Here is a 56,109-nt window from a genome sequence, read left to right as displayed (position 1 = left end):
GCAGCAGCACCATGTCGCCATACAGCGAGTTGGTGATCCAGGTCTTGGCACCGTTGATGACGTAGTGGTCGCCCTCGCATTTGGCAACGGTACGGATGGCCTGCAGATCGGTGCCGGCATTGGGCTCGGTCAGGCCCAGCGCGCCACGCAGTTCACCGGTGGCCATGCGCGGCAGGTACTTGCGCTTCTGTTCGTCGGTGCCGCAACGCTCGATGGCCGCGGCCATGATCAGGTGCGAGTTGAAGATGCCGGTCGGCGCCATCCACACCGAGGACACCTTGATCACGATCTTGGCGTAGATGCGTGCCGGCAGGCCCAGCCCGCCGTACTCCGGCGAGATGGTGGCACCGAACAGGCCCAGGTCCTTCATCTCCTCGACCAGATGATGCGGGTACTTGTCCTCCAGGTCGTATTCCTGGGCGATGGGCGCCACCGACTTCTCGACCCAGTGGTCGATCGAATCCAGCAGCGCCTGCTCTTCGTCAGGGCCCCACAGTTGTTCCAGTTCGGTGCTCATCATCGGCTCCTCAGTAGTTGACCTTGTCTTCCACCGAGTGGCCGCGCTTGGCGATCAGCATGGTGCGGCTGAAGCTGCAGATCAGCTTGCCGTCCTGGTTGTAGCCTTCGGTCTGCACCGTGACGATGCCCGCGCCCGGACGCGACTTGGATTCGCGCTTGTCCAGCACCTTCGACTCGGCCACCAACGTGTCGCCGACGAACAGCGGATGGGTCATCTTGATGTCGCTCCAGCCAAGGTTGGCCACGGCTTTCTGGCTGACGTCGGTCACGCTCATGCCGACCATCAACGCCACGGTGAACGGCGAGCAGACGATCACCTTGCCGAACTCCGACGCCTTGGCGTACTCCTTGTCGAAGTGCATCGGATGGGTGTTCATCGTCAGCAGGGTGAACCAGGTGTTGTCGGTTTCGGTGATGGAGCGCCCCGGGCGGTGCTCGTAGATGTCGCCCACGTTGAACTCTTCGTAGTAACGGCCGAAGGTTTCGCGGAAGCGGTTTTCGGAGATCTGCTTGACGTTCTGAACCATGAGCAATGTCCTTTCTGTTGCGGTTTGGGCTGGCGCTGGGCGCAGCTTGGTCAAAGAGGGGCGTGAATCAGGCGTTCAATGGAGCGGTGTGATCAGCCGGCGCGGACGCCGTGTGCACCGAGTGCGATGGCCCGTTCGGCGGCGATTTCGATGGGGCGGTCCACCAGCTTTCCGTCGAGCTGGATGGCTTCACCGCCGCTGGCGGCAAGCGCGGCGATCACGCGCTGGGCGCGGTCGTACTCGGCGGCGGTGGGCAGGTAGCGGCTCTGGATCGGCTCGACCTGGGCCGGGTGGATCGCAGCCTTGGCGGTGAAGCCGAGGTCGATCACACGGTCGGTTTCGGTGACCAGGCCGGCTTCGTCCTTGATGTCGAGGAACGGCACGTCCAGGCAACCGACACCGGCTTCAGCAGCAATCGTGGCCAGCTGCACGCGCGGGTGGAAGAAGCTATCCCAGCCGGCACGACCACGCAGCGCGACGATGTAATCGAAACCGCCAAGCATCAGCGCCTGCAGGCGCGGAGTGGCGACGGCCAGCGCGCGCGCATCGAGCAGACCCTTGGGCGTTTCGATCTGCGCGATGAACACCGTGTCGATGCCGGCCAGCGCGGCATCGGCCTGTTGCAGCTCGGCCACGGTTTCTACCTTGGGCAGCATCACGAACGCCGGCTTCAGGCCCGAGGCGGCCAGCGCCTTCAGATCGGCCTGGCCCAGTTCGGTGGATAGCGGATTGATGCGCAGGCCGATTTCGCTGCGGCTTTCCGGTGCGTCGGCGAGGAAGGCGAACAGCGAAGCGCGTGCGGTTTCCTTGTCACCCGGCGCCACGGCATCTTCCAGATCGATGCAGACCTGGTCGGCGCCGGTGGCAATGGCCTTGGCGTAACGCTCCGGGCGCGAACCGGGCACGAACAGCAGGCAGCGGCGTGGATTGTTCATGGATGCACTCATGATGCAGCCACCTGCGAAGCGAAGTGCTCGGCAATCTGGCGACGCGTGGCGTACCAGGTGCCCGGCTTCTGCGCGACGTACTGCAGGAATTTCTCGAACGCGCCAATGCGACCCGGCCGGCCGATGATGCGCAGGTGCAGGCCCAGCGACATCACCTTCGGGCTGTGCTCGCCTTCGGCGTAGAGCGTGTCGAAACTGTCGATGGCGTAGTCCAGCCAGTCTTTCGGCAGGTACGACGGCGCCACCCACATCTTCATGTCGTTGGTGTCCAGCTGGTACGGCACCACGATCATCGGCGCGGTGCTGCCTTCGACATCGCCCCAGAACGGCGCATCGGCCGAGTAGTCGTCCATGTGGTACAGGAAGCCTTCTTCCTGCAGCAGGCGACGGGTCGATGCGGTGTGCAGGTAGCGCGACAGCCAGCCGACCGGGCGCACGCCGGTGGTCTTTTCAATGCTGTCGGCGGCGTCGCGGATGAACTGGCGTTCCTGTTCCTCGTTGAAGCGGAACTGATGGATCCAGCGATGCCCATGCGAGCACACTTCGTGGCGACTGCCACGCAGGTAGCCGGCGATTTCCGGCGCGCGCTCCAGCGACACCGCAGCGGCGGTGTAGGTGCTGGTGACGTTGTACTTGTCCAGCAGCGCGGCCACGCGGCCATGGCCTTCATTCACGCCATAGCGGTAATTGGACTCGTTGCCGTAGTTGCGCACCGGCTTGGACAGGGTGACGTGCAGCTCGTCCACCGGCTCGGTGATCTTGTCACCCTGGCCGACGTTGTACTCGGACAGCTCTTCGACGTTGACGACCACCGACAGTGCAAGCCGTGCATTGTTGGGCCATTGGTAGGCTGCTTTGGACATGGTTCTCTCGTTGCGCTTCTTGAGTCGTACAGGTGGTGGGGGTACGGCTGATGGAATCCGGATTGCGTCGGCAGCTACCGGTCAGTGGTTCTCTTCGCCACCGGAGACGTTGATCGCCTCACCGGTGATGTAGACCGCATCGTCCGAGCACAGGAAAGCGGTAGCCGCTGCCGTATCCGAAGGCAGGCCGGGGCGGCCGGCCGGGATGCGTGCACGCATGTCGGCCAGATACTGCTCCACGCTCTTGCCCTGCTTGGCGGCGAAGTACTCGTTCTGCCAGGCGCCCAGGCCGGTGGTGACGTGATTGGGGCAGACCGCGTTGACGTTGATTCCGTGGCCAGCCAGCTCCAGCGACGCCACCCGGGTCAGCCCGACCAGGCCGTGCTTGGACGAGCAGTAGGCCGCCGCATGCGGAAACGCCGACTTGGCTGCCTGCGAAGCGATGTTGACGATGCGGCCGCCGCCCTGGGCGATCATCTGCCGGCCGGCGTGCTTGATGGTCAGGAACGCGCCGCGCAGGTTCACGCCCAGCACCGCATCCCATTCCTTGGCATCGATCTCGACCAGTGGCTTCATCAGGTAACCGATGCCGGCGTTGTTGACCAGGATGTCCAGCCGGCCAAAGCGCTCGACGGTGGCGGCGACCACCGCTTCCACCTGCGCCTCTTCCAGCACGTCCAGCGCCATCGCGATGCACTCACCGCCCGTGCTGCTGGCCAGTTCGGCGGCCACCTGGGCCATTTCCTCATCGGTGCCGACCGCAGTGACCGGCATCTGCGCGCCGCGCACCTGGCCGATGTCGGTCAGCACCACCTTGCAGCCTTCCTCCAGCAGGCGGCGGGCAATGCCCTCGCCCAGGCCGGTGCGGCGACCAGCGCCGGTGATGAGTGCGACCTTGCCCTGCAATTCGGGGAAACGAGCCATGACCAAAGTTCCTTGTGCGCTTACAGCGCGCTGGTGAGGATGAACACCGGATTGTCGGCGTACTGCTGGAACTGCGCTGCTCCGGACTGCACGGTCGGATCGGACAGGTCCTTGCCGAACGCCTCCATGTCAGGAACACGAATGAGCTCGATGTACTCATACGGCAGCTTGCCTTCACCGATCAGCAGGCCGCTGGCCTTGAGCACCTCGAACCGGTCCACCGACGGCAGCGCGTTGACCACCGGCAGGTCGCTGGCACGTGCCCAGGCCTCGTATTCCTCACGGCTGACGCCTGCTTTGAGGTTGAACAGGACGACGACGGTTTGCATGGCTTCCTCCCGGGTAAAAGACTGTGGCACACTTTGTCCGGACAAAGTGTAGGCATGCCATTCGCCCCCGGTCAATGTCGGCGGCGGGAATCCCCCACCGGCGTATCTACCTGCCATAACCCAACTTGTTGAGGTGCCTTGATGAAGCGTTATTACCCGTGGTTGATGGCGGTGATGGGGATGTTGGTGCTGTTGGTGTCCAACGGCCTGACCGTGACCGGCCTGACCGCATTCGATGAATCCCTGCTCAAGGAATTCGGCTGGACCCGCAGCGAGCTCAAGCTGCGCGACCTGATCACCCTGGTGCTGGCCGGCTGGATGGCGCCGTTCCTGGGCGCGCTGATCGACAAGGTCGGCCCGCGCAAGCTGATCCTGGCCGGCATCGCGCTGCTGGCGGCGCTGTACTTCGCCTATGCACACGTGCACTCGCTGACCCACCTTTACCTGATCCACGTCGGCTTTGCCGCGGTGCTGGTCGCCGCCGGCCTGAACGTGGCGGTGATCTTCGTCTCGCAGTGGTTTGCCACCCATCGCGGCACCGCCATCGGCATCGCCCTGGTCGGCACCAGCCTGGGCGGCATGCTGTTCCCCAAGCTCGGCGTGCACCTGATGCAGAGCATGGACTGGCGCGCGGCGCTGATCTGGGAAACCGCCATCCCGGTGGCGTTCCTGGTGATCGCCTTCCTGTTCGCGCGCAGCCCGCGCCCGGGCGGCATCCAGCCGTGGGGCGCGGACACGCTGGCAGCCAAGGCGCAGGCCGGCAAGCCGGCCGCCTCCAGCCTGCCGGACATGAGCTACAACACCGCCCTGCGCACCCGCACCTTCTGGGTGCTGGCGTTCGTGGCGATGACCACCTTCTTCTCGATCATGGCGGTGGCTTCCAACCTGTTCCTGCACATGCGTGACCTGGGCTTCGACCCGGCCACCGCGGGCAACGGCCTGGGCCTGATGTTCGGCCTGGCGATGGTGGGCAAGTTCCTGTTCGGCTTCCTGGCCGACGTGCTACCGGCCAAGCGCGTGTTCCTGGTCAACCTGGCGATCATGGCCGCTGGCGCGGTGATCCTGGCAACCATGCGCGCGGACCTGATCTGGTACTCGCTGGCCCTGTTCGGGCTGGGCTGGGGCGGGCTGTACACGATGATCCAGCTGCTGGCGGTCAATGCGTTCGGATTGAGCGCGGCCGGCAAGATCCTCGGCACCATCACCCTGCTCGATGCCACCACCGCCGGGCTGGGCATCTGGGTCACCGCCAAGATTTTCGACGTGACCAAGAGCTACCACATCGCCTTCAGCCTGATCTGCGGGCTGATCCTGCTCGCCCTGCTGGCCGCCACGCTGGTGCGCGACGAACGCGCACGCCTGGCCAAGCCCTGATCCCGCATCGACGCAACGGAGAGACCCCATGCCCGTGATGGAAACGTCCAGCCTCACCGCCCGCCAGTACTGGGAGCAGGTCAAGGCCAATCCCAATCGTGCAAAGTTCGGCTTCGGCGCACGCCCGGCCATCGTCAACATCGATGTGCAGCGCGCGTATACCGACCTGGCTGCGTTCAAGACCGCCTATGAAACCGATCCGCGCCAGATCGAGCACATCAACGCGCTGTCGGCGCAGGTGCGTGCGCTCGGCCTGCCGGTGGTGTGGACCTACGTGGCCTATCTGGAATCGGGCGAGGACGCCGGCACCTGGGGTACGCGCACCAATACCCCGGACTCGCTGCAGAACATCAAGCACGGCTCCGAGCGGGCGCAGTTCGATCCGCGTGCCGACGTACAGCCCGGTGACATCGTCATGCACAAGCGCATGGCCAGCCCGTTCTTCGAGACCAACCTGTGGTCGCTGCTGACCTTCCACAAGATCGACACGCTGATCATCACCGGCGGTTCCACCTCCGGCTGCATCCGCGCCTGTGTGATCGACAGCCTGTCGCGTGGCTACCGCAGCATCGTTCCGGAGGAGTGCGTGGCCGACAAGCACGAGATCCCGCACTTCGCCAACCTCAGCGACATCATGCTCAAGTACGGCGATGTGGAATCGGTGGAGCATGTGGCCGCGCAGTTGCAGGCGTTGCGCGCATGAGCACGGCGAGCAAGTCCGACCCGGGCCTGTTCGACTACTGGCCCTATGACAGCCGGCCGAAGATCAGCTGGCCGGGTGGTGCCCGCGTGGCGTTGTGGATCGCACCCAACATCGAGTTCTACGAATACGCCCCACCGGCCAATCCGCAGCGCAAGCCATGGCCGCGCCCGTTGCCGGACATCCAGAGCTACGGCACCCGCGATTACGGCAACCGCGTCGGCCACCAGCGGATGATGCGGGTGATGGACCAGTACGGCCTGCGCGGCTCGGTGTCGCTGTCCACCGCCATGCTCAAGCACCATCCGGAAGTGATCCAGATGGCGGCCGAGCGCGACTGGGAATTCTTCAGCCACGGCATCTACAACACGCGCTACACCTACGGCCTGGACGAGGCGCAGGAGCGGGAGATGATCGCGCATTCGATGGCGCTGATCGCCGAGCACACCGGCCAGCATTGCGATGGCTATCTGGCACCGGCCTTGTCGCATTCGGACAACACCATCGACCTGTTCGCCGAAGCCGGCGGCCTGTACACCTGCGACCTGTTCCACGATGACCAGCCCACCCCGGTGAAGACCCGCTCGGGCAAGCGTTTCGTGTCGGTGCCATATTCGCTGGAGCTCAACGACACCATCGTCTACGTCACCAACAAGATCGAGCCGCGCCGCTACGGGCAGATGATCAAGGACGCCTTCGACCGCCTGTACGCCGAAGGCGAACACTCCGGCACGGTGATGTGCGTGCCGCTGCACGCCTACCAGGTCAGCCACCCGCATCGCCTGGCCGCCTTCCACGATGCGATGGACTACATCTGCAGCCACGACAAGGTGTGGAAGGCCACCGGCCGCGAGATCGCACAGCATTACCTCGACCACCATTACGACGACGCGCTGGCCTCGATGGCGGCGATCAACGCGGAGGACGCGGCATGAGCCTGGATCGCAGCTTCCTGGAGTACCCGCAGCTGCGCCACGGCATGGACCATGAGCGCTATGCATGGTCGATGCTGGCGCAACGCCCGGCCGTGCGCTGGCCCGGTGACAAGCCGCTGGCGCTGTGGCTCAACCTGACGCTGGAACACTTCCCGCTCAACCCCGCCGGTGAAGGCTTCAAGCCGCACGGTTCGATGGTCATGCCCTACCCGGACCTGCGCCATTACACGCTGCGCGATTACGGCAACCGGGTGGGCGTGTTCCGCGTACTGGATGCGCTGGAAAAGTACGGTCTGCGCGCCAGCACCGCGGTCAACGGCGAACTGGCCGAGCGCTACCCGGCCCTGCTGCGCCGGCTCAAGGCGCGCAGCGCCGAGCTGGTAGCGCACGGCTGGAACATGGACAGCGTGCACCATGGCGGGCTGGCCCCGGAGCGCGAAGCTGAATACATCCAGCGCACTTTGGCTGCGCTGGCGCCCTATTCGGAAGGTCCGTTGCAGGGCTGGTTGTCACCGGCCCGGTCGCAGTCCGAAAACACCCCGGAATTGCTGCATCAGGCTGGTGTGGCGTGGTTTGCGGACTGGGTCAACGACGAGCTGCCCTACCCGTTCCAGACCGCGTACGGCCCGTTGACCGCCCTGCCATTGTCACTGGAATTGGAAGATCGCTTCATCGTCGGCGAAAATCTGCACGCCGAGGCCGAGTATGCGGACCAGATGGTCGATGCCTGCGAATTCCTGCTCGAGGAAGCGCAGCGCACCGGACAGGGACGCCTGCTCGCGCTCAACATCCACCCGTGGGTGATGGGCCAGCCGCACCGCATCAAGCACCTGGAACGCGTGTTCGCCCATCTGGCCGATCGCGCAGGGCTGATCTGGAACGCTGCACCTTCGGAGATCATCGCCGCCTCGTGTTGAGGCGGCGGTTCCAGGCAACCGTCGTCGCCTATCGCGCCGGCCTTTACCCAAGAGCCCCTGCATGAACATTGAAGCCACCTCCGCACTGCCGCCGCGCGAAGCGATGGAGTTCGACGTCGTCATCGTCGGTGCCGGCCCCGCCGGCCTGGCCACCGCCATCCGCCTGCGCCAGCTTGCCGTGGAGAAGGGACAGGAACTGTCGGTGTGCGTGCTGGAAAAGGGCTCCGAGCCCGGCGCGCATATCCTGTCCGGCGCGATCATGGACCCGCGCGCGCTCAATGAGCTGTTCCCGGACTGGGCCGAGCGCGGCGCGCCGCTGAAGCAGGCCGTGACCCGCGACGAGTTCCTGTTCCTGGACGAGACCGGCGCCAAGGCCACCCCGCACGCGCTGCTGCCGGAGTGCTTCCACAACGACGGCAACTACATCATCAGCCTGGGCGAAGTGAGCCGCTGGCTGGCGCAGCAGGCCGAGGCACTGGAAGTGGCCATCTTCCCGGGTTTTGCCGCCGCCGAGGTGCTGTACGACGAGAATGGCGCGGTGATGGGCGTGGCCACCGGCGACATGGGCATCCACAAGGACGGCACGCCGGGCCCGAACTTCGAGCGCGGCATGGAACTGCATGCCAAGTACACGATCTTCGCCGAAGGTTCGCGCGGCCACCTGGGTCGCCAGCTGATCAGCAAGTTCAAGCTCGACGCCGGCAAGGATCCGCAGGCCTACGGCATCGGCATCAAGGAGCTGTGGCAGATCGATCCGGCCAAGCATGAGCCGGGCCTGGTGGTGCACGCCGCTGGCTGGCCGCTGGACAACGACACCTACGGCGGCGCGTTCCTGTACCACGCCGAAGGCGGCAAGGTGTCGATCGGTTACGTGGTCGGCCTGGACTACAAGAACCCGTGGCTGAGCCCGTTCGAGGAGTTCCAGCGCTTCAAGACCCATCCGGCGATCCGCAAGCACCTGGAAGGCGGCAAGCGCATCGCCTACGGCGCACGTGCGATCACCGCCGGCGGCATCCTGTCGCTGCCCAAGACCGTGTTCCCGGGCGGCGCGCTGGTCGGCTGCGAAGCCGGCTACCTCAACGTCAGCCGCATCAAGGGCAGCCACGCTGCGATCAAGACCGGCATGCTCGCCGCCGAAGCCGCGTTCGATGCGCTGGTCGCCGGCCGTTCGCGCGATGAACTGAGCGCCTATCCGGAAGCTTTCGAGAACAGCTGGCTGAAGGCCGAGCTGATGCAGTCCAAGAACTTCAAGCAGTGGTTCAAGAAGGGCCGCACCCTGGCCACGCTGATGACCGGCATCGAACAGTGGCTGCTGCCCAAGCTGGGCATCCGCAACGCGCCGTGGACCATCCACCGCACCAAGGCCGACCACGAGTGCCTGGAGCCGGCCGCCACCCAGCCCAAGATCAACTACCCGAAGCCGGACAACGTGCTGACCTTCGACCGCCTGAGCTCGGTGTTCCTGTCCTCGACCAACCACGAGGAAGACCAGCCCAGCCATCTGACGCTGAAGGACCCCAGCATCCCGGTGAGCGTGAACCTGGCCACCTACGGCGGCCCGGAAGCGCGTTACTGCCCGGCGGGCGTGTATGAGTTTGTCGGCGAAGGCAGCGACACGCGCCTGCAGATCAACGCGCAGAACTGCGTGCACTGCAAGACCTGCGACATCAAGGACCCGACCCAGAACATCGTGTGGGTGACCCCGCAAGGTGGCGGCGGACCGAACTACCCGGCGATGTAAGCATCGCCATCCAACCACAGGAGTTTCGATGAGCATTGTCAGTCCAGGCGCCCGCTTCCGCGCGGCGTTGAAGCAGGAACACCCGCTGCAGATTCCCGGTGCGGTCAACACCAACCATGCGTTGCTGGCCAAGCGTGCGGGCTTCCGTGCGGTCTACCTGTCCGGCGGCGGCGTCGCTGCCGGCTCGCTGGGCCTGCCGGACCTGGGCATCAACACCATGGACGACGTGCTCACCGATATCCGCCGCATCACCGACGTCTGCGACCTGCCGCTGTTGTCGGACATCGACACCGGCTTTGGTCCGAGCGCGTTCAACATCGCGCGCACGGTGAAGTCGCTGATCAAGGCTGGTGCGGCGGCCTGCCATATCGAGGACCAGGTGGGCGCCAAGCGTTGCGGCCACCGCCCGAACAAGGAAATCGTGTCGCTGGGCGAGATGGTGGACCGCGTCAAGGCCGCCGCTGACGCCAAGACCGACCCGGACTTCTTCCTGATCGCCCGCACCGACGCCATCCAGATGGAAGGTGTTGATGCCGCCATCGAGCGTTCGTTGGCCTGCGTGGAAGCCGGTGCCGACGGCATCTTTGCCGAAGCCTCGTATGACCTGGAAACCTACAAGCGTTTCGTCGATGCGGTGAAGGTGCCGGTGCTGGCCAACCTGACCGAGTTCGGCCAGACGCCGTTGTTCTCCACCGAGGAGCTGGGTTCGGTGGGCGTGTCGATGTGCATCTATCCGCTGTCGGCGTTCCGCGCGATGAACAAGGCGGCCGAGAACGTGTACACCGCGATCCGCCGCGACGGCCACCAGCGCAACGTGGTGGACACCATGCAGACCCGCGAGGAACTGTATGAGCGCATCGGTTACCACACCTTCGAGCAGAGCCTGGACAAGACCTTCGCTGCGAAGAAGTGAGCGGAGGCTTCAAGGCAAGGGCTTTGGAAGCGAAGCGTTGTGCGCGGCGTTTGAAAAGCTGCCCTCACCCCTACCCCCGCTCCGCGCCCCGGCCCTTGCGCCAGCGCACGGGCGCTCAACGGGCTGCGAACCAATGGTTAGCAAGCAAGCCCGCATCGCCCCGTAAACGGGAGAGGGGATAGCTTCGGGCTGGTTGTTGATCGCCATGCATTGCTGGCTTCGTCGCCGTTTGCGAGGCACATCCGGAGCCGCAGGACCAGCAGCTCAAGCAATGCTTGAAAGCATCCCTTCTCCCGTTCCACGGGAGAAGGTACCCCGAAGGGGCGGATGAGGGCGCATCTGCTTCGCCACTTCCACTACTGCCTTTGCCTTTCCGTCCCACCAGCAGCCATCATTGCCACCGCCGCAGCACCGCGGCGATTGTCGCACTGAGGAAACAATGTCCCGCCCGCTGCTTGCACTCGCCATCTGCCTGTCACTGAGCGCCTGCGGCCAGCGCGATGCCTTCAATCACAGCACAGACGCCGACCCACATCAGCAACAGCTCGAACGCGCCTTCGCCATCTGCGCCGGCTGCCATGACACCCGCCCCGACCTCGGCCATCGCGTCGGCCCGAATCTGCATGGCGTGATCGGCCGCAAGGCCGGAACCGCGCCGGGTTACCACTATTCCGAAGCGATGAAGGCCAGCGACATCACCTGGGATGCGCAGAGCCTGGACGCCTTCCTCAAGTCACCAGCCAAGCAGGTACCCGGCAGCAAGATGGTCAATGCCACTGCCGATCCGGCACGTCGCCAGGCGGTGATCGAGTACCTGTCCACGTTGCCGCAGCAGCCCTGAGCCCGACGCCGGAACAAACACGGCTCAATCCAGCGTCTGCACACCACCGCCATTGACGAACAAGGTCTGCCCACTGACCCAGCTCGATATCGGCGCAGCGAAGTACAGCACCGCACCGGCAATGTCAGCGGGCTCGCCCAGCCGTTTGATCGGCGTATGCGACAGCATCCGCGCCTCGATCTCCGGGGTCAGCACCGTCGCCAACGCTCCGGTGCGCACGGCACCCGGCCCCACCGCGTTGATGCGGATCTCCGGGCCATAGTCGTGCGCGAGATTGGCCGTCATGTGGTTGACCGCCGCCTTGGACGCGGCGTACGCGCTGATCGCCGGGCTCTTGTTGATCGAACTCATCGACGACATGTTGATGATCGAGCCGTAGCCGGCCTGCTTCATGTACGGCGCGCACAACTGCGCCAACCGCCAAGCGCTGAACACGTTGATCCGGAACGGGCGCTCGAACTGTTCCAGGGTGATCTCGAACGGGCTCTCGCGGCCGGCACCACCGCCGCCTGCGTTGTTGACCAGAACATGGATGCCGCCCAGTTCAGCGGCGGTGCGTTCCACCAGCCGTACCAGATCCTCGTCCTTGAGCACATTGCATTCCAATGCCAATGCGCGGCCACCGTGGGTGGTGATCTCATCGGCGACCTTCTGCGCATCGGCCAGCTTCAGGTCGGCGATCGCCACGGCGGCACCATGCGCTGCCAACATCAGCGCGCTGGCACGACCAATGCCATTGCCACCGCCGGTGACAATGGCCACCTTGCCGGTGAGATCGAAAAGCGACGGAAGGTTCATGAAGACGGGCTCCTGTTTGCCTGATCCGCCCAATGAAGCACGGTGCCCCAGGAAGTGAGGCAGCCGGCCCACGGGCGAACCCGCATCATCTTTCAGAGCAGGGAAATCCCAGGTGAAATCCATTGCCAGATGCAGGCATGGCGATCACCCCGCCGCTCGGTGATGGCTGCGGTCAATGCCCGATGTTCGTGTCCAGGAACGTTTCCAACGCGCGATAGAAGGCAACGCTGTTGTCGTCGTTGTAGAAGCCATGGCCTTCGCCTGCCACCGCCATCCACTGCGGCGGTCTCCCCGCAGCCGTCAATGCGCTGCGCATGGCATTGGCCTGTGCAATCGGCGTGCGCTCATCGCGCTCACCGTGGGCCAGGAACACCGGTGCGGCGATCCGCGCCGCTACCCCGGTCGGTGAGTTGGCAGCCAGTTCCTCATCGCTGCGGCCGATCACCCGGCCCAGATAATTGCGACCGTAGGCGGTGTCCTTGATGTCGCCCTTCTTGTACATCATCTTCAGGTCATACAGGCCGGCCAGCCCCACCGCGCAGCGGATCAGTTCCGGCTCGCGCGCGGCCAGCATCATCGCCGAGTACGCACCGAAGCTGGCACCGTAGGTGCAGACCCGCGCAGTGTCCGCCAGGCCCTGTTTTTCAGCCTCCTTGAGCCCTTCCAGCACGTCCTGCTGCACGCGGGTCCCCCAGTGCAGATAGCCCAGTTCCTCGAACCCGTGGCCACGGCCGCCACTGCCCCGATAGTTGACCTGCACCACCAGATAGCCGCGATTGGCCAGAAACTGCGCATCAGCATCGTAGAACCAGTCATCGCTCACGCCGTGCGGCCCACCATGCGGCAGTACGACGGTCGGAAGTCTGCGTCCTTCGCTGTTGCGCGGAATGGTGAAGATGCCCTCCAGCTCGACGCCATCGCTGGCCCTGAAACGCACCGGTCGCCGCTCGGCCATCAGCGCAGGGTCGATCGCGTCATTCGGCGAAAGTATCTTCTCCAGCTTGTTGTTCGACCGACGGAGCAGGTACCAGCTGCCTGGATCGCGATCGCTGGCCAGATGCACGAGCACCGTCTGGCCATCTCGGCTGATGTCGTCAAAAGTCACATGTTGTTGCGGCAGCAGTCCGACCAGTGCCTTGTGCAGCTCGGCATCCGGCCGTCCAGGGTCGAAGTAGTGGAACTGTGGCCGTCCGGCCACCGGCGAGGCGGCGAAGGGCACCGAAGGTGAGTGCGTCCATTGCGACAGGCCGGTATTGCTGAAGGCATCACTGGCCAGCACATCGCGCTCGCCTCCTTCCAGGTTGGTCATCACCAGCATCGAAGGGCCATCGCCTTGGCTGAAGCGCCCATAGACCTGCTGGTTGTCGCTGCTGAACGCAGCCGGTGTCCATATGCCGCCGGTCTGCTGCTGCGATATCTGCCTCCAGTTCTGGCCATCTTCGGAGGCATAGAGAAGATGGTTGTCGTTCTCGTCACGCCCCCATGCATAGCGGGCCACACCATTACGGTCGATCACGAACTCCAGGCTCGGCACATTGATGCTGGCGATCAGCTTGAAGGTCGGGCGCTGGGTGTCCACCGCGTACAGCATCGAATTGGTCGGTGTCCGCTTGAGCTGACGCATGTAGAACCGGCCATCGTTGCTGTCGGCCACGCCCTCGATGAAGCCGAAGCCACGGTCCAGTCCCGCCGAGGCGTTCTGTTGCTCGTAGCCGTAGATGTAGCGCTGGTTCTGTCCATCGAAATCACTGGCGATGATCTCGCCGTTCGGTATTGGTTTCTCCAGTGAGCCGTACTTGCGGCCCTTGGCGATCACCAGTCGCCTGTCGCTGACCCAGGCGATCTGATATGGGCTCTCATAGCGAGGCAACCTCAGTACCGCAGTGCGCTGCATGTCCGCCAACCGCAGCACCTGCAGGGCATGGTTGCCGCCGCCGAAGTCGGTGGCGAACGCAAGGTACTCACCACTGGGCGACAGACGCGGCATCGAAAATGGACTGGCCTTGGCGAACGCCTCCACCGGTACGGTCTGCGCAACCACTGGTGATGTGTTCGCATAGCCGAATACCGCCAGCACCAGCAGCGTCACGCACCTGATCCCCATCCCCATGACATCCCCCGAAGTCAAATGAATAGGGCCAAGCGTATGCGATTCCTTGCGGCCCCAGAAGTGCCGAGGCCTGCCTCGCGTTGCGGGCGCCTGCACAGGATGGAACCTTGCAGCTTTTATTCGGCGCGGCATTCTGATACTTATTTGTCCGGACAAATAAGCGCCGCGGTTCTGGGCGTGGTTTCGCACTTCTGAATCCACTGCAAGGACACGAACATGCGTCATCTGTTGATCGTGGGAGCTTCATTGCTGCTGGCCGCCTGTGGCGGCCGGGACGCAGCGCCGGCACCACAGGCAACCCCGCCCGTCGCCGAGGCCGGCGCCGCATCTTCATCCGCCGTCGTGACGGCACCTGCAACCGCAGCGCCAACCGCTGCGATCAGCGGTGAGCAGGCCTTTGCCATGTGCAGCGCCTGCCATAGCCGCCAGGCCGATGCGCCGCAGCGCATAGGCCCCAACCTGCATGATCTGATCGGCCGCAAGGCCGGCACCAGAGCCGGCTTTGCCTATTCGCAAGCCATGCAGGGCAGCGGCATCACCTGGGACGCGGCCACGCTGGATGCCTATCTCGCCGCGCCCAGCCGCAAGGTGCCCGGCACCCGCATGGTCATTTCGGTGCCCGACGCGGAACGCCGCAAGGTGCTGGTCGAGTACCTGTCCGCCCCCTGAGTTCCCAATCCTGGGCAGCGCCCGCTCCGGGGATCGCTCCCCTCGGGCCGCCCCCGCAGCCGCAAGGAATGGCATGAAACTTCAGTTCGAGCGCTTCACCCTGTTCTGCCGCGATATGGACGCATCGCTGCGCTTCTACCGCGACACGCTGGGCATGGTCGTCGTCGAAGAGAAAACGCTGCGCGGCGCGATGGCCGGCGGCCTGCTGCAACTGCCGCCGTGCACGATGCGCATCGCGCTGTTGGCCGCCTCGGATGATGCGCCAGTGATCGTCGGCCTGTTCGAGATCAGCGACGTCACCATCGACGCGATCGAAGCGCCGCAGGGCAAGCCCGCGCACGGGCAAACCGCACTGGTGCTTTCAACCACTGCGTTCGACGCGTTGCAACAGGCGATCACGGCTGCCGGCTACCGCTTCCTGACCCCACCGCTGACCTACCCCAAGCGCGTGGCCAGCGAGCGCTCGCCTGCCGGCATGTACCGCGAACTGATCGCTTACGACCCGGACAACGTGCCGGTAAGCATCCTGCAGATCGATCCGCTACCCGAGGAGGCAGCAGCATGACTGGCGTTGTCCGTTCCATCACCGGCACCTTGCAGTACACCAGCAACCAGGCGCATCGCGCAGGCGCGGAACGCGGGCGTGAAAGCTTCCGCCTGGACGTCCACCGCGACGGCTCGCGCGTGCTCGCCGCGCACTGCGAGATCGACGACGCACCGGCCGTGGTGCGCGACGTGAACCTGCGCCTGGACGCGGACAACCTGCCGCGTGAATGCTTCGTGCGCATTGCCGTCGGTGGCCAGTTCCGTGGCTCGGGCTGGTTTTCCTTCGCTGCAGATGAAGCACAGTGCGAATCCACCACCACGATCGAAGGCCGCATCTCGCAGCGCTTCCCGCTGCAGGCTCCGCTGCAGGCGTTCGGCAACCACGCCATCGTCAACGATGGTTATGCGATGTCGCTGTACGACCTGTCCAAAGGGCCGGGCAAACAGAGCTTCTTCATGCTGCTGTCCTCGCCGGACCATCGCGGCGCCACCGGGCCGATGATCTACCCGGTGTCGCTGGCCATCGAGTACGTCGGCGACGAGGAAATCGAGGTGATCGCCGGCCGGTTCAAGGCACGCCATTTCCGCATCCTTGATGTCGGCATGCCCGAAGAACACCCCGACTACGATCTGTGGGTCAGCGCCGATGAGCACTACATCGTGTTGCGCGCCACGGTCACCGGCTACATGCAGACCGCCTACGAGCTGACCCGCTACGACGTGGCGGAGCACTGAGCATGCTGCTGCAGATCCTGCTGGTCGCGCATATCGTGGTACTCGGCTACTGGCTGGGCTCGGAGCTGGTGATCAACAGCACCTACCGCTACGTATCCCATGGCAGCCACATTGCCTTTGCCGAGCGCAGCCGGCTGATGGAACACGTGATGCATGTCGACCAGCACGTACGCTATGCACTGGTATTGCAGGCCGGGTTGGGCTTCTCGCTGGCGGCGCTGTACGGGCTGATTCCCGGTGGTGAAAGCACTGCCACGATTGCCGGGCTGCTATGCGTGCTGTGGCTGGGCTTCGTCGAGGCGGTGCACCGGCTGCGGCACAGCCGTGTCGGCACGGCCCTGGGCAACATTGATCGCGGATCGCGCTATCTGTTCATGGCGCTGCTGCTGGCGGTGGCCACCGGCCTGCTCGGCGGCAATTGGAACATGCCGACATGGCTGCGCTGGAAACTGGCGTTGTATGCCGGGGTGATGGCCTCGGGCGTGGGCATCCGGCTGGCGCTGATCAGCCACTTCCGCACCTGGAAGGTGATGGCGCAAGAAGGTCCGAACGACGTCACCAACGCGATCATCCGCCGCACCTACCTCAGGGCGACCTCGGTGCTGGGCGTGCTGTGGCTGTTCATTGCCGCCATCGTGGTGGTGAGCATCTGGAAGCCGGCATGAGAGTCGATGTCGGCGCTCTGCTCACTGCCTTGCGCACGCTGCTCGGCGATACAGCAGTGCAGGCCGACGATGCCACGCGCCGGCTGATGGCCAGCGATCTGTACGCAGCCGGGCCGTTGCCATTGGCGGTGATACGACCGGCGAAGGTCACCCAGTTGGCACAGGCCGTGGCAGCGGCCAGCAACGCCGGAGCCACGCTGGTGCCGCGCGGTGGCGGGCTCAGCTACACCGGCGGTTACCAATGCCGCACCGACAGCGTGCTGGTGGATCTTTCAGCGCTGGACCAGATCGAGCACATCAGCGCCGAAGACATGTACGTGGTCGCGCAGGCCGGCGTGACCTGGAAGCAGCTCTACGCCGCGTTGGCTCCGCTGGGGCTGCGCCTGCCCTTCTTCGGTACGTTCTCCGGTGCCGGCGCGACCATCGGCGGCGGCCTGAGCCACGGCGCCCTGTTCTTCGGCAGCGCGCGCTACGGTGCCGCCGCTGACAACGTGCTGGGCGTGGAAGTGGTCATCGCCGACGGCACGACGCTGCGCACCGGGCAATGGGCGTTGAAGGCCGATGCCGAACCGGTGTTGCGCAACTTCGGGCCGGATACCACCGGGCTGTTCATGCATGACGGCGGCGCATTCGGCATCAAGACCCGCGCCGCGTTCCGTTTGATTCCAATGCCGGCGCACAGCGGCTACGCCTCGTTCGCGTTTGCGGATTTTGAATCCGCCGCAAAGGCCTTGTCGGCGATCGCGCGCGCCGGACTGGGCGAGGAGGTTTACCTGCTCGATGCCGGCGCGGTGGCAGCCAAGGTTGAACGCGGCCATGACATTGCCGGTGCGTGGCGTGCAGCCCGGCAGGTACTGGGAACTGCCAGTGGCGCTGGCGCCAAATGCAGGGCGTTGGCCGGAATGCTGCGGGCCGGCCGCAAGGTGGTTCCGCAGGATGCGTTCACGCTGCACATGGTTGCGGCAGGAAACGCCTCGGCTGCGGTCGAACATGATCTGGCGCAGGCACACGTTCTGGCGGGTACACATGGCGGCGTGGCCATTGCCGCAACCGTGCCACGCATCGCCCGCGCCGATCCGTTCCCCAACCTCGATGCGGTGCTCGGCGCCGGCGGTGATCGCTGGGCCGCGCTCAACGTCAAGCTTGCCCATTCGCGTGCGGCCGCGCTGATCGGCGCGCATCGGCAGCTGGTGCAGCGGCACCGCACCGAAATGGATGCGCGCGGCGTGCGCGTTACTTATCTGTGCTCGGCGCTGGGCAACCACAGCTTCAGCTTCGAAGCGGTGTTCCATTGGCGCGATGTGTGGCATCCGCTGCACCAGGCCAAGGTGACGCCGGAGGTGCTGGTCGGTTTCAGTGTCCCGACGGAGAACCTGCCCGCCCGTGCCTTGGTGGCGACGCTGCGCGAGGAAACCTGCGCGCTGTTCGCGGCGATGGGCGGTGCATCCAATCAGATCGGCCGCACCTACCCGTTCGTCGAGGTGCTGGATGAGGCGCCGCTGGCGTTGTTGCGTGGGATCAAGCAGCAGCTGGACCCGGCCGCCAGGATGAATCCGGGCGTGCTGGGGCTTTAGCCGGCTTTCTCTTTCGCAGTTGGTTTTGCCTTGGCCTTTTCCAGTGCACGATTCCCGCACCGGTGGGAACGCCTCGCCAGGAATCTCCAATGCAATGCAGTGCATCAGCGTAGGAGCGGCCTCGGTCGCGAGGCACGTAGCAGAACAACATCGGGATCTGGCCAAACCCGGGATTGCGATTCGCGCCATTGATTCGGCACTGCCAGCTTCGCGGCCGAGGCCGCTCCTACGGCGGCAACCCTGTTGCAATGGCGCCCTGCCGCTTCGGACTACCTTCCGTGAACATCCACCATGCCACCATTGCCGCCAACACCAATTTCGGGGGGATCGCGTTGCAAGGATTGCGCTTGATGCGGGCGGCACTGCTGGCCTGCCTGGTACTTCTACCGGATCTGGCCTGGGCCATGCGCCAATGCCCGCCCGAGTTCGGCGAGAAAACAAACGCCTTCTGGCTGCTGGGCTGGGCGATCTTCGGCTTGTTCGTGATCACCGGCATCCTGCTGCCGGTGCTGATGTTCCGCGCCACCCGCCAGGCACCACGGCTGTGGCGCTGGTGGCTGCGGCTGGCCAGTTTCCCGGCCATGGTCGCGATGTGGATACTCGGCTTCGGCATCTTCCTCGGCGAGTTCGTGCTGTCCTGCTGACCGGCGCTCAGGCCGCCGGGAACCACCACGGCGATGCGGTGCCGGTGTTGATCAGCAAGGCACGCGCCCGCACAAAGCGCCGGATCGAGGCGGTGCCCATGCGTGAGCCACCCATGCCCGACAGCTTGAAGCTCTGCTTCTCGGCGGTCTGCACCATGCCGGTCAGGCAGGCGTCGTTGATCGAGATGCCACCGGCCTGCAGCTGACGCGCCACGCGCTGCGCGCGTTCCGGGCTCTGCGTGAACACCGCCGCCGACAGACCGAACTCGGTGTTGTTGGCGCGCGCGATGGCTTCGCCTTCGTCGGCCACCACGATCACCGGCAGCACGCTGGCAAAACTTTCATCGGCCACCACCGCCATTTCGTCGGTGACATCCACCAGCACGGTCGGCGGGCACCATACGCCGCCATGGTCGATCAGTTCGCCGCCGGTCAACGCACGCGCGCCCTTGGCCTTGGCGTCGGCGAGTTGCCCGCGCACCAGCTCCACCTGCGAGGCGGCAATCACCGGGCCGATCTGGCCTTGCTTCGGATCCGGCCAGGCCAGTTCCAGCGCTGCCGCTTCCTTGACCAGCGCGGCGATGAAGGCGTCGGCCACCGGCGCTTCGACATAGACGCGTTCGATCGACATGCAGCTCTGGCCGCCGTTGACGAAGCTGCCCCACGCCAACGCACGCGCGGCATGCTCGATGTTGGCATCGGACAACACCAGTGCCGGGTCCTTGCCACCCAGCTCCAGCGACGCCGGAATGAAGCGGCGCGCGCAGGCTTCACCCACCTTGCGGCCGGTTGCGACCGAGCCGGTGAAGCAGATCTGGTCGCTGGCTTCGATCACCGCCTGGCCGGTGGCACCGGCGCCGGTGACCAACTTGAACACCTCGCCCAGGCCGGCTTCGTCCAGCGCGTCGCGCAACAGCGGCACGAAGCGTGAGGTCACCTCGCTGGGCTTGGCCAGGATGCCGCAGCCGGCGGCCAGCGCCGGCACCGCATCGATCAGGGTCAGCATCAGCGGGAAATTCCACGGGCTGATCACGCCCACCACCGGGAAGGCCACCCAGGTCTGCTGGGTCTGGATGAAAGGAATGGCTTCCTGCTGTACCGGCTTTTCGGCGAGGCAGGCAGGTGCCTGCTGCGCCCAGCGGCGGATTGCAGCGACGGTGCCATCGACCTCGATCTGCGATTCATGCCAACGGCCGGTGTCGGCAAGCAGCGCGTCGAGAAAGCCTTCGCGACGTGCGGCGATGGCGTCGGCCAGCGCATTCAATCGGTCGCAGCGCATCTGGATGCTGCATTCCGCCCATGCCTGCTGCGCCCGGCGCAGATCCGCGCCCAGTGCAGCGACCTGCGCAGCGGAAGTCACCGGCAGTTCGCCGTCGGATTGACCGGTGCGCGGATTGCGCAGCGGCAGCGTGCTCACTTCAGTCATTGCCCACTACTCCGGCGCTCAACAACGCATCAATGGTGGCTTTCTGGCGGGCAGCGAAATCAGCCCGCTGCGGAATCTTCACGGTGGCGCCGTCGAGCAGCGCATTCGGCTTGAGCGCGGTACTGGCCAGGCCGGCGTTGATCGCGCCCTGCGGCAGGCGCGAGAGGAAGTTGCCCATGCCCGGGCGCAGGCGACGACGACGCAGGCCGGCGATGTCCAGGTCGGCATAGGCGGCCATCGACTCACCGGTACCGGCGGCGCTGAGCACGCGGCCCTGGTCATCGACAATCTTGCTCATGCCATCGGCGCTGCCCAGCGGAATATCCACGCCGCTGATGCCGGCGGTGTTGGCCGATACCACGTAGGCCATGTTTTCAATGGCGCGCGCTCGCTTGGCGATGTCCTTGGGGGTCAACTCCGGGCTGCCCACTTCGCTGGTGGAATGCAGGATCACCTCGGCACCGCGCAGGCCCAGCGCACGCGCGATTTCCGGATAGAGGATTTCTTCCGAAGCGATGCAGGCCAGCCGCCCGATCGGCGTGCGCGCCACCGGGAACACGCCGTCGATGCCGTACACATCCAGATATTTGTCCCAGACGTCATGCGGGCTTGGCGCGTACAGCGATATCAGGCGGCGGTAACGCAGGATCTGGTTGCCGCTGTCGTCCACGATCACCGATGACTGGAAATACAGATCAGGAAAATGCGGGTCGCGCTCATAAGCGTTGGAACAGATGTACACGCCGTTGTCCTGGGCGATGCGTCCCAGTTGTTCGTACTCGGCCCCGTCCATCGCGAAGCAGCCTTTGGCCGCCCAGCCGGGAATGGTGTCACCCAGCGGATAGCTGGTGGCGAAGTACTCCGGCAGCACCACCAGTTTCAGGTCGGCACCGATGAACGCCTTGGAGGCGCGGATCTGGCGGCCGATGCGGGCGATGTTGTCGGACACCGCGGCGGCGGCATCTTCCGGCGTGGCACAGGCGTTGATCGCGCGGCAGGTGGTCTGCAACGCCAACGCGCGATAGGCGTCGATCATGGAGCGGTACCTTCGGTTGCGGTGTCGGTGAGCGGTTGCAGTTGCAGGCCGTCGGCCAGCAGCACATGGAAGCTGCCGGTGCCGGCACGCAGCGGCTTGAGCGCGATGTATTCGGGGCTGTTCCAGAACGCCAACGCCGCCGCACGGTCGGGCCAGCACGAGACCACGGTGCGGAACGGCGCGTGTTCGCCCTCCAGCGAGGTCTGCTCGCCGCCCATCACCAGGTACTGGCCGCCATGGCGGGCCACCAGTTCCGGCGTGGCGCGTGCGTAGGCGGCAAAGCCCTGCGGGTCGGTGACATGGGCCTGGATGATCAGATAGGCGGGCATGGGCAGTCTCAGCTGAAGCGCGGGGCGCGTTTTTCCAGGAATGCAGCGGCACCTTCGACGAAGTCGCTGCTGCTGAAGGCGTCGTTGAAAGCGGCATCGGCCTGTGCGGCGCTGATGCTGGCGTCACCGCCCAGGTGGCCGAGCACGGTCTTGATGGCGCGCCGCGCCTGACCGGAGGTCACCAGCAGCTGCTGCACCTGTGCCTGTTCCAGCGCCTCCAGGCCTTCTTCGCCGGCCAGCTGGTTGATCAGGCCCCAGTCCAACGCGGTGACCGCATCGACCAGTCGCCCAGTCAGCAACAGCTCGCGTGCGCGCGCCATGCCGACGGTGTTGACCAGCCGACGGCTGTCATCGGCGCTGTAGACTAGGCCGAGCTTGGCCGGGGTGATGGCAAACCGGCTGCGGCCACTGGCCAGGCGCAAGTCGCACGCCAGGGCCAGGCCCAGGCCGCCGCCCACGCAGGCACCGTCGATGACGGCCAGCGTGGTCTGCGGCAGGCGTTGCAGCTTGAGCTGGGTACGTTGGACCTGGGCGTTGTTGGCGGCGAAGGCTTCCGGCGCGGTGAGCAGCTGGCCAAGCTCGTCGATGTCGGCACCGGCACTGAAGGCACCGGGGACCCCGGACAGCACCAGCACCTGGGCATCGCTGGCGGCAATGGCATCCAGCGCGGTCTCCAGCGCCGCCCAGTGTCGGGTGGCCAGGGCGTTGCGCTTGTCGGGTCGCTGGATGGCGATGCGCGCGAGCGCTCCGTCACGGCTCCAGCAAATCACGGTTTCTTCAGTGATCATGGCCTATCCTGTTTGTCATATCGTTATAGCATTAAGCCAAAGGAGGGTGAAGCGAGGATGTCCCAGGACACACTGACCGCGTTGCTGAGTTCCAACGCGCACAAACTGCTGCGCAACGACCTGCCCACGCCGCTTTACCACCAGATGTTCAGCCTGCTGCGCGACCGGATCCTCAACGGCGAGATCCCGCGTGGCGCGCGCATCCCGACCGAGTTCGACCTGGCCGACGGCTTTGGCGTCTCGCGCATCACCGCCAAGCGGGCGCTGGATGAGCTGGCCGCCGAGGGCCTGGTGGAGCGGCGCCGTGGCAAGGGCACGCACGTGATCCACCGTTCGCGGCCCAAGCCGATGCACAGCCCGCTGACCGGCCTGCTGGAAAGCCTGGAAGTGCTGGCCGAGAACACCAAGGTGCAGCTGCTGCAGTTCCGCCGTGCGGTGCCGCCGGAGCCGATCCGCGCCCTGTTCGACACCGGCCCGCGCGACCCGCTGGTGCACGCCATCCGCCTGCGCCTGCGCGGTGACACGCCGTTTGGCTACTACAACAGCTGGACCCGCACCGACCACCCGGACTTCAACGAAGCCAAGCTGGCCAACAGCTCACGCCTGAAGTTGTTCCAGGCAGCCGGCATCCACATCAAGCAGGTCGAGCAGGTGCTGTCGGCGGTCAATGCCGATGCCATCGCCGCCATGCACCTGAAGGTGGAACCGGGCACCGCCCTGCTCGCCCTGGAACGCCGCTCCTACGACGGTGACGGCAACCTGGTGGACCTGTTGAACGTGCAGTACCGGCCGGATCAGTTCACCTACCAGATGACGCTGGATGTGGACGCCGGCGGGCATGACTGAGCGCTGAGCCCACGCAGGCTTGCGGCTTCGCGGTAGGAGCGGTTTCCGCCGCGAGGTTGTTGTCGTTTCAGATCGCTGCAAAGCACCCCTCCCCACCCCTCCCCTTGCCTGCGGCAAAGGGGGGGAGCGGCCATGCATGCTCGGCCGGATTGCAGCCAACTGCCCCCTCCCTTTCGCATGGCGAAGGGGAGGGTTGGGGAGGGGTGACGTTCGCTTCACTCGCTGGACAATTTGTCCGGACATATTGCAGGATCAGGAGGGCACGACCTTTCCACGATCCTGCAACGGGAGTCCGGCATGTTGTCCGAAGTGAAAGCAGTCACCCTTGGCGTCAGCGACCTGCAACGCGCCTGCGCCTTCTACGAAAGCGCATTGGGCTACCGCGTCCAGGCGCGCGGCGAACTCAGTGCCGCACTGGCACCGCTGTGGCGTTTCGATCCCACGCTAAACGGCGAATACGCGGTTCTCGCTCCCGATGATTCAGGGCTGGGCAGGATCCGCCTGGTTGCCTTCGACGTACCCGGCCAGCGCCTGTGGAACACTGATAACCTCTACAACGGCAGCGGCTTCTACGCGCTCAACTTCCGTTGCAGGGATGCCCTGGCGACGATGCGGGCCATCACCGCAGCCGGTGGCAGCAGTGAACACGAGCCCAGCTACTGGGAGGTCAGCGAGCAGGTCGCGGTGCGCGACTCGATCAACGACGACCCCGATGGCATCCGCCTGGACGTGTTCTCCTACGAGAAGGGCGGTGAGCTGCGCGGCCCGCTCAACACCGATGTCAGCGTGGTGCAGACCATCGCCATCGCCAGCCGCGACGTACCGCGCTCGGTGGCGTTCTACAAGGCGCTCGGCTTTGAAGTGCTGTTCGATCGCGTACTCGACTTTCCCGAACTGCAGACCCTGCTAGGCACCGATCGCCCGGTGCGCATCCACAACGTCAACCTGATCAAGGACGGACACATCGTGCCCGGACGCGTGGAGATGTTCGCGTATCTGGACATGGAACACCTGCCCGATGCACCGCTGCGCGATGCCGCGGTGCCGCCGAACATCGGCATCCTCTCCGCGTCGCTGGCCAGCGACGATCTCGACGCCGACGTGCAAACCCTGAGCATGCTCGGCGCGCAACTCATCGCCCGCGCCAGGCTGGCCCTGCCCGGCTTCGGCGATTGTGATGCCGCCACGCTGTTCGGCCCCGATGGCGAGCAGCTGGAGTTGTTCCAGCCGCTGCGGTAGCGCTGCGAGAGCCTCCGGTGTGAGCTCACCGGAGGCTGCCTTTCATGCGTCCATAAGCAGGCGCGTGCGCAACGCGGCGATGCGTCCGTCATGATCCTGCGCGTCATCGGCAATCAACTGAACCGGCACCTGCAGCGCCAGGATCTGCGCCGCAAGATCGGCCACCACCGCGTCCCGGAACAGCGCCGGCATGCGCTGCCCCAGCCGCAGAAGCTCGACCACGTTGGCGTGCACCTGCGCGCTGTCCGGTGCGGCCAGCAACCGCCGGGCCGCAGCGCTGGGCGGCAGCCACGGCCACAGCAGGTGGCGCTCACGCTCCCACTGCCACGCTTCGGCCATATGCCCGCCGGCAGCGTGCACGCGTGGGTCCGGCAGCTGCTGCAGGAAGGTTTCGCGCTCATCGCCCTGCAACAACCACGGCCGATGCAGGACAACGCGCTGCAAGCGCTCACCCAGCCAACCGGCCAGTGCAGGAACGTAGGCGCAGGCCGCGTCGTGCGCATGCACAACCACCGGCATTGCAGGCGCCAGCTGCATGCAGAGCGCCTGCAAGGCAGCCTGCATCGTCGCCGCCGTCAGCGGCAGCGTGACCTCCGATGATGCGCCGTGGCCAGGCAGCTCGATGGCAAGCTGCATCCGTGCATCGTCCGGCGCTGCGTGCGGACGCTGCGGTTGTTGTCCCGGCGCATGCACATGCAGCACCACCGCGCCGCTCCCCGGGCGCAACCACAACGCCACTTCACCCACCGGCGTTGCCACGATCCGTCGCGACCAACCCTCGGCTTCGCGCGCGTGCAGCGACACCTCGCGCTGCGCGCCTTCACTGATCCCGGCAAGGATCGCGTCCATGCGCCGATGCAGGCCATCCACGCCATCGGGCTCCTCGATGCTCAACACGTTGTCCGGCAACGCAGGCAGACGCGGCCGATGGCTGAGCAACACATCATCGTTGCGGTAGATCAACCATGTCGGGCAACGCAGTTCGGCCACGCGTTGCCGTTGCGTGTAACGGAACGCGGCACCGTAACCGCTGCGGTAATTGTCGCCGACGTCGAGGATGTCCATCGCCGCATCGTGCGTGCCCTGCGCACTGTACGGAGGCAACCGGATCGCGCATTCGGCCGATGGATCGCACCACGGGAAGAAGTACAGCTGCTCGCGCATGCGCGACCACAACCAGCGCAGGTGGGCACCGTCCCAGCTCGGCACGAACGGCGGCAGATAGCGATCGGTGTAACGCGCACGTTCTGCATCGTTGAACAGCGCGTAGCCGTCGATGATCAGGCCCAGCAAACGCTGCGGTGCAATCCACGCCAGGTGCATGCCGATCAGGCCGCCGGTATGCATGCCAAACAGCGCAAAGCGCTCGATGCCCAAGGCATCGGCAAGTTCGAGCGTGGCGTTGGCGAAATGCTCGATGCCCGGCGCTTGTTCCGGCAATGGATCGGAGTAACCGAAGCCCGGCGTATCCGGCGCGATCACCGTATAGCGGTCGGCGAAGCGCTCGATCATCGACAACCACATGCGCGAGTTCTGCGGTGATTGATGCAGCAGCATCAGTACCGGCCCGCTGCCGGCGTAACGGTAGTGCACATGCCTGCCACCAATGCGGACGAACTGCCGGCCGATTCCCGTTTGCTTGTGCACGCAGCCACTCCTGCTGATGTTCGAGCGCTTGGTTATAGCAACAAACGTGACCTCGGCAGAATCTTTGTCCGGTCATTTATGCTGCAAATGCACATCGCTCGACTTTGCCCTATCAACCGCACCTATAGGACAAAGTTCCCGCTCGCCTCGGCGGATGAAACCAAACAAATTCAATGGATTGAATACACACACGCGTATTCATCAGGCCTGCAATATTGGTGCAATAGTCTGGTTGATTGTCCGGACAAATGACGGAATACTTCTTAGGAAGCATTGATATATCTATATACCGATTCCGCCCCACCCGTAAGAGCTTTTCCTTCATCACGCTACGAGGCGAGTCATGAGAGATGTTCTGTACCGGAGTGTTCTGGCTGTCGCTATCGTGGCAGCACTTGGCAACGGCAACGCCGCCCACGCCCAATCGACCAGCTCCGATGCCGTGCAGCTGGACCAGGTCAGCGTCACTGCCCAACGACGCGAAGCAGAAATGCAGAAGACGCCACTGAGCATGAGCGTCATCAGCGGGCCGGCGCTTGATCGCATGCAGATCAAGCGCGTGGACGACATCAAGTTCACCACACCCAACATCATCATCGAGCAGAACACCGGCACCAGCTCGGGCGCCAAGATCATCATGCGCGGCGTCGGCGCCGACGAATCGATGTTCACCAACGATCCGGCCGTGGCGTTGTACATCGACGATGTCTACATCGCCCGCCAGAACGGCGCCATGCTCGACCTGTACGACGTGGACCGCATCGAAGTGCTGCGCGGCCCGCAGGGCACGCTGTACGGGCGCAATGCCACCGGCGGCGCGATCCGCTACATCTCCAAGAAGCCCACCGGCGAAGAGAAGCTCAGCTTCGACGGCAGCATCGGCAACATCGGCCGGCTGGACGGCCGCGCCAGCTTCACCACCCGCATCGGCGAAACCCTGGACGTCTCGGCCGCGGTGCTCAGCCGCAACCGCGACGGCATCATGTACGACATCACCCACAACCGCTGGGTCAACGACCAGGACATGCTTGCCGGCCGCCTGGCGTTTGCCACCACCTGGGGCGAAGCGTCCTACGCCACCTTGAGCATCGACCGCCTGCGCGAACGTTCCACGCCGGCCTGGGGCACGCCGGTGATGCTGGACGGAAACGACCACGTCATTCCCAAGCTGGGCAGCTTCTACAAGACCAAGTCCGACACGCTGGGCATCAACGACCTGGATCAGTTCGGCGTGTCGCTGACCAGCGAAACCGACTTCGGCAGCTTCTCCTGGCGCAACATCCTGCACTACCGCACGCTCGAGCATCACTTCTACATGGACGTGGATGGCACCGACCAGATGCGCTACCACCTGGAGCAGGACCAGAAGCAGAACCAGCACGGCTACGAAGCGCAGTTCACCTCGCAGCTCGAAGGTCCCTTCAGCTGGGTGGCCGGTGTGTTCACCTTCTGGGAACACAACGACCAGCCCACCCGCAATGACATCTTCACCCGCGGTGGTACCAACTACATCAAGCAGGACACCAGCGCCTACGCGGTGTACGCGCAGGGTGACTACAAGTTCACCGACAAGCTCACCCTGACCTTGGGCGGCCGTTACAGCTACGAGAACAAGGACTTCTCGCTGCGCGCGGTACGCGCCAACGGCACCCCCAACTTCAGCAAGCAGATGGAGAAGAGCTGGAACCGCCCCGACTGGAAGGCGCTGTTGTCCTATGACTTCAGTGACAACGTGATGGGCTACGCCAGCGTCACCACCGGCTTCAAGAGCGGTGGCTTCAACGGCCGTGGCACCACCTACGCCACCATCACCCCGGTCGATGCCGAAACCCTTCGCGCCTACGAAGTCGGCGTGAAGTCGACGTTGTGGGACAACCGCCTGCGTTTGAACGCCGACTACTACCGGTTGGATTACGACGGCATCCAGCTCACCGCGGTGAACCCGGATGGCGTGTTCGTGATGACCAACGCCACCGGCGCGCTGATCCAGGGCATCGAGATCGACGCGCAGGCGCAGCTGACCAGCAAGCTGCGCGTGGATGCCAGCATCGGCACCATCGACGGCGAGTACCAGAACTACGCCGACGTCAACGCGGCCTACTTCAATGGTCGTCCGATGAAGAGTTCACCGGACATGCAGTGGACGCTGGCGGCAACCTACGTGCAGCCGGTAGGCAATGCCGACCTGGTGTTCGCCGCACAGGCACGCCACACCGACGAGTACTACCAGAACCAGGACGCATCGCGGCTGATCATGACCCGCGCCAATACCGAGTACAACGCACGCATCTCCTACGAGCCGCGTGAGGCGAACTGGTCGGTTGCGGTATGGGGCAAGAACCTCAGCGATCAGTTCTCCTCCACCGGCGGCTTTGACATCGCCAACCTGGGCGTCGGCGTGATCTACCCGAATGTGCCACGCACCTACGGCATGGATTTCAAATACCGCTTCTGGTGAGCCACGCCTTCCCGTCGCACACATCGCTCCCGCATGGGAGCGATGTTCTTTGGAGACACTGATGGACTACCAATTGTTGTTGCTGCTGCATCTGTTGATCGGTGGCTATTGGCTGGGCGGTGACCTGGGCGTGTTCTACATCGCCGGCAAGATCGCCGACCCGGCACAGCCCCTGCCCGTGCGGTTGTTCTCGGCCAAGGCGATGATGTTGCTGGACATGATTCCGCGCACCTGCCTGATCATGGCTTTCGGCACCGGCCTGACCGTCGCCACGCAGGCCGGGTTGCTGCCGCTGCACGGATGGTTGTGGCTGGTGTGGCTGGTCACCCTCGGTTGGCTGGCGCTGGCCTGGGCGGCGTTCGTCAAGGAACATTCGGCGGCGGGGCATCGCATCGCGCGCGTGGATTTCTACGTGAGGCTGGTGGTGCTTGCCGGTTGCGTGGCGGCCGGTGTGGACGCCTTCAGCGACGGCGGCCTCATCGCACAGAGCCGCTGGCTCGGCGCCAAGCTGGTGTTGTTCGCCGGCATCATCAGCATGGGCCTGCTGGTGCGCATCCAGCTGCGGCCGTTCGGGCCGTTGTTCGGCAAGGTGGTCAGCAACACCGCCACCGATGCCGAACAGCTGGCGCTGAAACAGTTGGTCGCGCGGGTGAAGATCCCGGTGCTGTGCATCTGGATGATCATCCTGGCGATCATGGCCTTGGGGAAGTTGAAGCCGTTCTGATGCTGGGGTCCAACCCGGTGGAATGACAAAGGCCCGCGCGAGCGGGCCTTTGTGCATGCGTTGCTTGGGGAGCTCAGGTTGCGACACGGGGCGGCTACCCCACCACCTGCGGCGCAAGGGAGTGGGCGCTGTCAGACGCCCCCCGCGACGCCCTTCAGCCCCCTCCCTTCTGCGAAGCAAAGGGGAGGGTTGGGGAGGGGTCACTCTGCGCCGCCGCGAATGCCAACCGCCGCTCGTCACGCACCAGCAGCGAGGCCAGCATGCCGATCACCACCAGCACCGCGATCACGATGAAGGCCACCCGATAGTTGCCGTAATGGTCGAACATCACTGCGGTCAGCCAGATGCCCAGGCCCGCCGAGGTTGCGTCCATCAACGAGATGGTGCCCAGGATCTTGCCGGCAGCGCTGAGCCCGAACGCCTCCACGATCTGCAACTGCAGGATCGCGTACAGACCACCCCAGCCCAGGCCCATCACGATCAGGCCGGCCCACAGCAGCGCCGGCTGCTGCAGGGCGATGATCACCGCACCGACCGCCATCAGCACGACGTTGCAGACGAACACCTTCTTCGGCGTGGTCACATCGGCCAGGAAGCCGAACAGGAACTTGCCCACCATCCCCAACCCAAACAGCAGGAACATGCCGTCGGCCGCCTGCTTGCCGCTGAAGCCCAGGTCCTTCATGTGCAGGATCAGATGCGAGGACAGCGACATGATTCCCCAGAAGGTGGTCACCGCCACCAGCGACAGGGCCCAGAACGTGCGCGTGCGCAGCGCCTGGCGATAACTCAGGTCGGGCAGCGAGCTGGATACGCCCGGCCGGCAGGCGGCGCTGGCCTGACCTTCGCCCCACGGCCGCATGCCCAGCGCTCCGGGCTGCTTCACCAGCAGCAGGCATACGAAGAACAGCGCCAATGGAATCACCGCCATCAGCAGGAAGCTTCCGCGCCAGCCGTGCTCGGGCAGCAGCGCCACGATCACCTTGGGCACCAGCATGCCGCCCAGACTGCTGCCCACCAGCGCGATGCCCAGCGCCGTGCCACGGCGAGTGTGGAACCACTGCGAGACCATGATCACCGCCACGCTCAGGCCGCTGCTGACCACCACCGCCGCGAAGCCGACGTGGATCAGGTAGACGTGGGTGATCGAATGCACCTGCGAATACGCCGCGTACAGCGCCGCCAGCAGCACGCTGCCGAACAGCGCCAGGGTGCGCACACCGATGCGGTCGATCAGCGCGCCAACGAACGGCGACAGGGCCGCGGCCAGCAGCAGGTTGAACATGTCGCGGAACTTGAGCTGGCCCCGGCTCCAGCCGAATTCATCCAGCAGCGACGGATCGAAGGCAGTGATCCCGGTCATGGTCATGCCATTGGAAATGGCAAGCATCAGCATCGCCACGATGCAGATCAGCCACGGGTAGCAACGTTTCATCGGCATCCCTTGAGTCGCGGAGGAGCGGTCTGACGGATGTTGCAACAACAATGTCCGGACAAATAGTTGCACAGGACGGCGGGCGAAGAAAGCGGCCGGCCGATTTGCGGGCCGGACCAAATATAGTTATATAGATATATCATTAAGATTATTTGCGGACCGACGGCAGCCTTGGACCCGTTCACCACCCAATCCCTGGAGGGCATCCTCCGCCGCGACGTGCACGCGCCGCTCTATCACCAGCTGCAGGGCTTCCTGCGCGGCCTGATCGAGCGCGGTGAGATCGGCGATGGCGAGCAGCTGCCGCGCGAGGAGGAACTGGCCCGGCGCCTGCGCATTTCGCGGGTGACGGTACGCCAGGCGCTGCAGGTGCTGGCCGACGACGGCCTGCTGGTACGCCAGCGTGGCCGTGGCACCCGCGTGGTTGGTGGCAAGGCGCGCACCTCGGTCATTCCCATGCCGCTGAAGACGCCGCTGGGCGAGCTGATGCACACCCTGGACACGCTGGCCGACAACACCCAGGTGCGGCTGCTGGGCTGGGAACGTGCGCTGCCGCCGGAGCCGATACGCGAGCTGTTCGGCAGCGCGCCGGACGAGACACTGGTGCGCTGCGTGCGCGTGCGTACCCGCCACGGCCACCCGTTCGGTTACTACGCCAGCTGGACCCGCACCGCACACCCGGATTTCAACGCCGACCAGCTGGCTTATGGGCCGCGCATCGCGCTGTTCCGTCGTTGCGGCATCCAGTTCGTGCAGGTTCAACAGACCGTGTCGGCATTGCGCGTGGGCGCACTGGCGGCCATGCACCTGCAGATGTCACCCGGACAGGCAGTGATGACGATGGAGCGCCGCTCCTATGGCAGCGGCCAGCAGTTGCTGGACCTGCTGGAAATCCAGTACCGCCCCGATCAGCTGCGCTACCAGATGCGCATGGACTACGAAGCCATCAACCCGGAGACGCTTGTTTGAGCGCAACGCTTGCCGAAAAGATCCTTGCCCGCGCCTGTGGGCGCCAGGCGGTGCGCGCGGGGGAAATCCTCACCGCCAGGCTCGACCTGCTGATGATGCACGACTCCGGCGGCCCGCGACGGGTCGCCTCGCGGCTGGAAAAACTCGGCGCCAAGGTTTGGGATGCGGACAAGGTGGTGGTGGTTTCGGACCACTTCGTGCCGGCGGTGGACATGGAGAGCGCGGACATCCTCGCCCTCACCCGCAGGTGGGCGCAGGCACACGGCGTCACCCATTACGACATGCTCGGCATCTGCCACGTGGTGCTGCAGGAACATGGCCACGTGCAGCCGGGCATGTTCTGCGTCGGCGGTGATTCGCACTCGCCCAGCGGCGGTGCGTTCGGTGCCTTCATGGTGGGCATGGGCGCCACCGACATCACCGGCGCGCTGGTCACCGGCGAAGTGTGGCTGCGCGTGCCGCAGACCACCCGCGTGCAGCTCGACGGCCAGCTTGCTGCCGGCGTCAGCGCCAAGGATGTGATGCTGATGCTGTGCGGCCAGTACGGCATGGGCAACGAAGGCCAGGTGTTCGAGTACGGCGGCAGCGCGGTGCAGGCCATGCCGATGCACGAGCGACTGACCCTGTGCAACATGGCCGCCGAACTGGGCGCGGAAACCGGCATCGTCGAACCCGATGCGACCACGCTTGCCGCACTGGAACAGGCCGGCAAACCATTCAGCGGCGACCTGGCGCATTGGCGCAGCGACGCCGATGCCGACTACCTGCACCGCTACCGCTACAACGCCGCGCAGATCGCCCCGCACGTGGCCGCACCGCACAGCCCGGCCAACAGCCGGCCGGTCGGCGAGCACGGCAAGGTGCGTATCGACCAGGCCTATATCGGCGCCTGCACCGGCGCCAAGCTCACCGACCTGCGCATGGCCGCCGAAGTGCTGAAAGGCCGCAAGGTCGCCAACGGCACGCGCCTGTTGATCGCACCGGCCTCGGTGGCGATGACCGCGCAGGCCGCTGCCGAAGGCACCCTGGCCGCGCTGACCGAAGCCGGCGCGATCCTGCTGCCGTCCGGCTGCGGCGCCTGCGCCGGCATGGGCGCAGGCATGCTCAGCAGCGGTGAAGTGTGCATGTCCACCACCGCGCGCAACTTCAAAGGCCGCATGGGCTCGGCCGAAGCACAGGTTTATCTGGGTTCGCCGTACTCGGTGGCCGCCGCTGCGGTAAAAGGTGAAATCTGTGATCCGCGCGAACTGCTGGGGGAAAGCGCATGAACGTCCGTGGCAAGGCCTTCGTTTTCGGCGACCGCATCGACACCGATGTGCTCGCCCCCGGGCCATACATGCGTGAGCCGATGCACGTGCTGGCCAGCCATTGCCTGGAAGCGGTGGACCCGGCGTTCGCCAGCGAGGTGAAACGTGGCGACATCGTGGTCGGCGGCGAATCCTTCGGCATCGGCTCCTCGCGCGAGCAGGCCGTGCAGGCATTGGCCGAACTTGGTGTCGGCGCCATCGTTGCCAGGTCGTTCGCGCGCATCTTCTATCGCAATGCACTCAACCTCGGCGTTCCGGCGTTGGTCTGCACCGAGCTGGAGGTTTCGCGCGGCGACGAGCTGGAAGTACGGCCGGTCGAAGGCCACATCATCAACCACAGCACCGGACGTGAGTTCGCCTGTGAAAAGATTCCGACCGAGCTGATGGCAATCGTGGCCGGCGGCGGCCTGATGCCGTGGCTGGAGCGCAAGCTGGCAGCGGAGCGTCGCGCATGAGCGGCGCACGCGACGGCATCGTGCATGCCACGCTGATCGCCCCAGACCTGCAGCTGGTGATCGATGCCTACCGCGCACAGCTGTCGATGCGTGAGCACGCACGTGGCACGCTCGGCGCCGAGGATGCCGCTGTTCTGGACCTGCCTGACCTGGCCGGCGCACCGCTGGCATGGCTGGCCAACCCCCTCGGCGAGCCAGTGCTGCGGGTGATTGAAGATCCCGACGCTGTCATCAGCGAGCCGATGCACCGTCACGGCTGGTTGTCGCTGGAAGTGCTGGTCGGTGACATCGACACGCTGGCCGCCGGCCTGCGCGCACCGTTCACTGTGCTCGGTGCCGCCGCCAACCTTGAACTGAGCGATGCGATCCGCGCCGCGCAGGTGCTCGGCCCGTGCGGAGAGTTGCTCTATCTCACCCAGATCAAGGCGCCGGTACCGCCGTTCGACCTGCCGATGACCGATGCCGTGCTCGCATCCACCTTCATCGGCGTGATGACCACGCCCGATCGCGACGCCTCGCAACGCGCCTGGTCGGCGCTGCTCGGTGCCAAGGGCTGGGCGTTCGATACAAAGATCACCGTGCTCAACCGCGCCTACGGCAAACCGCTGGAGGGGCGTTACCCTGTTGCGGTGGTGCCGATGCCGGGCCAGTGCATGGTCGAGATCGACCAGGTGCAACTGCCCGCTCCTGCCCAGGTCCGCCATGCCGGCACGCACAGCCTGTGCCTGCACCTGCCTGCCGTGGATGACGCTGCACTGCGCGGCGCCGGTTGGCAGATGCAGGTCATCGGCCCGCATCGCAGCCTGCGCGGCCCTGCTGGTGAGCATGTGCAGCTGATCGGCGTGCAAGCAACGGCGAATGCAGGAATTGCGAGCGCGTAGGAGCGGCTTCAGCCGCGAAGCTGATGATCGCTCCGCGCCAAGCCGTCTTCGCAACTTCGGATCACCGGATTGCGGACTCGATGGGCTGGTGAAATTTCGCCAGCTTCGAGGCTGAAGCCGCTCCTACGGCCGCTCCTGTGGCCGCACCGCCGCTGCCCGGGCATTTCCCGGACAGCAGCGCGTAGAGCCGTCAATCACCCGGCCAGCGTGGTGTTGTCGATGACGAAGCGGTACTTCACATCGCCCTTGAGCATGCGCTCGTAGGCCTCGTTGATCTGCTCGGCACGGACCAGTTCGATATCGGCCACCACGCCATGCTTGGCGCAGAAATCCAGCATTTCCTGGGTTTCGGGAATGCCGCCGATCAACGAGCCGGCCAGCGAGCGACGCTTCATGATCAGGTTGAACACGTTGGGCGAAGGATGCGGCGTGGCCGGCGCACCCACCAGCACCATCGTGCCGTCGCGCTTGAGCAGCGCCAGGAATGCATCCAGGTCATGCGGCGCGGCCACCGTATTGACGATCAGGTCGATGCTCTTGGCGTGGGCCGCCATCTGCTTGCGATCACGCGACACCACCACTTCGTCGGCGCCCAGCGCCAACGCCGCTTCACGCTTGGATTCGGAGGTGGTGAAGGCCACCACATGCGCGCCCAGCGCATGGGCCAGCTTCACGCCCATGTGGCCCAGCCCGCCGATGCCGACCACGCCCACCTTCTTGCCGGGGCCGGCGTTCCAATGACGCAGCGGCGACCAGGTGGTGACACCGGCGCACAGCAGCGGTGCCACGGCGGCCAGCTGATCGGCGCTGTGGCGCACCCGCAGCACATAACGCTCATGCACCACGATCTGTTCGGCGTAACCGCCCAGTGTATGCCCCGGCGCATCGGCGGTCGGGCTGTTGTAGGTGCCGATCATGCCGTCGCAGTAGTTCTCCTGCCCGGCATCGCATTCCTCGCAGTGCTGGCAGCTGTCCACGATGCAGCCCACGCCAACCAGGTCGCCAGCGCTGAACGCGGTCACCGCCGAACCCACTGCCGACACCTTGCCGACGATCTCGTGGCCGGGCACGCACGGGAACAGCGTGCCTGCCCATTCCGCACGGACCTGGTGCAGGTCCGAGTGGCAGATGCCGCAATAGGCGATGTCGATCTGTACATCGTGCGCGCCGGGTGCACGGCGCGTGATCTGCAATGGAACCAACGGCTGATCGCCGGCGTGAGCACCGTAAGCGTGAATGGTCATGGGATTTCCTTGGGTGGGGGCTTCATTTTCGTCAAGTAGCGACGGCTGGCAACAGCGTTGGCGGCATGGTGAAGACGCCGTCGCAGGAGCGGTCTCCTGCAACAGCGGCGTGATTGTCAGGGCACCAGCACCGCGCGTCCGTTGATCTTTCCTTCGCGCAGCCGTTGATAGACCTCCACCGCCTGGTCGAGCTTGAACACTTCGGTGTGCGCACGGATGCGGCCGGATGCGGCCAGGGCAATCACCTCCATCAGCTCGGTGCGCGAACCCCAATAGGGAATGGTGACCTGGCATCCATACGGCGGCCTGTTTGCCGCGTACTGCACGGTGCCACCGCCCAGGCCAACCACGGTCAACCGGCTGTTGCGCCCGACCACGCCCGCGCACAGATCCACCGTGGGCTGCGCGCCGACGAAGTCCAGCGCCACGGTGATGCCACGTGCGCCGGCGATGGCGCTGATGGCTTCGGCAGCGGCCTGGCCATCGCGCGTGTTGATCGTATGCCGCGCACCCAGCTGCTTGGCATGTGCAAGCTTCTCGTCATCGATGTCGGCGGCGATCACCGTGGCCGGCGTGAGCGCCTGCAGGATCTGCAACGCCATATGCCCCAGGCCGCCGATGCCAACGACCAGCACCGTGGCATCCGGGGTCAGCAGCGGCAGTGCGGCCTTGATCGCGTGATACGGCGTCAACGCGGCATCGGACAACGGTGCGGCCTGCACCGGGTCCAGCCCGTGCAGCGGCACCAGCAGACGCGGCGAGGGAACGATCATGTATTCGGCCATGCCACCGTCCGAGCCCAGGCCACCGCCGAAGGTGGGAATCGAGGCATGGTTCTCGCAGTAGTTCTCCGCCGAGCTCTGGCAGGTGCGGCAACGCCCGCAGCCCCATGGCCCGTAGACCGCGACCGGATCGCCTTCCTTCCAGCCATCAACACCGCCGCCCACGCCCGCGATCCAACCGGCGTTCTCATGGCCGAGCGTGAACGGGCCTTTCATGCCCATGTCCTCGTCCAGCACATGCAGGTCCGAATGGCAGACGCCGGCACCGGCGATCTTCAGCAACACCTGGCCCGGTCCGGGTGTTGGCGTGGCCAGTTCGACGATCTCCGGCGGACGGCCTGTTTCCACAAAGCGCACGGCTTTCATACATGTTCCTCGGCATGGGCAATTGCATTGCGAAGCGGGGCAACCCCGGATGCACGCCGTTGCACATTCAGTGTCGGGTGCAGCCATTTCGCAGCTCCGCTGCACTCTAGTTTGCGTGGCCGCGTGGCGCGTTAAGTACGGGTGACAGCGGCACGTGTGCGATCTGTATTTATCGCTCAAGGCTTGGATCTGACGCGCATTGCACAGCGTCCAGGCGCTAGGTGAATCCAGCGCACCGATGCGCACCAATCACGGCGCGAACACAGCACCGACGTAGCATTACCTGACAAGCCCGCACCCGCGATCCACTCCGTCCTGCGCGCCATTGGCGATGGCCTCATGTGCCACCGCCAGAAACACCCGCGTGCGTACGCTCATGCAAACGACAACGCAACCCAGGAGCATCAGATGCTGTATCTCGACATCCCCACACGGCTTGAGTTCGCGTCGCTGGCAACAGCAAGGGCCGATGCCTGTGTTTCGATCTACCTCAGGACAACCCCGCTTACCCAGGAAGCGCCCGCCTCGCGGATCGAACTGGGCAATCTGGCGCGCCAGGCGCAAGACCAGCTTGAACAGGCCGGTTTCGACAAGCGGCGTCTTGCCCTGATTGTCGAGGCGCTGGACGATCTGATCGATGACGATACGTTCTGGCGCTTCCAGGCCAACAGCCTTGCCATCTTCGTCACCGCCGACAGCATCCGCACTTACCGTCTGGCCAACGCGTTGACGTCGCAGGTGCATGTGTCCGACCGCTTCCATCTCAAGCCCCTGTTCCGCGCGGTTACCTTCCCGCACTCGGCCTTCATCCTGGCGCTTTCGGAAAACGCAGTCCGCCTGGTGGAAATGCATGCCGACCTGCCACCGGCAACCATCAAGGTGCCCGGGTTGCCCAGGGACGCGGCATCGGCGGTGGGCAAGTCAACGCTCAACGACCGTACCTACAGTGGCCGCATCCATGGCTCGGAAGGCCAGAACGTGCGCTTTGATCAGTATGTGCGCCAGGTCGACGCCGCCCTTCGCCCGATTCTTGCCGGCCGCGAAACGCCGCTGGTGTTGGCCGCCACCGGTCGCCTGGCATCGGTGTTCCGGCGCCTGAACTCCTATCCGCATCTGCTGCCTGTTGAAATCAGCGACAGCCCCGACCGCCTGACCGACGTTGAACTTGCACAGCGCGCGCGGCCGGCGCTGGATGACGCCTACGCCCGCCAGCTTGCCGACATCGGCCAGTTGTTCCAGCGTCGCGCCAACGAGGGCCGGGTCACCACCGACATTGCCGGTGCCGCACGCGCGGCAACCTTCGGCGCGGTGCAGACGATCCTGATCGACATCGATTCCACCACGCCGGGCTTTGTTGACGATGAAACCGGCGCGGTGGAATTTGTCAGCAACGACGACGCCCACGCCTATGGCATCGTCGATGAGATCGCCTCGCGCGCCTTCGCCAGCGGCGCGCAGGTTCTGGCCGTACGTCGCCAGGACATCCCCGGCAACGGCGAATTGGCCGCGATACTGCGCTACCCGGCCTGAGCGCCGCACGCGGCGCTGTGGTGGCTCGACAGCATGCGGGCGCTGATGGAAACTCAGCGCCCGCCCTGCGTGAGTTTGTTGCTCCCGGCACGGCGTCCATCGCGGCTGTTGCATCGGCCGCCACACCGCATCCGCCGGGAGAGGCCCCATCATCATCAACCTGTCACCGAAGGAGCTGGTGCGGCTGTTTGATCAACTCCCCGATGTGGTGTTCTTCATCAAGGACACCGACTGCTGCTACACGCATGTGAACCAGACGTTGATCCAGCGCCTGGGCGTGAAGCAGCGCGAGGACATCATCGGCAAGAGCGTGTTGCAGGTGTATCCGCCCGGGCTGGCCAGCAAGTACATCATGCAGGACCGCCGCGTGCTGTGCGGCGAGGTGATCGAGAACCTGCTGGAAATCCAGCTGTACTCCAATCGTTTGACCGGCTGGTGCCTGACCTACAAGCAGCCGCTGATCCAGGATGGCGAGGTGGTCGGCGTGATCGGCCTCTCACGCGATCTCGGCCAACCCGACAGCCAGCACTCCTCGTTCGGCCGCCTGCAGGAAGTGATCGACCACATGCAGGCGCATTTCAACGAGCCGCTGCGGATCAACCTGCTGGCCGACAAGGCCGGTGTCTCGGTGGCGCAGCTCGAACGCCTGTTCAAGCGCGTGTTCCAGATCACCCCGCAGCAGCTGTTGACCAAGCTGCGCATGGAAGCGGCGATGCGCGCCTTGCACACCGAGGCGGGCATCGCCGAGATCAGCCATACCTGCGGCTTTTCCGACCAGAGCGGATTCGCCCGCCAGTTCAAGAGCACCGTCGGCATCACCCCGCGCGCCTATCGCGCACTCGTGCAGCGCTGAAGCGCATCGACCGGTCACTGCGAAGTGCCGGCAGTTTCCACTTCCAATGCACCCCAACCGCGCCGCGACAGCACCCGCGCGGCAGCCCCTACCGGCCGCCTGCAAATGTCCGGATTATGCTGATTCACGCATTCCAGGCCGCAAAACCGGCAGAAAGATACATATCTGCGCACGAAGGTATGTAACAGCTGAAACCTTCATTTGTGCCAATTCCAGCGGATTAAGGCGGGTTACGACCAATCGACTGCATCAATCGATGAAACTGATTATGCAAACTTCCGCATCCATGTTTCAGAATGATGTCAAGACCGGCATGGGCGCTTGATCCAATGATGTGCGCGCCGGGTAACGGCAACGTCAGGTGCAACCGTCGGGGGAAGAACGACGGCGTTGCTCACGCGCCGACGATGCCAGCAACGCACCCGGCGTAGCCGCCAAGGCATCCCGTGGCAATGCATCCGCATGCGTGACATTCGACCCCAGCGGCCGGATGCGGGCGGGCTTGCGCTACCGAAACCACGCGACCGCCACTCCAGACACTGTTTCGAGTTCGAGGAATTGCTCATGACCCAAGCAGACAGGACATCCCTCCGCCGCCCCGGCACGTTGGCCCTGGCCATCACCCTGGCATTGCTCTCCACCGCCAGCGCTCATGCACAGGACCGGCAAGACGGCAAGGTTGAAACCACCGCCGCGAGCAGTGCCGAGGCCGAGGCCAAGGACCTGGACACGGTCATCGTCACCGGCTCGCGCATCCGCCGCGAAGCAGGCTTCGACGGCCCGGCCCCGGTCACCTCGATCAGCGCCGAAACCATCCGCAGCTCCGGCCATACCCAGATCGCCGACCTGATGAACCAGCTGCCGTCCTTCGCGGTCAGCCAGAGCGACCAGACCAGCAACAACCCGGACGTGGGCAACGTCGGCATCAACGCGCTGGACCTGCGCGGCATGGGCGTGCAGCGCACCTTGACCATGGTTGACGGGCGCCGCCAGGTGCCATCGATTCCCGGCACCTCGGGCGTGGACGTGAGCATGCTGCCGGCCAGCCTGATCGAACGCGTGGAAGTGATGACCGGCGGCGCATCGGCGCTGTACGGCGCCGACGCGGTCAACGGCGTGGTCAATTTCATCCTCAAGCGGGATTTCGAAGGGTTGAACGCCAACGTGCGTTACAGCAACTCCAGCCGCGGCGACATGCCCAACTTCAACGGCGATGTGTTGTTCGGCAGGAACTTCGCCGACAACCGCGGCAACTTCACCCTGTACGGCTTCTGGGAGAAGGACGACGGCGACGTTTCCGGCCAGGACCGTCCGTGGACGGCCAACGGTACGCCGCTGTACGAACGCCCCGGCACTGGCAGCAAGTACGTCATCACCGAAGGCAACCGCAATTTCTACGATGCGCCCAATGCCAACATCGTGATGGGCAACTGTGGTCCCAGCAACCAGATCGATTGTCTGTACACCTTCGATGCCAATGGCAACCTGCGTCGCCCCACGCTCGGCCCCGGCGGCCTGGTCAACTACGACACCAGCCGTTTGACCAACGGTGACGCGCTGCTGCAACAGGGCCGTACCAACGGCGGCGAGTACGGTGGCCGCTACGACAACTGGTACCTGTCGGTGCCGTCCGATCGCCAATCCGTACGCAGCACGCTGAACTTCGACTTCAACGAATCACTGCGTTTCTTCGGCAGCCTCAGCTACTCGCAGAGCCAGTCGCGCAGCGTGGGCCGTGCACTGGCTGCCTATGGTTCCGGCGGCAGCGAAAGCGTTCCTTTCGACAGCCCGTTCATCACCCAGGAAATGATCGACGCCAACGGCGGCCCGTTCACCGAGAACATCAGCTTCGCGCGTCATTTCGACAACGACGTGGGCCTGATCAGCACCGAGTACAAGCGCAAGCTGCTGCAGGTCGTCGGCGGCCTGGAAGGTGATTTCAGCCTGTTCGGCCGCGCCTGGAACTACTCCGGTTACCTGTCCTACGGCCGCAGCAACGAGCGTGTGCGTTCGCGCAATGCCGCTTCCTACGATCGCCTGATCGAAGGCCTCAACTCGACCACCGACAGCGCCGGCAATGCCGTCTGCAACGGCTCGTGGGTGTGGAACGGCAGCGCCTACGATTGGGCTGCGCCCAGCGCCGGCTGCGTGGCGATCAATCCGTTCAAGCAGCTGACCCCGGGAATGGTCGATTGGCTGACCTACGACACCGACTGGTCGGACACCACCATGACCCAGAAGGTCGCCTCGGCCTACGCTTCCGGTGGGCTGTTCGACCTGCCCGCCGGCGAAGTGCAGCTGGTGGTCGGCGCCGAGTACCGCAAGGAGAGCAGCGACATCGGCGTCACTCCGCAGTTCAACCCGGATGACCCGCGCTACGACCCGACGCTGGGCGTCACCGAGACGCCGCTGGTGGGCCAGTACAGCGTCAAGGAAATCTTCGGCGAACTGCACATCCCACTGCTGGCCGATCTGCCCGGCGCGCAGCATCTTGCGCTGGATCTGGCTGGACGCGTATCCGACTACAACCTGGCCGGCCGCACCGCCACCAGCAAGATCGGCCTGGAATGGACGCCGATCGAGGACATCACCCTGCGCGGCACCTGGGGCAAGGCGATCCGCGCGCCGAACATCGCCGAGATGTATACCGCCGACAGCGTGTCCGGGCTGTGGGTCTACGACCCCTGCAATGATTATTCCGTGGAGAACCGCACCGATCGCACGCAGTACACCGCAGCCAACTGCGCGGCCATCGCACCGTCCGATACCACCACCTACTGGCAGTGGCGCGACATCGTTTCCTCCGGCAACACCGGACTGAAGCCGGAGACGGCCAAGACCACCACCTGGGGCGTGGTGCTGCGCCCGCGCTTCGTCAACAACCTGAGCGTGTCGGCCGACTACTACCGCATCGATCTGCGCGGCGTGATCGCCGAGCTGGACCCGCAGGCCATCCTCAACCGCTGCGTTGACCAGGCTTCGCTGGACAACCCGTTCTGCGACATGGTCACCCGCAACAACACCGGTGATCTGGTGGAAGTGGCGGTGCAGCAGCTGAACCTGTCGCAGAGCATCGCCCGCGGCGTGGACATCAATGCCAGCTGGTTCCAGATGCTGCCCAACGGCAATCGCGTCTCCATCGACCTGAGCTACGGCCGCATCCTGCAGCGCACCGATGTTGCCGATCCGACCAACCCCAGTGACGCCTGGGACTATGTGGGCCTGTTCGGCACCCCGAAGTGGAAGGGCGCCACCCGCTTTGGCTGGTCCAACGAAAGCAGCCAGGTGTCCTGGAACCTGCGCCACGTCTCCAGGATGCGGGCCGGCGAGACCTACACCGAGGAAAACACCCAGCGCCCATGGGCCGGCAACACGTTCTACAGCGACGTGTACTTCAGCCACAAGATCACGCCCAAGCTCAGCGTCTACGCCGGCCTGAACAACGTTTTCGACCGTTCACCGCCGCGCATCCCGGGTGGCGAAGCGGGCGGTGCCAACTTCAACCAGGCCATCGCCGGCTACCAGGCCGGCCTGTACGACGTGATCGGCCGCACCTATTACGGCGGCCTGCGCCTGTCGCTGTAACCGCAAGCAGGAAACAAACCGGCCCGGCGCCGATGTGCAGCAACACGCACATCGGCACCGGGCCGTTTCGTTTGCGGGAAATCCGTACTCCATCCCGGCCCAACAGTGCAGGAAAAGTTCCTTCCGGGCGCCCCTAATTTATGTACTGGTCAGTTTGGTATTCAGTGTCAGTTCCACTGGCTAACGGATAATTCACAACTGTCGAACGGCAACGAAATCCCGCCGCTCGCTACCAAAACCAATAAAGACAGGTGCTCCTGAACATGAAGACTTCCTTGATCGCTCTGGGCCTGATGGCCGCCCTGCCGTTTGCCGCCTCTGCAGCCGATGGTTTGTCCTACAACTACGTGGAAGGCGGTTATGTGAACACCGATACCCAGGGCGGCGATGCCGACGGCTGGGCGCTGAAGGGCTCGGTGGCCGTGCACCCGAACTTCCACATCTTTGGTGAGTACAACGCCCAGGAAACCGACAAGGGCAAGGTTGACGTTGACCAGTGGCGCCTGGGTGTTGGCTACAACTACACCGTGGCCCCGAACACCGACCTGCTGGCCCGCGCCGCATACCAGAAGTTCGACCCGGACTACGGCCTGACCTTCAATGGCTACAGCGCTGAAGTCGGCGTACGCACCGCCTTCACCCCGAACTTCGAGGCCTATGCCCTGGCCGGTTACGAGGACTACAGCAAGAAGCACGGCGTGAACCCGGACGGCGAGTTCTACGGCCGCGTCGGCGCCACCGGCAAGTTCAACGCGAACTGGGGCCTGACCGGCGAAGTGAAGCTGGCCAAGGCTGGCGACAAGGAATGGTTCGTCGGCCCGCGCTTCACCTGGTAAGCGATAGCAGCACAGTGTTGTAAAGGCGTGTGATCTCTCTCCCACGCGCCCTGGAAGCCCGGTCTCCCCCAGACCGGGCTTCTTTTTTGGGCAAAACCCATCCGTAGTGCCGAGCCATGCCCGGCACGGGCCCGCACGGTGAACACCTCGCCGGTAAAGCCCGAGCGGAGCATGGCTCCGCTCCACCGGATCCCCAAGCAACAAGAAACCCGGCATTGCCGGGTTTCTTGTTGGCGATCTGCGCCGATTACTTGAACAGTGTGTCCGGATACTCCGGCTTCTGCTCGCGGGCCAGCAGCTGCTGCAGGCCATCGGCTGGACTCAACTCACCATGCAGCACCGATTGCACCGCCTTGGAAATCGGCAGATCAATGCCGTGACGCTCAGCCTGGCGCATGACTTCATCGGCGGTCTGCACCGATTCCACCACCTGGCCGATTTCCTTCACCGCATCCTGAAGGGTCTGCCCACGCCCCAGCGCCAGACCCAGGCGGCGGTTGCGCGACAGGTCACCGGTGCTGGTCAGCACCAGATCGCCCAAGCCAGCCAGGCCCATCAGGGTTTCCGGCTTGCCGCCAATGGCCGCAGCCAGGCGCAGCATTTCGTTCAATCCGCGGGTGATCAGGCCGGCACGGGCGTTCAGGCCCAACTGCATGCCATCGGCCACGCCGGTCGCAACCGCCAGCACGTTCTTCATCGCCCCGCCCAGCTCGGCACCGACCATGTCGTCACCGGTGTAGGCGCGGAACGCCGGGCCGTGCATCGCGTCGGCCACCTGCTGGGCGAAGGCCTCGTCATCACCGTGAACGGTGATGGCGGTGGGCAGCCCCAGGGTCACTTCCTTGGCGAAGGACGGGCCGGTCACAACCGCCAGCGGCACGTCCGCGCCCAGCACTTCACGTGCCACTTCATGCAGGAAACGGCCCGAACCGGGTTCAAAACCCTTGGTCGCCCAGGCCACGCCGGCCCCGGCCGGCCGCAGCGGCGCCAGCGCGCGCACGGTTTCGGCAAAGGCATGCGACGGCACCACCACCAGGATCCAGCTGGCACCGGCGACGGTCGCCGCCAGGTCGGTGCTGGCACGCAGGGTTTCGGGCAGGGCAATCCCCGGCAGGTACCGGGGATTCTCGTGGCGCTGGTCGATCGCCTCGATTACCGCCGCATCACGCCCCCACAGCACGGTCTGATGACCGTGCCGGGCCAGCAGGGTGGCCAGCGCGGTGCCCCAGGAGCCCGCGCCAAGGACGGCGATCTTGATTGCGTCAGTCGTCGTACTCATGCGATCTGGCAAGCCGCCAATCAGGCGTTGCCAGCCGGCTCGGAGTCGGCCAGCGAAGCGCCGTCGCCCTGTGCCTGGCGCTGACGCAGCGTCTCGGCGTACAGGCCTTCGAAGTTGATCGGCTGCAGGTAGAACGGCGGGAAGCCACCGGCCTGGATCAGGTCGCTGATCATGGTGCGCACGTACGGGAACAGGATGTTCGGGCACTGGGTGCCCAGCAGCACGTCGATCGCCTGCGGGTCCAGGCCGATCAGGCCGAACACGCCCGCCTGTTCCACTTCGGCCACATAGGCGGTCTTGTCACCGGCCTTGCAGGTCAGGGTCACGCCCAGCACCACTTCAAAGGCGGTATCGGACAGGCGCTGCACCTTCTGGTTCAGGTTCAGCTGCAGGTCCGGCTGCACGTTCTCGTTGAAGATGTTCGGCGAGTTCGGGGATTCGAAAGAAACGTCCTTGACGTAGATCTTCTCGATGGTGAAAGCCGGGCCGTTGGTGTTTTCGGCCGGGGCTACGCCGTTGGTGTTCTCTTCGGACATTTCTCAAGACTCCAGAACAGTTCGTTCAATGATTGGGATTGTTGCCTGACCAGCGATGGGGGCGGTCGGCGCCCTGCACAAGGGCTTAACGCAAATTAACTGTCAGCCGCGGCCCTTGACCAACGGCAGGTCCGCCGCCTGCCACGCCGGCAGACCACCATCGAGCACGTATACCTGCTCGAAACCGGCCTTCTTCAGCGTCTTGGCCGCCGTGGCCGAGGCATTGCCGGTACGGCACAGCAGCACCACCGGCGATTGCTTGGCCGAGGCCAGCAGCTTGTGGGCGGGGGTCAACTGCGCCGGCTGCACGTTGCGGCTGCCGACCACATGGCCCTTCTCGAAGTCGCTGGCGGCCGACAGATCGATCACCACGGCATTGCCGGCGTTGATCATGTGGGTCAGCTCGCCCGGCTTGAGCGATTTGTAACCGCGGAACAGACGCGCGATCTCGGTGGCGATGATGGCCACGGTCAGGCCGACCAGGGCCAGCGACAGCATCGGATTTCGGCCGGCGAAGGCCAGCAACTCTTCGTAATTCACTCAGGTCACGGGTCGATAAGCGGGCGGCGATTGTCGCATATGCCGGCAACAGGGCGCCTTACTGGCCCTGCCACAGGTCCGGCAGGCCACCGGCCTGCCACCAGCGCTTGGCTTCGGCATCCCAGCGCCAGCGCTCATTCACCATCGCCGTACGTTCGGCCAGGGTGTTGCGGTTGATCACGCTGATCTCCATCCGACGCTCGATGCTGCCATCGGCGCCAGCATTGCTGGAGCGCTCTCGGTAGGCCGACACCTGCACCTGGCGGTAACGCTCGCGTTGCAGCTCGGTGATCGGCTTGAGTTCCAGGTACTGCGGGTCGAGGAAGCGCTCGGCGGCCTCGAAATCATTCCAGCGCACCGCCGCCATATAGGCTTCCTGGGTGGCGGGCAGCTTGCTCCGCTGGCTGCGGCTGGGCCCCTCGGCCTGCGCCACGCCGGCAACCAGCAACAACATGGCCGTAGCCACCTGCAACAAACGCTTGTACATGAAGTTCCCCGGTTGAATGCCTGTTCTGGTGCTGCAAAGCCCTGAAAACGCCTTGGCAACGCCTGGTCAGGCCTTGTTGATGGCCACGAAGCGGCCCTCCAGCTCGGCCGCACCGCCTTCGATCTGTGCGCGCACGGTCACCCGCGCCCGACCACGCTTGCCGAACAATGCCAGAAACGCCGCCCAATCCTGGTCCGGTGCCGCCCGCGCCGTAGCCAGCAGGTCACCATAGACCGGGGCGCGATAGCGAATGCTGCTGTCGGCCACATAAACTTCCGCCTCATGCCCGGCCTGCGACAACTGCAGGCTGACCAGCGCCCACCCGGCCAGGGTCATCACCGAGGCCAGGCTGCCGCCGAAGGCGTTGCCCTTGTCGTTGATGTTGGCCGCCAGCGGTGCCTGCATGCGCAACACGCCGTTTTCATACCCGGTGATGCGAATATCCATCGCGGCCACCGGCGGCATCGCGGACAAGGTGGTCTGGAGTTGCTCGAGCAGTGCGCAGGACGGGGGATGTTCGGACATGAAGGGAAACAGTCAACGGAAAGCGCCCGCATAATGCATGGAATGAATCGCCGCGCCTATGTGCCAGCCGACACAGCTTGGCATCTGATCTCACTGCGCCCGCAGGGGCAGCACGACACGCTCCGTAGCGCCGCTGCCCGGTTGGGCGCGCGCACCGTGGCGCTGTCGCCGTGGCGGCTGGTGCTGCACAACGACCGCGCCACCCGCGAACAGTTGGCCGACGCGGCGCATTGCGACCGGCTGATATTCACCAGCCCCACCGCCGCCGATGCCGCTGCCCGGCTGTTGCCGCTGCGCGATCTGCGCCCCGGCAGCGTACTGGCCGTGGGCGAAGGCACCGCACGGGTGCTGCGCCAACACGGTGCTCCCGATGTGCAGGCACCAACCCGCATGGACAGCGAAGGCCTGCTGGCCCTGCCCGCCCTGCAGGCACTGAGCGGGCAGCGCGTGGCCCTGATCACCGCTCCCGGCGGGCGCGGCATGATCGCTGCCCAGGTCCGCGAACGCGGCGCCACGCTGGTCCGGGTCAACGTCTATGAGCGGGTGCCACTGCCGATCAGCGCCGCCACACTCAGCCGCCTGCTGGCCCTGCAGGGCCCCACCGTGCTGGCGGTAAGCAGCGGCGAAGCGTTGGAAAGCCTGCTGCCACAGCTGCCTGCCGCGCTGCTTGCCCGCTGGCGCCTGGCACCGGTGGTGACGGCCAGTGCACGCCTGGCCGAGCTGGCCGGCGAGCATGGTTTCACCCACGTCTGCGTGGCCGACGGGCCGCTGCCGGCGCAGTTGGCCAGCGCAGCGCGCGCGGCCATCTACCCGCCCGAAACGTAACCGCCGCGTGGCCAGTGGCTTGCAGTCAAGCAGCGGCCCGAGGGATGCTGTGTCAGCATGATCCGCGTCACAGTACCCGTGACGGGGACACGCCCGCCAAGGATGCTGTGCCTCCATGAATGACGTTTCCCCCGCTCCAACGCACCGGCGCACGCTGCGCTGGGTCATGTTCCTGATCGTGATCGGCGCGCTCGGCGCTGCCGGCTGGTATGGCTGGCAGCAGTGGCAGGCCCGCCAGCAGCAGGCCAATCACGTCCGCGAAAACGCTCTCCAGCAACTGGCTGCCATGCAGCAGAGCATGGACCAGCTGCGCAGCGACCAGCGCAACAATGCGCTGAGCATCCAGGGCGCCACCGCCACCAACCGCGTGCTGCGCGATGAAATGCTCGGGCTGAGCCAGCGCAACGCGTTGCTGGAGGAAAACCTGGCACAGCTGGCCGACAGCTCGCGCCAGGGCGCGCAGGCCATGCGCCGCGAAGAGGCCGAACTGCTGCTCAGCCAGGCCCAGCAACGCTTGGTGTTTGCCAGCGATCTGGACGGCGCACGACGCCTGTACGCGTTGGCGGCCGGGGTGCTGGAAGGCGCCGACAATCCCGATTTCATCAATCTGCGCCAGGCGCTGATCCAGGAACGCAACGCTCTGGATGCACTGGGCCCGGGCATCCGTGCCAAGACCGCCACACAGCTTGAACGCTGGTCCGCCGGGCTGGACGCCCTGCCCGAGCAGGCCGAGCGCAGTGCCGATGCCCGGTCGTCGTGGTGGCAGCAACTGCTGTCACCGCTGGTGCAGGTACGCCCGGCCGACGACAAGGTGCTGGTGGCCCGCTCCGAGCGGGTTGCTGCCAACGATTCACTGCAGATCGAACTGAGCCTGGCCCGCGCCGCGCTGGAGCGCGCCGACGACAACGCCTGGCGCCAGGCCATCGACCGCATCGACGGCTGGCTGCAGCGTCTGTGGCCCGAATCACCGCAACGCCGCGCCCATCGCGCACAACTGCGGCAGCTGCGTGATGTGGAACTGCGCCCCACCCTGCCCGAACTGGGCAGCACCTTGCAGCAGCTGCGCAGCATGCGCGCGACCAGGGAGACACCATGAAAGCCTTCCGTTCACTGCTGGTGGTGCTGCTGGTTGCCGCCATTGGGATTTTCGGCGCGCAATGGCTGGGCCAGGACTCGGTACGCGAGCTGGGTGAAGTCGTGGTGCGTGCCGGCGGCCACGATTACATCGCCACCCTGCCGCAGGCGGTGCTGGTATTGCTGATCGCCTTGCTGTTGGTGTGGTTGCTGTGGACCCTGCTCAGCGCGCCGTTCCGCGCCTGGGTCCGCCACCGCCGCAGGCAGGGCCGCGCCCGCCTGATCGACGGCCTGCATGCGCTTGATGGCGGGCAATGGCAGCGCGCGGAGAAACTGCTGCGCAGTGCCGCCACCGAAAGTGAAGTGCGGCCCATCGCGCTGGTCGCGGCGATGCGCGCGGCCGAAGCACGCAATGACACAACCGCCGCCGGCCAGCATCTGCAACAGCTCGGTGAAGTCGACGCCACCCTGCATGCACTGCACAGCGCCGAGCGCTGGTTGCAGCTGGACAAGCCTCAGCAGGCGATCGACGCGCTGGATGTCGCCGCGATCCAGCCGCTGCCGCCACGCGGACTGTGGCTTCGCACCGACGCATTGGCTCGTGCCGGCCGCGCCGAGGAGGCCTACGGGCAGCTCGGTGCATTGCGCCAACAGCAGGTGCTGCCGCCGGAATCGATGGCCGCGCTGGAATCGCGCCTGGCCTTGCAGATGCTCGATGAAGCCGCCGACGTGAATGCCCTGGCCGCACGCTGGGAAGTGCTGCCCAAGACGCTGCGCGTCAGCGCCGAGGCGGTCGCCCGCTACGCACGCCGCGCGGTGGCACTGAACTGGACCGACGTGGCCCTGCGCACCATCGAGCAAAGCCTGGACAGCCACTGGGATGAATCACTGATCGCGCTGTACGGCGAACTGCCGGTGGACAAGCTCGACTCGCGCCGCGCCAGCGCGCAACGCTGGTTGCAGAACCATTCCTCCAGCCCCGCATTGCTGCTGACACTTGCACGGCTCGCGCAGGGACAAGGCCAGTGGCAGCAGGCCGAAGAGTTCCTGCACCGTGCCATCGCCCAGGGCGCAGGGCCTGAAGCATGGGAAGCGCTGGGCGAGAACTTCGCCAGCCAGGGCGAGGATGCACTGGCACGGCAGTGCCTGCTAAATGCGCTGCGCCAGCGACGCAACCAGGCCATCCAACCGCTGCAGCATCGCAACCTGCACCAGCAGATCCAGGACCAAGCCGTTGCCGAAGAACGCGACGAACATGGTTTCCCGCGACTGCCCGGCTGAACCACCCGAACACACTGGACGATGCAATGAAAATACCTGCCGACATCCATGCCCACGTCTCGGCGCTGACCAGCGAGATGATCGACGCCGGTGAATCCGGGGACAGTCATTCCAGCGCCTCCGCATATGAGAAGTTGATCAACTACTGCGAATCGGTGGCGGCCGAAGGGCGCGACCACCCGTTCCTGTGGGAAACGCTGGCCGACTTCACCGGTGATGACCACGCCGCCATCGGCTTCTACCTGCGGGCGCTGCCGCTGGCCACCGCAGCCAACGCCGCCGAGTACGCCGCCTCGATCTGCCTTGCACTGGCCGAGCGGCATTCAAACCTTGAAGAGTTCAACGCCGCCCGCGACTACGCGTTGCAGGCCGATGCGTTCGCCCGCGCCACCGACGACCTGCCGCTGCGCAAGGCCATCAGCCAGTTCCTGCTGGATCATTCGCAGGCTGCAGACGAAGCCTGAGCGGACAACAGGGCGTGTGTGACGCCACTGCCATTGCCTTGCCCCGCAGTGCGTGCCGCGCAGGCCGGAAAGCAACGGCCGCGAATCGGAACCAGTAAAACGACCGCAGGCTGGGATTTCATCCCAGCCTGCGCAAACGAACCTGTTGCCGCCGCGCGTCTGCGCGAGCGCTGAACAGCGCTGATCAGCGCTCGACGATCGCCACCACGCCCATGCCGCCGGCGGTGCAGATCGACACCAATGCGCGGCCACCGCCACGTGCGGCCAGTTCCTTGGCAACCGTGCCGATGATGCGCGCGCCGGTTGCGGCGAAGGGATGGCCGGTGGCCAGCGACGAACCCAGCGGGTTGATCTTTTCCGGATCGATGCTGCCCAGCGCCGCATCCAGGCCCAGGCGGTTGCGGCAGTAGTCCTCGCTTTCCCAGGCGCGCAGCGTGCACAACACCTGCGCGGCGAAGGCTTCGTGGATTTCGTAGATGTCGAAATCCTGCAGGGTCAGGCCGTTGCGCTTGAGCATTTCCGGCACGGCCACGGTCGGTGCCATCAGCAGGCCTTCGCCATGCACGAAGTCCACCGCAGCCACCTGCGAGTCACGCAGATAAGCCAGCGGCTCATGGCCGTGCGCGCGCGCCCATTCCTCGCTGGCCAGCAGCACCGCGGCGGCGCCGTCGGTCAGCGGGGTCGAGTTGGCGGCGGTCAGCGTGCCGCGGCCGGAAACCTTGTCGAACGCCGGCTTGAGCGTGGCCAGCTTTTCCAGCGATGTGTCCGGACGCAGGATGTTGTCGCGCTCCACGCCACGGAACGGTGCGATCAGGTCGTTGAAGAAACCGCGCTCATAGGCTGCGGCCAGCTTCTTGTGCGAAGACACCGCCCATTCGTCCTGCGCCTCGCGCGCGATGTTCCATTCCTTGGCCATGTCCTCGCAGTGGTCGCCCATGCTCTTGCCGGTGCGCGGCTCGGCCACGCCGGGGAACTCGGGCTTGAGCTCGGAGAACTTGAAGCCGCTGGTCAGCGCGCGGATCTTGTCGCCGGTGCTCTTGGCACGGTTGGCGGCCAGCAGGCGTGCGCGCAGCTTCTTGCCGTACACGATCGGCACATCCGAGGTGGTATCCGAACCGCCACCGATGCCCGATTCGATCTGGCCCAGCGCGATCTTGTTGGCCACGGTGATGATGCTGTCCAGCGACGTACCACACGCGCGTTGCAGGGTGATGCCCGGGGTCAACGGCGACAGGCCCGAGGACAGCGCGGCCTCGCGGCCCAGGTTCCAGTCGCTGGGGTGCTTGATCACCGCGCCCATCGCCACTTCGCCCAGCTGCTGGCCGTGCAGGCCGAACCGCTCCACCAGTGCCCCCAGCGTACGGACCGACATGCCGAGATTGCCAACATCCGCATAGGCGGTGTTCTGGCGGCAGAACGGAATACGGACACCACCAAGGATGGCGACGGGACGGGCGCTGGTCATGCGGGTACCTGATGACATGGGGGTTGAATGCAACGTGGCCTGCACGTGATAGCAGGCATAATGGCGCTGAGTGTAGCTTTCGAGCCAGTAATGGGCCAACCGCGAACCATGAGCAATTCGAACCCCGACATGAACGCGCTGGGTGTGATGGCGCTGGAACTGGCCGGCGGCCAGCAACCTGGCAAGGCTGTCCTGCCCTCGGAGCAGGCCGGTGAACTGGCCGCCCTGGTGGGCCGCGACCTGGCCAAGCTGGTCCCGCAGGTGAGCGGGCTGGACCTGGTGCTGGCCGGCGCGCATTTCGACCCGGCCGAAGTCCTGCGCCCGGGCTGGCCGATCCATCGCCGTCTGGAGGAGTTGCAGATGCGCGCGCCGGGCCGCAACCAGGGCCCGCGCCTGCTGGCCTTCGGCAGCGATGCCAACGGTGAGGTTCCGTTGCCGTTGCAGGCCGACCCGGCATTGATCGGCGGTGGCCTGCGGGTGGTGCCGTTCGTACTGGCCGGTGACGATGCCGTGCTGCTGGGCGAGACCCGCGAGGCGCTGGAAGAAGTGCTGCTGGCCAACGGCATGGCGCAGCCGGATACCGCGCTGCTGGCGCAGAACGCGTTTGCCGCGCAGATCGAACACGCGCGCTATTTCACCGTCAACGACCTGGCCGCGATGATGGCCATGCAGTACGACAACCAGGGCCTGGCCGACCTGTGGCCGTTGCTGGAGACGGCGATGTTCGCGCCGGGCCAGGAACAGTGGCTGGAAGCACCGCCGGAACCGCTGCTGCGTTACGTCGATGGCGAAGTGCGCATGGCTTTGTTCGACCCGGCCGGCTGGTGCGCCCATTACGGCCACGAGCGCGATGGCTGCGACCGCCTGCAGCGCATCTACGACCAGTACCTGATGCGTCAGCGGCAGATGGCCGCGGTGCTGGAAGCCCATGGCCTGGACGTGCTGTACGTGCACGTACATGCCGGGCAGGACGCCAAGGTGCTGCTGGGGCATTAAGCACGCAATGCGCAGTTGGATGAGAAAGGGCCGCGCGAGCGGCCCTTTCCTGTTGCAGCAGCAGAACGGTAGTGCCGAGTCATGCTCGGCAGGGGCTTCATCGGTGAAGCCTCAGCGCAGCATGGCTGTGCGCTCTACCGGCGGCCTTACGGCGCCTTGTTGATCACCGCGCAGGCCAGGCGTGCGCCGGCATTGCCGGTCGGCTGGGTCTTGTAGTCGTCCGGGTCGGCGTGGACGATCAGACCGCGGCCGATGATGTCGAACGCATCGCCCTTGCCGGCGTTGACGTTGCTGGCCACGGCGCCGTCGATGTGCGCGTTGCCCTGGGCGTCGGCGGTGATGTTGGGCATGTCGCCACCGTGGTGGGCGCCGGCATCGATGCTGCCGTGCTCGCTGCTGCCCGGATTGAAGTGGCCACCGGCGCTGGTGCCGTCCGGTGCACTGCAATCACCCTTTTCATGGATGTGGAAACCATGTGCGCTACCCGGCTTCAGGCCGGTGATGTCGCCGCTGGCGCGCAGCTTGCCGTCCACTTCGCTGAAGGTGATGGTGCCGGCGACGGTGCTGTCCTTGGTCGGCTGCAGCACCGCGGTGGCCACCGGCTTGGCCATGGCCGGCGGTGCGGCCGGGTCGGCTTCCGGCGTCTGCGCCGGTGCGGTGGTGCCGGCTGCCGGGTCGGCGGGCGCGGCGGTCGGCTCGGCCGGCTTGTTGCAGGCGGTCAACGCCAGCGTACTGGCCAGAAACAACGTGGTGTGGATCAAACGCATGGTCTTGCTCCTCGGAAACGGGTTGGATCAGAACAATTGCGCATTCAGCGCACGACGCGGATCACCGCACAGGCGACGCGCGCACCGGCATTGCCGGCCGGCTGGCTACGGTAATCGTCGGCGCCAGCGTGGACTACCAGCGCGCGGCCTGCAATGTCGTTGGCCGCGCCGCCGCCCAGGGTGACGCCGCGCAGGTGCACATCCACATTGGCCACGCCCTCGGCGTTGGCCTGCAGATTGTCCATGTCACCGGCGTGATGCGCGCCTGCCGACGCGCGCCCATGCACCTGCGCGGTCGGGTTGAAGTGATTGCCGGCGCTGCTGGCATCCACGGCGCTGCAATCGCCCTTCTCATGCACATGGAATGCAGACTGACGGCCACGCGGCAAGCCGCCGATCACGCCGGTGATATGCACGCCGCCGGCTTCAGGCACCAATGCCAGGCGACCACTGACCAGGCTGGCCGAGGCCGGCGACAGGTTGGCATCGGCCATCTTCGCGGTGCTGACGCCGGCAGGTGGCAGCGGGGCATCGGTCTTGGTCGGCGGACTGCTGCCGCAGGCGGCCAGCAGCAAGGTGCCGGCGGCGGTCATCAGGATCAGGCACTGACGCATGGGGTAACTCCTCTGGAATACGTGCCGGCGGTGATGAGGTCCAATCCGGCGTGTGCTGCTACGGGCATGTCGGCGTAACGATGCCTGTTTGCCGCCACGCGGTCGAGACCCGATCGCACTCAATCAGCGCGTGCCGCGAGCGGCAGTGCGCCAGCACCGGCTGCCTCCACCTTCTGCAGCGTGCGGCGTACATCGCGCAGCGCACCTTCGTGAGCGTCGCCGTAAACCTCGCGCATGGCGTCCACCGCAGCGATGGCGTGCTGGTGCGCGCCCGTGCGATCCCCCGTGGCCAGCTCGGCTTCGGCCAGCCCGCGCAGGATTTCGGCAGTGATAGGGTTGGCCCGACCCAGCGTACGGTCGGCAATGCCCAGCAGGGCCTGTTGTTCGTCCCGGGATGCGGCAGCCTGCCCTGCTGCAAGCAACCAGTTGGCATGGTTGTGACGGGTCATTACCGCCGCTTGCGATTCAGGGCCGTAGCGCTTGGCATTCCACTCCATGGCCGCGCGATAGTGCGGCCCGGCTTCAGCCACCTTTCCCTGTTCACGCAGGGCGCTGCCCAGCATGCCACGCACATTGATCGGATAGCTGCTGTCGGAGCCGTACATGCGCTCGTAGGCGACGAGCAGCTGCCTCAGTTCCGGCTCGGCGCCGGCGAAGTCGCGCATGCGCAGCCGCGTGGTCACCCGGTCACGGCGCGACACCAGCGTCAGCGGGTGATCGGCGCCATTGATGCGGGTTCGCCGCTGCACCACATCGTCCAACAACGCGATGGATTGCGCGTAGTCACCACTGGTGGACAGTACGTTGGCGTAGCGCTTGGCCGCATCCAGGCGTTGCTGGTCGTCGGCGGGCACGGTGCGGATGAAGCCATCCAGCGCTTCCTTGGCCAGGCGCAGGGCATCGACCATCCTGCCCTGCCCGTACCAAACCCATGCCAGACGTGACTGCATGTCGTACATCAACCACTGCTGTGCCGGTTCCCCCTGGCGCGCCTTGGCGATGCCCTCCTCCAGCATCGTCTGTGCCCGCGGGTAGTCACCTTTGACGAAATAGGCTTCGCCCAGCACCTGCAGGGCACGCAGACGCTGCAGATCAAGCGTGCCGGGATGCTTGTCGGCGAGCACACGGATCGACTCCAGGTGCTCGATGGCGCGGTCGTATTCCTCCAGCGTGATCTGGTTGACCGCGATGATCAATTCCATATCCGCGAGGATGTCCGGATAGGCAGCCAGATCACGCGGAGCACGCT

General features: G+C 65.3%; 55 protein-coding genes (2 of these 55 cut by a window edge). 30 read left to right on the top strand and 25 right to left on the bottom strand.

Translation table 11 applies throughout. The annotated features are described in order from the left end of the window. From LR961_RS17875 to LR961_RS17850, 6 genes are all read right to left on the bottom strand, one after another. Positions 1-517, bottom strand: partial view of an acyl-CoA dehydrogenase family protein gene (locus LR961_RS17875; RefSeq protein ID WP_232151328.1) — the 5' end (the start) only. It extends 653 nt beyond the left edge of the window; 517 of the gene's 1,170 nt are visible here — the first part of the coding sequence; the start codon lies at positions 515-517; its stop codon lies off the left edge, out of view. 10 nt (positions 518-527) lie between these two features. Beyond that, the gene (locus LR961_RS17870; protein ID WP_232151327.1) at positions 528-1,046 is read right to left on the bottom strand and encodes a MaoC family dehydratase; all 519 of its coding nucleotides are present in this window, start codon (positions 1,044-1,046) and stop codon (positions 528-530) included. A 92-nt stretch (positions 1,047-1,138) separates the two neighbouring features. Beyond that, the gene (locus tag LR961_RS17865; protein WP_232151326.1) at positions 1,139-1,981 is read right to left on the bottom strand and encodes a CoA ester lyase; all 843 of its coding nucleotides are present in this window, start codon (positions 1,979-1,981) and stop codon (positions 1,139-1,141) included. Positions 1,982-1,989: 8 nt separating this feature from the next. Next, entirely contained in the window at positions 1,990-2,856 is an 867-nt protein-coding gene (locus LR961_RS17860; RefSeq protein ID WP_232151325.1) for a polysaccharide deacetylase family protein, read from the bottom strand. Positions 2,857-2,937: 81 nt separating this feature from the next. Continuing rightward, positions 2,938-3,780 (bottom strand): SDR family NAD(P)-dependent oxidoreductase, encoded by an 843-nt coding sequence (locus LR961_RS17855; protein ID WP_232151324.1) that lies wholly within the window; start codon positions 3,778-3,780, stop codon positions 2,938-2,940. 20 nt (positions 3,781-3,800) lie between these two features. Beyond that, positions 3,801-4,109 carry a hypothetical protein gene (locus tag LR961_RS17850; RefSeq protein WP_232151323.1) on the bottom strand — a complete coding sequence of 103 codons (309 nt, stop codon included), beginning with the start codon at positions 4,107-4,109 and terminating at the stop codon, positions 3,801-3,803. A gap of 141 nt (positions 4,110-4,250) precedes the next feature. Between LR961_RS17850 and LR961_RS17845 the strand changes: the two genes are divergently transcribed. From LR961_RS17845 to LR961_RS17815, 7 genes are all read left to right on the top strand, one after another. After that, positions 4,251-5,483: an MFS transporter gene (locus LR961_RS17845; RefSeq protein ID WP_232151322.1), complete on the top strand. Its 1,233-nt coding sequence runs from the start codon at positions 4,251-4,253 to the stop codon at positions 5,481-5,483. A 28-nt stretch (positions 5,484-5,511) separates the two neighbouring features. Continuing rightward, positions 5,512-6,186 (top strand): isochorismatase family protein, encoded by a 675-nt coding sequence (locus tag LR961_RS17840; RefSeq protein WP_232151321.1) that lies wholly within the window; start codon positions 5,512-5,514, stop codon positions 6,184-6,186. Next, on the top strand, positions 6,183-7,118 hold the full coding sequence (locus tag LR961_RS17835; RefSeq protein WP_232151320.1) for a polysaccharide deacetylase family protein: 936 nt from the start codon (positions 6,183-6,185) through the stop codon (positions 7,116-7,118). Before LR961_RS17840 ends, LR961_RS17835 begins: the two co-directional genes overlap by 4 nt. Then, positions 7,115-8,035, top strand: a complete 921-nt coding sequence (locus LR961_RS17830; RefSeq protein ID WP_232151319.1) for a polysaccharide deacetylase family protein — start codon at positions 7,115-7,117, stop codon at positions 8,033-8,035. The genes LR961_RS17835 and LR961_RS17830 overlap by 4 nt, the downstream gene beginning before the upstream one ends. A 61-nt stretch (positions 8,036-8,096) precedes the next feature. Beyond that, positions 8,097-9,776: an electron transfer flavoprotein-ubiquinone oxidoreductase gene (locus LR961_RS17825; protein ID WP_232151318.1), complete on the top strand. Its 1,680-nt coding sequence runs from the start codon at positions 8,097-8,099 to the stop codon at positions 9,774-9,776. Positions 9,777-9,804: 28 nt separating this feature from the next. Continuing rightward, a complete protein-coding gene (gene prpB, locus LR961_RS17820; protein ID WP_232151317.1) occupies positions 9,805-10,689 on the top strand; it encodes a methylisocitrate lyase in 885 nt (294 codons plus the stop codon). A gap of 439 nt (positions 10,690-11,128) precedes the next feature. Further along, the gene (locus LR961_RS17815; protein WP_232151316.1) at positions 11,129-11,530 is read left to right on the top strand and encodes a c-type cytochrome; all 402 of its coding nucleotides are present in this window, start codon (positions 11,129-11,131) and stop codon (positions 11,528-11,530) included. Between the two features lie 24 nt (positions 11,531-11,554). Here the strand turns inward: LR961_RS17815 and LR961_RS17810 are convergent, their stop codons facing one another. Both LR961_RS17810 and LR961_RS17805 read right to left on the bottom strand, forming a co-directional pair. Then, a complete protein-coding gene (locus tag LR961_RS17810; protein WP_232151315.1) occupies positions 11,555-12,328 on the bottom strand; it encodes a glucose 1-dehydrogenase in 774 nt (257 codons plus the stop codon). A 172-nt stretch (positions 12,329-12,500) separates the two neighbouring features. Next, a complete protein-coding gene (locus LR961_RS17805; protein WP_232151314.1) occupies positions 12,501-14,432 on the bottom strand; it encodes a prolyl oligopeptidase family serine peptidase in 1,932 nt (643 codons plus the stop codon). Between the two features lie 222 nt (positions 14,433-14,654). Between LR961_RS17805 and LR961_RS17800 the strand changes: the two genes are divergently transcribed. The 6 genes from LR961_RS17800 (at position 14,655) to LR961_RS17775 (ending at position 19,271) form a co-directional block, all read left to right on the top strand. Further along, positions 14,655-15,107: a c-type cytochrome gene (locus LR961_RS17800; protein WP_232151313.1), complete on the top strand. Its 453-nt coding sequence runs from the start codon at positions 14,655-14,657 to the stop codon at positions 15,105-15,107. 73 nt (positions 15,108-15,180) lie between these two features. Then, positions 15,181-15,672: a VOC family protein gene (locus LR961_RS17795; RefSeq protein ID WP_232151312.1), complete on the top strand. Its 492-nt coding sequence runs from the start codon at positions 15,181-15,183 to the stop codon at positions 15,670-15,672. Beyond that, a complete protein-coding gene (locus tag LR961_RS17790; protein WP_232151311.1) occupies positions 15,669-16,388 on the top strand; it encodes a DUF3108 domain-containing protein in 720 nt (239 codons plus the stop codon). The genes LR961_RS17795 and LR961_RS17790 overlap by 4 nt, the downstream gene beginning before the upstream one ends. A gap of 2 nt (positions 16,389-16,390) precedes the next feature. After that, entirely contained in the window at positions 16,391-17,053 is a 663-nt protein-coding gene (locus LR961_RS17785; RefSeq protein ID WP_232151310.1) for a hypothetical protein, read from the top strand. Further along, positions 17,050-18,627: an FAD-binding oxidoreductase gene (locus LR961_RS17780; RefSeq protein WP_232151309.1), complete on the top strand. Its 1,578-nt coding sequence runs from the start codon at positions 17,050-17,052 to the stop codon at positions 18,625-18,627. Before LR961_RS17785 ends, LR961_RS17780 begins: the two co-directional genes overlap by 4 nt. Before the next feature lie 278 nt (positions 18,628-18,905). Beyond that, on the top strand, positions 18,906-19,271 hold the full coding sequence (locus LR961_RS17775; protein WP_232151308.1) for a hypothetical protein: 366 nt from the start codon (positions 18,906-18,908) through the stop codon (positions 19,269-19,271). Positions 19,272-19,278: 7 nt separating this feature from the next. On the opposite strand, the gene LR961_RS17770 is transcribed toward LR961_RS17775, so the two are convergent. From LR961_RS17770 to LR961_RS17755, 4 genes are read right to left on the bottom strand one after another with little or no spacing between them, the layout of a single operon-like run. Beyond that, positions 19,279-20,697, bottom strand: a complete 1,419-nt coding sequence (locus LR961_RS17770; protein ID WP_232151307.1) for an aldehyde dehydrogenase family protein — start codon at positions 20,695-20,697, stop codon at positions 19,279-19,281. Further along, positions 20,690-21,733 carry a nitrilase-related carbon-nitrogen hydrolase gene (locus LR961_RS17765; protein ID WP_232151306.1) on the bottom strand — a complete coding sequence of 348 codons (1,044 nt, stop codon included), beginning with the start codon at positions 21,731-21,733 and terminating at the stop codon, positions 20,690-20,692. The genes LR961_RS17770 and LR961_RS17765 overlap by 8 nt, the downstream gene beginning before the upstream one ends. Continuing rightward, complete coding sequence (locus tag LR961_RS17760; protein WP_232151305.1) at positions 21,730-22,062, bottom strand: DUF1330 domain-containing protein; 333 nt, start codon at positions 22,060-22,062, stop codon at positions 21,730-21,732. Before LR961_RS17760 ends, LR961_RS17765 begins: the two co-directional genes overlap by 4 nt. Positions 22,063-22,070: 8 nt before the next feature. Further along, on the bottom strand, positions 22,071-22,850 hold the full coding sequence (locus LR961_RS17755) for an enoyl-CoA hydratase-related protein (RefSeq protein WP_232151304.1): 780 nt from the start codon (positions 22,848-22,850) through the stop codon (positions 22,071-22,073). Between the two features lie 57 nt (positions 22,851-22,907). Here LR961_RS17755 and LR961_RS17750 point away from each other — a divergent pair, with 57 nt between their 5' ends. Both LR961_RS17750 and LR961_RS17745 read left to right on the top strand, forming a co-directional pair. After that, entirely contained in the window at positions 22,908-23,696 is a 789-nt protein-coding gene (locus LR961_RS17750) for a GntR family transcriptional regulator (protein WP_232151303.1), read from the top strand. Between the two features lie 297 nt (positions 23,697-23,993). Beyond that, positions 23,994-24,935: a VOC family protein gene (locus LR961_RS17745; protein ID WP_232151302.1), complete on the top strand. Its 942-nt coding sequence runs from the start codon at positions 23,994-23,996 to the stop codon at positions 24,933-24,935. Between the two features lie 42 nt (positions 24,936-24,977). Here LR961_RS17745 and LR961_RS17740 read toward each other — a convergent pair whose 3' ends face one another. After that, positions 24,978-26,582 carry an alpha/beta hydrolase gene (locus LR961_RS17740; protein ID WP_232151301.1) on the bottom strand — a complete coding sequence of 535 codons (1,605 nt, stop codon included), beginning with the start codon at positions 26,580-26,582 and terminating at the stop codon, positions 24,978-24,980. A gap of 343 nt (positions 26,583-26,925) precedes the next feature. Here LR961_RS17740 and LR961_RS17735 point away from each other — a divergent pair, with 343 nt between their 5' ends. Next, positions 26,926-29,040, top strand: a complete 2,115-nt coding sequence (locus LR961_RS17735; RefSeq protein WP_232151300.1) for a TonB-dependent receptor — start codon at positions 26,926-26,928, stop codon at positions 29,038-29,040. Between the two features lie 61 nt (positions 29,041-29,101). Continuing rightward, positions 29,102-29,764, top strand: coding sequence for a hypothetical protein (locus tag LR961_RS17730; protein WP_232151299.1), 663 nt, complete (start codon positions 29,102-29,104; stop codon positions 29,762-29,764). A 154-nt stretch (positions 29,765-29,918) separates the two neighbouring features. Here the strand turns inward: LR961_RS17730 and LR961_RS17725 are convergent, their stop codons facing one another. Beyond that, entirely contained in the window at positions 29,919-31,199 is a 1,281-nt protein-coding gene (locus LR961_RS17725; RefSeq protein ID WP_232151298.1) for an MFS transporter, read from the bottom strand. A 171-nt stretch (positions 31,200-31,370) separates the two neighbouring features. On the opposite strand from LR961_RS17725, the gene LR961_RS17720 reads away from it, so the two are divergent. Genes LR961_RS17720 through LR961_RS17705 form a run of 4 tightly spaced genes read left to right on the top strand, consistent with a single transcriptional unit; the run spans position 31,371 to position 34,811 of the window. Continuing rightward, positions 31,371-32,168: a GntR family transcriptional regulator gene (locus LR961_RS17720; RefSeq protein WP_232151297.1), complete on the top strand. Its 798-nt coding sequence runs from the start codon at positions 31,371-31,373 to the stop codon at positions 32,166-32,168. Next, positions 32,165-33,436, top strand: a complete 1,272-nt coding sequence (locus tag LR961_RS17715) for a 3-isopropylmalate dehydratase large subunit (protein WP_232151296.1) — start codon at positions 32,165-32,167, stop codon at positions 33,434-33,436. Before LR961_RS17720 ends, LR961_RS17715 begins: the two co-directional genes overlap by 4 nt. Further along, positions 33,433-33,930 carry a 3-isopropylmalate dehydratase gene (locus LR961_RS17710; protein ID WP_232151295.1) on the top strand — a complete coding sequence of 166 codons (498 nt, stop codon included), beginning with the start codon at positions 33,433-33,435 and terminating at the stop codon, positions 33,928-33,930. The genes LR961_RS17715 and LR961_RS17710 overlap by 4 nt, the downstream gene beginning before the upstream one ends. Then, entirely contained in the window at positions 33,927-34,811 is an 885-nt protein-coding gene (locus tag LR961_RS17705) for a hypothetical protein (protein WP_232151294.1), read from the top strand. Before LR961_RS17710 ends, LR961_RS17705 begins: the two co-directional genes overlap by 4 nt. 194 nt (positions 34,812-35,005) lie before the next feature. Here the strand turns inward: LR961_RS17705 and LR961_RS17700 are convergent, their stop codons facing one another. Further along, positions 35,006-36,055, bottom strand: a complete 1,050-nt coding sequence (locus LR961_RS17700; RefSeq protein ID WP_232151293.1) for an NAD(P)-dependent alcohol dehydrogenase — start codon at positions 36,053-36,055, stop codon at positions 35,006-35,008. A gap of 116 nt (positions 36,056-36,171) precedes the next feature. Further along, positions 36,172-37,203 (bottom strand): NAD(P)-dependent alcohol dehydrogenase, encoded by a 1,032-nt coding sequence (locus LR961_RS17695; protein WP_232151292.1) that lies wholly within the window; start codon positions 37,201-37,203, stop codon positions 36,172-36,174. A 408-nt stretch (positions 37,204-37,611) separates the two neighbouring features. Between LR961_RS17695 and LR961_RS17690 the strand changes: the two genes are divergently transcribed. The 4 genes from LR961_RS17690 (at position 37,612) to LR961_RS17675 (ending at position 44,007) form a co-directional block, all read left to right on the top strand. Further along, positions 37,612-38,733: a hypothetical protein gene (locus LR961_RS17690; protein WP_232151291.1), complete on the top strand. Its 1,122-nt coding sequence runs from the start codon at positions 37,612-37,614 to the stop codon at positions 38,731-38,733. Positions 38,734-38,881: 148 nt separating this feature from the next. Then, the gene (locus LR961_RS17685) at positions 38,882-39,586 is read left to right on the top strand and encodes an AraC family transcriptional regulator (protein ID WP_232151439.1); all 705 of its coding nucleotides are present in this window, start codon (positions 38,882-38,884) and stop codon (positions 39,584-39,586) included. A 564-nt stretch (positions 39,587-40,150) separates the two neighbouring features. Further along, a complete protein-coding gene (locus tag LR961_RS17680; RefSeq protein ID WP_232151290.1) occupies positions 40,151-43,171 on the top strand; it encodes a TonB-dependent receptor in 3,021 nt (1,006 codons plus the stop codon). A gap of 263 nt (positions 43,172-43,434) precedes the next feature. Beyond that, positions 43,435-44,007: an Ax21 family protein gene (locus LR961_RS17675; RefSeq protein ID WP_232151289.1), complete on the top strand. Its 573-nt coding sequence runs from the start codon at positions 43,435-43,437 to the stop codon at positions 44,005-44,007. A 247-nt stretch (positions 44,008-44,254) separates the two neighbouring features. On the opposite strand, the gene LR961_RS17670 is transcribed toward LR961_RS17675, so the two are convergent. The 5 genes from LR961_RS17670 to LR961_RS17650 form a co-directional block, all read right to left on the bottom strand. After that, on the bottom strand, positions 44,255-45,286 hold the full coding sequence (locus LR961_RS17670; RefSeq protein WP_232151288.1) for an NAD(P)H-dependent glycerol-3-phosphate dehydrogenase: 1,032 nt from the start codon (positions 45,284-45,286) through the stop codon (positions 44,255-44,257). A gap of 20 nt (positions 45,287-45,306) precedes the next feature. Further along, positions 45,307-45,822: a protein-export chaperone SecB gene (secB, locus tag LR961_RS17665; RefSeq protein WP_232151287.1), complete on the bottom strand. Its 516-nt coding sequence runs from the start codon at positions 45,820-45,822 to the stop codon at positions 45,307-45,309. Positions 45,823-45,924: 102 nt separating this feature from the next. Next, entirely contained in the window at positions 45,925-46,362 is a 438-nt protein-coding gene (locus LR961_RS17660) for a rhodanese-like domain-containing protein (protein ID WP_232151286.1), read from the bottom strand. 58 nt (positions 46,363-46,420) lie between these two features. Then, the gene (locus tag LR961_RS17655; protein ID WP_232151285.1) at positions 46,421-46,849 is read right to left on the bottom strand and encodes a hypothetical protein; all 429 of its coding nucleotides are present in this window, start codon (positions 46,847-46,849) and stop codon (positions 46,421-46,423) included. 66 nt (positions 46,850-46,915) lie between these two features. After that, on the bottom strand, positions 46,916-47,374 hold the full coding sequence (locus LR961_RS17650) for a YiiD C-terminal domain-containing protein (RefSeq protein ID WP_232151284.1): 459 nt from the start codon (positions 47,372-47,374) through the stop codon (positions 46,916-46,918). Positions 47,375-47,416: 42 nt separating this feature from the next. Here LR961_RS17650 and LR961_RS17645 point away from each other — a divergent pair, with 42 nt between their 5' ends. From LR961_RS17645 to LR961_RS17630, 4 genes are all read left to right on the top strand, one after another. Next, complete coding sequence (locus LR961_RS17645) at positions 47,417-48,199, top strand: uroporphyrinogen-III synthase (protein ID WP_232151283.1); 783 nt, start codon at positions 47,417-47,419, stop codon at positions 48,197-48,199. Positions 48,200-48,314: 115 nt separating this feature from the next. Beyond that, the gene (locus LR961_RS17640) at positions 48,315-49,295 is read left to right on the top strand and encodes a uroporphyrinogen-III C-methyltransferase (RefSeq protein WP_232151282.1); all 981 of its coding nucleotides are present in this window, start codon (positions 48,315-48,317) and stop codon (positions 49,293-49,295) included. Then, positions 49,292-50,554, top strand: coding sequence for a heme biosynthesis HemY N-terminal domain-containing protein (locus tag LR961_RS17635; RefSeq protein WP_232151281.1), 1,263 nt, complete (start codon positions 49,292-49,294; stop codon positions 50,552-50,554). The genes LR961_RS17640 and LR961_RS17635 overlap by 4 nt, the downstream gene beginning before the upstream one ends. Before the next feature lie 26 nt (positions 50,555-50,580). Continuing rightward, positions 50,581-51,018, top strand: coding sequence for a hypothetical protein (locus tag LR961_RS17630; protein WP_232151280.1), 438 nt, complete (start codon positions 50,581-50,583; stop codon positions 51,016-51,018). A 184-nt stretch (positions 51,019-51,202) separates the two neighbouring features. Here the strand turns inward: LR961_RS17630 and LR961_RS17625 are convergent, their stop codons facing one another. Then, positions 51,203-52,483 (bottom strand): acetyl-CoA C-acetyltransferase, encoded by a 1,281-nt coding sequence (locus LR961_RS17625; protein WP_232151279.1) that lies wholly within the window; start codon positions 52,481-52,483, stop codon positions 51,203-51,205. Positions 52,484-52,591: 108 nt separating this feature from the next. On the opposite strand from LR961_RS17625, the gene LR961_RS17620 reads away from it, so the two are divergent. Continuing rightward, the gene (locus LR961_RS17620) at positions 52,592-53,479 is read left to right on the top strand and encodes a hypothetical protein (protein WP_232151278.1); all 888 of its coding nucleotides are present in this window, start codon (positions 52,592-52,594) and stop codon (positions 53,477-53,479) included. Between the two features lie 146 nt (positions 53,480-53,625). Here the strand turns inward: LR961_RS17620 and LR961_RS17615 are convergent, their stop codons facing one another. The 3 genes from LR961_RS17615 to LR961_RS17605 form a co-directional block, all read right to left on the bottom strand. After that, positions 53,626-54,246, bottom strand: coding sequence for a superoxide dismutase family protein (locus LR961_RS17615; protein ID WP_232151277.1), 621 nt, complete (start codon positions 54,244-54,246; stop codon positions 53,626-53,628). A 44-nt stretch (positions 54,247-54,290) separates the two neighbouring features. Next, positions 54,291-54,740 (bottom strand): superoxide dismutase family protein, encoded by a 450-nt coding sequence (locus LR961_RS17610; protein WP_232151438.1) that lies wholly within the window; start codon positions 54,738-54,740, stop codon positions 54,291-54,293. A gap of 239 nt (positions 54,741-54,979) precedes the next feature. Continuing rightward, a protein-coding gene (locus tag LR961_RS17605; RefSeq protein WP_232151276.1) for a serine/threonine-protein kinase crosses the window boundary here: on the bottom strand, positions 54,980-56,109 show its final stretch. Its footprint extends 1,372 nt past the window's final position; the window shows 1,130 of its 2,502 coding nt (coding positions 1,373-2,502); its start codon lies off the right edge, out of view; its stop codon occupies positions 54,980-54,982.

Origin of the sequence: Stenotrophomonas sp. SY1 (genome assembly GCF_021202945.1) — a bacterium.
In the GTDB taxonomy this organism is placed as follows: Bacteria; Pseudomonadota; Gammaproteobacteria; order Xanthomonadales; family Xanthomonadaceae; genus Stenotrophomonas.
Note: the sequence above shows the minus strand (reverse complement) of the source record. Positions and strands in the feature narration are given on the sequence as shown.

What these genes read in the sequence shown, in the direction of transcription:
- LR961_RS17705 (WP_232151294.1), top strand. Translation starts at nt 33,927, where the DNA reads ATGAGCGGCGCACGCGACGGCATCGTGCATGCCACGCTGATCGCCCCA.
- LR961_RS17845 (WP_232151322.1), top strand. Translation starts at nt 4,251, where the DNA reads ATGAAGCGTTATTACCCGTGGTTGATGGCGGTGATGGGGATGTTGGTG.
- LR961_RS17725 (WP_232151298.1), bottom strand. Translation starts at nt 31,199, where the DNA reads ATGAAACGTTGCTACCCGTGGCTGATCTGCATCGTGGCGATGCTGATG.
- LR961_RS17675 (WP_232151289.1), top strand. Translation starts at nt 43,435, where the DNA reads ATGAAGACTTCCTTGATCGCTCTGGGCCTGATGGCCGCCCTGCCGTTT.
- LR961_RS17690 (WP_232151291.1), top strand. Translation starts at nt 37,612, where the DNA reads ATGCTGTATCTCGACATCCCCACACGGCTTGAGTTCGCGTCGCTGGCA.
- LR961_RS17805 (WP_232151314.1), bottom strand. Translation starts at nt 14,432, where the DNA reads ATGGGGATCAGGTGCGTGACGCTGCTGGTGCTGGCGGTATTCGGCTAT.
- LR961_RS17810 (WP_232151315.1), bottom strand. Translation starts at nt 12,328, where the DNA reads ATGAACCTTCCGTCGCTTTTCGATCTCACCGGCAAGGTGGCCATTGTC.
- LR961_RS17650 (WP_232151284.1), bottom strand. Translation starts at nt 47,374, where the DNA reads ATGTCCGAACATCCCCCGTCCTGCGCACTGCTCGAGCAACTCCAGACC.
- LR961_RS17710 (WP_232151295.1), top strand. Translation starts at nt 33,433, where the DNA reads ATGAACGTCCGTGGCAAGGCCTTCGTTTTCGGCGACCGCATCGACACC.
- LR961_RS17615 (WP_232151277.1), bottom strand. Translation starts at nt 54,246, where the DNA reads ATGCGTTTGATCCACACCACGTTGTTTCTGGCCAGTACGCTGGCGTTG.
- secB (WP_232151287.1), bottom strand. Translation starts at nt 45,822, where the DNA reads ATGTCCGAAGAGAACACCAACGGCGTAGCCCCGGCCGAAAACACCAAC.
- LR961_RS17680 (WP_232151290.1), top strand. Translation starts at nt 40,151, where the DNA reads ATGACCCAAGCAGACAGGACATCCCTCCGCCGCCCCGGCACGTTGGCC.
- LR961_RS17870 (WP_232151327.1), bottom strand. Translation starts at nt 1,046, where the DNA reads ATGGTTCAGAACGTCAAGCAGATCTCCGAAAACCGCTTCCGCGAAACC.
- LR961_RS17835 (WP_232151320.1), top strand. Translation starts at nt 6,183, where the DNA reads ATGAGCACGGCGAGCAAGTCCGACCCGGGCCTGTTCGACTACTGGCCC.
- LR961_RS17700 (WP_232151293.1), bottom strand. Translation starts at nt 36,055, where the DNA reads ATGACCATTCACGCTTACGGTGCTCACGCCGGCGATCAGCCGTTGGTT.
- LR961_RS17765 (WP_232151306.1), bottom strand. Translation starts at nt 21,733, where the DNA reads ATGATCGACGCCTATCGCGCGTTGGCGTTGCAGACCACCTGCCGCGCG.
- LR961_RS17730 (WP_232151299.1), top strand. Translation starts at nt 29,102, where the DNA reads ATGGACTACCAATTGTTGTTGCTGCTGCATCTGTTGATCGGTGGCTAT.
- LR961_RS17860 (WP_232151325.1), bottom strand. Translation starts at nt 2,856, where the DNA reads ATGTCCAAAGCAGCCTACCAATGGCCCAACAATGCACGGCTTGCACTG.
- LR961_RS17625 (WP_232151279.1), bottom strand. Translation starts at nt 52,483, where the DNA reads ATGACCAGCGCCCGTCCCGTCGCCATCCTTGGTGGTGTCCGTATTCCG.
- LR961_RS17795 (WP_232151312.1), top strand. Translation starts at nt 15,181, where the DNA reads ATGAAACTTCAGTTCGAGCGCTTCACCCTGTTCTGCCGCGATATGGAC.
- LR961_RS17770 (WP_232151307.1), bottom strand. Translation starts at nt 20,697, where the DNA reads ATGACTGAAGTGAGCACGCTGCCGCTGCGCAATCCGCGCACCGGTCAA.
- LR961_RS17825 (WP_232151318.1), top strand. Translation starts at nt 8,097, where the DNA reads ATGAACATTGAAGCCACCTCCGCACTGCCGCCGCGCGAAGCGATGGAG.
- LR961_RS17670 (WP_232151288.1), bottom strand. Translation starts at nt 45,286, where the DNA reads ATGAGTACGACGACTGACGCAATCAAGATCGCCGTCCTTGGCGCGGGC.
- LR961_RS17755 (WP_232151304.1), bottom strand. Translation starts at nt 22,850, where the DNA reads ATGATCACTGAAGAAACCGTGATTTGCTGGAGCCGTGACGGAGCGCTC.
- LR961_RS17645 (WP_232151283.1), top strand. Translation starts at nt 47,417, where the DNA reads ATGAATCGCCGCGCCTATGTGCCAGCCGACACAGCTTGGCATCTGATC.
- LR961_RS17865 (WP_232151326.1), bottom strand. Translation starts at nt 1,981, where the DNA reads ATGAACAATCCACGCCGCTGCCTGCTGTTCGTGCCCGGTTCGCGCCCG.
- LR961_RS17630 (WP_232151280.1), top strand. Translation starts at nt 50,581, where the DNA reads ATGAAAATACCTGCCGACATCCATGCCCACGTCTCGGCGCTGACCAGC.
- LR961_RS17620 (WP_232151278.1), top strand. Translation starts at nt 52,592, where the DNA reads ATGAGCAATTCGAACCCCGACATGAACGCGCTGGGTGTGATGGCGCTG.
- LR961_RS17750 (WP_232151303.1), top strand. Translation starts at nt 22,908, where the DNA reads ATGTCCCAGGACACACTGACCGCGTTGCTGAGTTCCAACGCGCACAAA.
- prpB (WP_232151317.1), top strand. Translation starts at nt 9,805, where the DNA reads ATGAGCATTGTCAGTCCAGGCGCCCGCTTCCGCGCGGCGTTGAAGCAG.
- LR961_RS17655 (WP_232151285.1), bottom strand. Translation starts at nt 46,849, where the DNA reads ATGTACAAGCGTTTGTTGCAGGTGGCTACGGCCATGTTGTTGCTGGTT.
- LR961_RS17760 (WP_232151305.1), bottom strand. Translation starts at nt 22,062, where the DNA reads ATGCCCGCCTATCTGATCATCCAGGCCCATGTCACCGACCCGCAGGGC.
- LR961_RS17830 (WP_232151319.1), top strand. Translation starts at nt 7,115, where the DNA reads ATGAGCCTGGATCGCAGCTTCCTGGAGTACCCGCAGCTGCGCCACGGC.
- LR961_RS17850 (WP_232151323.1), bottom strand. Translation starts at nt 4,109, where the DNA reads ATGCAAACCGTCGTCGTCCTGTTCAACCTCAAAGCAGGCGTCAGCCGT.
- LR961_RS17790 (WP_232151311.1), top strand. Translation starts at nt 15,669, where the DNA reads ATGACTGGCGTTGTCCGTTCCATCACCGGCACCTTGCAGTACACCAGC.
- LR961_RS17785 (WP_232151310.1), top strand. Translation starts at nt 16,391, where the DNA reads ATGCTGCTGCAGATCCTGCTGGTCGCGCATATCGTGGTACTCGGCTAC.
- LR961_RS17815 (WP_232151316.1), top strand. Translation starts at nt 11,129, where the DNA reads ATGTCCCGCCCGCTGCTTGCACTCGCCATCTGCCTGTCACTGAGCGCC.
- LR961_RS17745 (WP_232151302.1), top strand. Translation starts at nt 23,994, where the DNA reads ATGTTGTCCGAAGTGAAAGCAGTCACCCTTGGCGTCAGCGACCTGCAA.
- LR961_RS17855 (WP_232151324.1), bottom strand. Translation starts at nt 3,780, where the DNA reads ATGGCTCGTTTCCCCGAATTGCAGGGCAAGGTCGCACTCATCACCGGC.
- LR961_RS17735 (WP_232151300.1), top strand. Translation starts at nt 26,926, where the DNA reads ATGAGAGATGTTCTGTACCGGAGTGTTCTGGCTGTCGCTATCGTGGCA.
- LR961_RS17610 (WP_232151438.1), bottom strand. Translation starts at nt 54,740, where the DNA reads ATGGCCGATGCCAACCTGTCGCCGGCCTCGGCCAGCCTGGTCAGTGGT.
- LR961_RS17840 (WP_232151321.1), top strand. Translation starts at nt 5,512, where the DNA reads ATGCCCGTGATGGAAACGTCCAGCCTCACCGCCCGCCAGTACTGGGAG.
- LR961_RS17780 (WP_232151309.1), top strand. Translation starts at nt 17,050, where the DNA reads ATGAGAGTCGATGTCGGCGCTCTGCTCACTGCCTTGCGCACGCTGCTC.
- LR961_RS17800 (WP_232151313.1), top strand. Translation starts at nt 14,655, where the DNA reads ATGCGTCATCTGTTGATCGTGGGAGCTTCATTGCTGCTGGCCGCCTGT.
- LR961_RS17640 (WP_232151282.1), top strand. Translation starts at nt 48,315, where the DNA reads ATGAATGACGTTTCCCCCGCTCCAACGCACCGGCGCACGCTGCGCTGG.
- LR961_RS17695 (WP_232151292.1), bottom strand. Translation starts at nt 37,203, where the DNA reads ATGAAAGCCGTGCGCTTTGTGGAAACAGGCCGTCCGCCGGAGATCGTC.
- LR961_RS17635 (WP_232151281.1), top strand. Translation starts at nt 49,292, where the DNA reads ATGAAAGCCTTCCGTTCACTGCTGGTGGTGCTGCTGGTTGCCGCCATT.